Source organism: Moorena sp. (assembly GCF_982860115.1).
In genome coordinates this window covers 49091-96944 of the sequence record NZ_CEYLVT010000003.1, presented here as the reverse complement: position 1 = coordinate 96944, position 47854 = coordinate 49091, and the positions used below count along the sequence as shown (strand labels likewise).

The following is a 47854-nucleotide window of genomic DNA, read 5'->3' as shown; positions in this document are numbered from 1 at the left end:
GAGCAGGGAGCAGGGAGCAGGGAGCAGGGAGCATAAAAAAAATTGTCTACTTCATAGTCAGTAAAACCGCTTTATTAAATGTAAATAGTTTTAGTGCTTATCAAAAAAATAAATTAGTTTTAAAGGAGTAAAACTATGGCTTCGTGGTTGCAGTCAAATTTAATTGTTCTCTCTAGTGTGGTATTGATGTTTTTAGCCTCTTGCGGAAATAGTACACAGGATACTAATAAAACTACTTCTTCAGAGACAACTGCAAAAACTAATGAAGTTCACTCTTCCAATGATGGTCACAATCACTCCCACACTAATGGTGATGGTTACTCCCAAGGTGGTCAAGTGATTGAATCTGGCCCTTATCATTTAGAGTTGTTACCTATTGTCGAAAAACAGGGAATTCACTTAGACTTTTTTCTACAACAGGGTGAGGAACACAAAAGTGTATCTAATGCCAAAGTTAAGGCTCAAATCCAGTTACCAAATGGTGAGCAAAAAAATCTAGATTTCAGCTATGACAAGGCTGGTAAACATTACGCTGCTTTTTTACCAGGGAAAGCAACTGGGGAATATAAGGTGGTCATTCAAACTGACATTAACGGGGAAAAAGTCAACGGTCGCTTTTCATTTAAACAATAAATATTGAAGAACTTTTGTGGGTAAAGACATAATGAATCGTTTGGTTAGCGCATTACTAGTTAGTTCTACTTTATTTCTGGCTCAAAGTTGTTCAACACCAGTGCAGTCTGGAGATGCATCTGTTGAGGGAGATAAACACCATGGTCACCATAATCACAATGAGCATGGTCATCACCATGGTAGCCATGGTCACGGAAATAAACCATCAGTAAAGACTAAAGCTATACTAACGACTCCCTCAACGATTACTTTAGATAAACCAAATAATTTGGTAATTGATATTCAAGACTATGAGGGAAATGCTGTTCCTGATTTTGAGGTTTTCCAAGAAAAAATAATGCATTTAATTGTAGTCAGTGATGATCTTGATTTTTACGATCATATTCATCCTGAATACAAAGGTAATGGAAGGTTTGAAGTTGAAGCTAATTTTCCTAAACCTGGTGATTATACTCTTTTTAGCGATTACAAACCAACTGGAAACCCAGAGCGAGTTTCGGTGCTAAAAGTAAAAGCCCCAGGCATTAATTCATCTCTAAGTGATATAGAAATTAAGAATGCCAAAGTCTTTGGCAAGACCAAGGTTGAGCTGAGTTTTGATAAACCCAAAGTTCAGGCTAATGAAGAAGTGATGATTAGCTTTAACTTAAAAGATGCTACTAATAATAATCCGGTTACTGATTTACAACCTTATTTGGGAGAAGCTGGTCATTTAGTAATTGTTAAAAAATCAGAATCTATAACAGCATCTGATTACATTCATGCTCACGCACTTCCAGGTAAAACGACTGAACCGATACGTTTTGCTACCCAATTTCCTGAAAAAGGTAAATATAAAGTGTGGGGTCAATTTAAGCGTAATGGTGAGATTGTAACAGCTGATTTCTGGGTAAATGCACTTTGAGCAAATATCTTATTTGGTAACCACTCAGCAGTTGGCGATCAGCGATTAGCTGATCGCACTTACCAATAATCACAATAAGGGATATCATAATTACTCTACCGGAGTTGATCAGATTTATAAATCTTCTCCTGTCATCCTTTATCCTTGATACGTCAGCCTGGAAATGACCGAGTCTTCCTATCCCAATTACAGTGAACAGTTGCGACAACTTATGGCAAAAGTGGGTATTCCTAGTTTTAGGCAACTAAGTCTCAAAGCTGATGTTTCCGAGTTGCAAGTGAGGCGTTTGCGGAAAGGTCAGGTCTCGCAGATGCAGCTAAAAACGCTGCTCAAACTTGCTCAAGCGTTGCAGGTGTCGGTGAATCAGTTACTGGTTATGTTTTTGCCAGATTCTGTTTCTACGTCACAGGAGGAAGACTCAACATTAAAGCAGGAGTACCAGCGTCTGGAACAGCAGTTGGAACAGCAGCGCGAAACTTTAATGCAGGAGTTTCAGCAATCTAGTTTACAAGTGCTAGAATCCTGGCTAGTGCAATGGCCCACTGCTGCTTATGCGGCACAACAGAATCAGCAGTTACCAGCTGCGAGATTATTGCCCCTGGTAAAGCCAGTGGAACAGTTGGTACAAAAATGGGGTGTGGATGCGATCGCATCTGTAGGGGACGAACTTCCTTATGATCCACAACAACACCAACTCATGTCAGGCACTGCTCAACCAGGTGATCGGGTTAGGGTACGTTACACTGGCTACCGCATTGGTGATAAGTTGCTGCATCGTGCTAAAGTCAGTCCAGCTTAACTAACTGCTTTGATACCATTGAGATGCCCATCTTCCATATTAACAATCCGGTCAGCAATATCGAGAATTCGATTGTCGTGAGTAACCAGTAAAATTGTACATCCTTGTTCTTTAGCTAACTGCTGCATTAAATCCACCACTTCACGACCGGATTTACTGTCTAGGGCTGCTGTTGGTTCATCTGCTAAGAGTATCTTGGGATTACTCACTAAAGCACGAGCGATCGCGACTCGCTGTTTTTGCCCTCCAGAAAGTTTATCTGGGTAGTAATTCACCCACTTACCTAACCCCACTGCTTCCAATATAGCTACTGATTTAGTCATAGCATCTTTAACAGAAAGTTCTGGGTGTAGTTCTGCTGACATTTGCACATTTTGGCGAGCTGTTAAACTCTTGAGTAAGTTATGAGCCTGGAAAATATAGCCAATATGACGCCGCACTGCTATCAAGTGTCGTTTATTGGCTCCGAGGAGTTGCTGTCCTAGAATTTTGAGACTACCAGCTTGAGGCGATCGCAATCCTCCGATTAGGGTTAGTAATGTCGTCTTACCCGATCCAGAAGGACCAGTCATCAACACAATTTCTCCTTGGTGGATGTCTAGGTCAATATCAAACAAAACCTGTTTCCGTAGGAAACCTTTACCAAAGTAATGGTTAAGATGCTTAATGGATACAACTGGTTCGTCCACCATGACAGTTTTCGTTCCTACCTAGTTATTAGTTATTGATTATAGTTTTAGGGATAGTTTAAAAAATATCAGCGGGATCGGCTGCTTGGAGTTTCCCAATCGCGATCGCACCGGAAATACAACACATGATAAGCGTCAGAATCAAGACTGTCACTGCCCTAGCTAGACTCATAGCTATGGGTAAACTAGTAGCATTTTTCGTTAAACTATACAACCCTAAGGCTAGTCCATATCCAGGAAAATAACCTAAAATTGCCAGAATTATAGCTTCTTGAAAAACGACAATCAATAGATAGCTTGTTTTATAACCCATGGCTTTGAGGGTAGCATACTCAGGCAAATGATCCGCGACATCAGTATATAGAATTTGATAAACAATCACTGTACCCACGATAAATCCCATCGCGCTACCGAGGGTAAAAATAAAGCCAATAGCTGTACTACTTTGCCAGTAAGCTTTCTCCCAATTAACAAACTCTTCCTTGGATAAAACTCTAACATCCTTGGAAAGTTCGCGCCTCATCTTCTCTACAACTATCTCCACATCTAACCCTGGTTCTAATTCAATCAAACCGATATCAATCAGTCCTCTATGGCGGTCAGGGAAAAGGCGGAAAAAGTTTAAATCACTGGTGATCACATTTCCATCTGCTGCAAAGGAAGCCCCTAGGGTAAATAAGCCCCCTACTCGAATGCGACGTTCTTTGACTTCAGTGGTTATCTCTTTGCCCTGATTAAACTCTTCCGCAATAGGACCATATTCAGGTCTGGAGCTGTCATCGAACAAAACTACATCTGGTATTTTTATCGTATCCAGATTGCTGGTTACTCCAGATAAATTGAAGACGTTGTCAGTAGGATTAAACCCAATCACAAGTACATTACGACTTTCACGGGTTTGAGGATTTTTCCAGAGGGCATAGTCCATATATATCCCACGGATCGATTTGACCCCATCAAATGCAATACTTTGATACAACCTGCGACTAGGAAAACTTTTCATAGCGAGTGTTGCTTGGGACTGGGGACTAATCAAAAAAATGTCACCCTGTAAGCTATTATGTAGTGTCACATTACTTTCAAACAGGGCATCCCGAAAACCCATTTGCATAAACATTAAAATATCGGCAAAAGCAATTCCTGCCAGTGCCACCAGCAAACGCATTTTTTCATGGCTCAATTGTAACCATGCTAAAGGTATTTTCATGATTAATAGTTACTGGTTAATTACTATTTTTTAATTCAAAATCAAAACTTAAAAATTAATAGCATTATCATTGGTAATTTTTCCCACCGGATCTAAGCCCTTGAATTCATTTATGGGGTAGTTTTTAATTTTGAATTGATAATTTTTAATTGGAGCCAAGCGATTGACTAATCATTAATAACTATTTTTATGATGACTTGGGAGTTAGTTAAATCAGTAACGGTCTTGCTGTCTTCTGGATTGAGACGAATATCTACTTCGACAACTCTGGCATCTACGTCAGCGGCTGGATCAGTGTCAAGAACATCCTGTTTGTCAATTTGTTGCCCAATTCTAACTACAGTGCCATTGAGTTTACCCTCAAATGCCTTGCTTTCACTAATAATAGTTACTTTCTGTCCTAGCTTGACTTTACTAATATCACTTTCGTAGACTTCAGCAACAACCATCATTTGGTCAGTTTGCCCTAGTTCCACAATTCCCTTTTCTTGATCTACGGTTTCTCCTGGATAAGTGTTAATTTTCAAAATTTGACTATCTAGTGGAGAATGCACGTAAGCAAATTTTAATTCTGCTTCGGCTTGCTTAACTTGTGCCATAGCCATTTCTAGCTCTGCTTCAGCTTGTTTAATATCTACTAGACGTACTTCTTTAATCTCTTCGAGGGTAGCTTTGGCTTCGTTAATCTGTGCTTCTACCACAGCTAGGGTCTGGTTGCGGTTGACAATAGCTTCTTTGAGTTGTTCCCTGAGGGTGCTTATAGTTTGGCTGCGGTTGGCTATGGCTTCACTGACGCTCTCTTGGGCAGTTTCTACGTTTAGGCGGCGGCTGTCCAATTCGGAAATTGCGATCGCACCGTCTCGTTCTAACTGGTCATAGCGCTGAAAATCTGCTTGCACATTCCTTAACTGAGCCTCTAATCGCCTGACTGTGGCATCTTTCTCTTGTTGTGTTTCTTGCAGCTGAGTCTGTAAACGGTCAATGCGAGTTTGTAGCGCCTCCTTCTGCCCCCGATACTCTGCCTCTAGTCGTTTAATCTTAGCCTCCTGAGCAGCAATGGTGCCATTTTTAGCACCAGCTTTGACTTTCTCCAAGTTCGCACGGCTTACTTTAACCTCCGCTTTCGCCCGTTCTAAATCGGCTTGTAAGCGTCCGCGATTTTCCATGATGGCAATCAATTGATTGGCACCTACTTTATCCCCTTCCTTAACCAGTAACTCAGCCACCCTTGGTGCTTGAAAAGTTGTTGGAGCAGCTAATTGAATAACTTCCCCCTCAGGTTCGAGACGTCCTAGAGCAGTTACAGCTCGGATAGCTGGGGTTGTACTGGGGGATGGCACTGGTTCTGGCGGGCGCTCACGGACCATTTCCAAACTATATCGGCTAGCGACCACAGTTGCCAGAATCCCAACACCAGCCAGTACAATCACCCAACGGCTTAGGGGCTTTGATAATCCCTGATCTTTTATCCCAATCTTTGGCTCCATGACTCCTCCCGTTAAATCAACTTCTGTCGGTTATATGAGCCATAACTATCTCTTGTGTGCCATATTATATGGCTCCTTACTATTTAATTTATCATAAAGTAAATACATGATGAGCACCGCTAACAAATTTTTTGAGCAATCCCTCATTACTGGGTCAGTTGAAATTCAGCAGATTGCATAGCAGGGGTTCCCGCTCGCAACTTTGCTAAAAGTTTAACGAAGGTTTTCTTTTCTGCGCCAGTCAGGTGAGCCATCAAACCTGTCACCCGATTAAAGTGGTCGGGAAGCATTTCCTTCAAGAACTGCCAACCGTTTGGAGTCAGCTGAACCATCAGCATCCGTCGGTCATCTGGGTGGGGCTGGCGTTTAACTAACCCTTGACGTTCGAGACCATCGAGCAGACCTGTGATCGTCCCACGAGTAACACCAGCCTGTTGAGCACATTCGGAAGGAGTCAACCCTAACTCACCAGCTTTGTGTAATAGCATGAGTACGGTAAACTTACCGATTGATAACTCGTAGCGACCCAAATGAGTGTCAATCGCTTCGTAGATCTCAGTGGTAGTTTTCAGGAACGACAGACAAGTAAACACTGATGCTATATCTAGCTCAGGGTACTGTCTCGCTAAATTTAGCAGTTCCTGCTCTGAGGGAAGGTCACGTTTAGTGAACATAGTCTATCCCCTTAAAAAAGTTTGCCGACTTATTATTATCGTGCCTTACTATAGTATTTCTCAAATAGGTGAGGTATACAAGTTGTGGATTTAAGGGAACAGGGAATAGGCAATAGGCATGCTAGCAATAGGCATGCTAGCAACAGGCAACAGGCAACAGTAAAATTCTGTCTACTCTCTTGGTGCGCGTTCCCTAGGCGTTCGCGGAGCGGCGACCTAGGAGTTGGGAACCTCGCGCCTTGTGGCACCGCCTCATTAATATGAGAACCGCTATATATCCGTGGGATTTGGCCACCGTACTTGAGGGGTTAAATACGCTACAATTCAACCAAACTGGGTGTTTAAATTCCCTATGCTTGACACATTCTCGACTCAACTTTATCAACTCCAACAATTCGCTAATAACCTGGTTGACAGTCAACTGACTCACCTGAGCCTAGTCAGCATCGCCATCATCTTTGCTGCTGGGTTGCTGACTAGCCTAACCCCCTGTATGCTATCAATGCTACCCATCACGATTGGCTACATCGGTGGTTATGAAAATCAAGGACGGCTGCAAGCTGCTACCCAATCGGTATGGTTTGCCTTAGGCTTAGCCACAACCTTAGCTGCATTAGGAATTATCGCAGCATCTATCGGGCGAGTCTATGGTCAAATCGGTGTTGGCTTACCGATTATTGTCAGCCTAATCGCCATTATTATGGGGTTGAATTTACTAGAAGCACTACCGCTACAGTTTCCAACTTGGGGTGGTATGGATTGGATTTCCCAGGAATGGCCGAAAGGGTTACGCTCTTATCTAATTGGTTTGACCTTCGGTTTAGTCGCTTCACCTTGCAGTACACCGGTATTAGCAACGTTACTGGCTTGGGTTGTCTCAACTAAAGATTTAGTCTTAGGTGGTGCCTTGCTGTTGTCTTATACAGCTGGTTATGTGGCACCCTTGATCTTGGCAGGTACCTTTACTGCTTCAATTAAACGATTATTAGAATTGCGACAGTGGTCGAGTTGGATTACACCAGTAAGTGGTGCGCTATTGGTGGCATTTGGTGTGTTTTCGTTGTTGTCTAGGATTCCTGTGGGAATTTTTTGACTGAGTACTGAGTGCTAAGTGCGTCGTCAGCTATCAGCTAATGCGCTACGCACACGCTACTTGAGGTGCTATCAGCTAATGCGCTATGGGCATATACTTACTGATCTTATTTTCCTAAATCTGCTCATCTTATTAAGAAAACAAGTAATTAACTAGACTTTATATGACTTTAGAAAACACATCAGAAAATTCATCAGAAAATTTATCAGAAAACACATCAGAAAACACATCATTGACTAGCAGTAGGTTGTGGCGTCGCTTCGTATCAGTGCTGGCTAACTTACGCCTAGCGATTATCTTGCTGCTTGCGATCGCATTATTTAGCATCAGCGGTACAGTTATTGAACAGGGGGAATCTCTGGCCTTTTACCAAGCCAATTATCCTGAAGACCCAGCGTTGTTTGGTTTCCTCAGCTGGAAAGTGTTGTTGCTCCTAGGCTTAGATCATGTCTACCGGACTTGGTGGTTTTTGTCCTTATTAGTTTTATTCGGTAGTAGTCTGACCGCCTGTACTTTCACTCGTCAATTTCCAGCTTTAAAAGCAGCCCGGAATTGGAAGTTTTACAAACAACCCCGCCAATTTGGGAAACTTGCCTTGAGTGTAGAGTTGGACAAGGGGTCTTTTACTTCCCTCACTGAGTTGTTAGAGAAGCGGCGTTACAAGGTATTCCAAGAGGGGGATACTATCTACGCCCGTAAAGGAATTATCGGACGGATTGGTCCAATTGTAGTTCATGCCAGTATGTTGATTATCCTGGGAGGGTCAATTTGGGGGTCAATGACAGGATTTACTGCTCAGGAAATGGTTACCAGTGGTGATACATTCCAAGTTAGAAACATTATTGATGCCGGTCCGTTTGCTTGGCCCCAAATCCCCAAAGATTTGTCAGTGCGGGTGAATCGCTTCTGGATTGATTACACTCCGTCTGGGGATATCGATCAATTTTACTCCAATCTGTCAGTTTTGGATAGTCAAGGTGAGGACGTTGACCAAGAGACGATTTATGTGAATAAGCCCCTAAGATATCGAGGTGTCACCTTTTACCAAACCGATTGGGGGATTGCTGGGGTTCAGGTGCAGTTGAATAATAGTCCAATTTTCCAGCTTCCTATGGCACAACTTCCCACTAATGGTGAGGGGCGGATTTGGGGAACTTGGGTTCCCACAAAACCTGATTTAAGTGAAGGGGTATCCCTTTTAGCTAGAGACTTGCAGGGAACGCTGTTTGTCTATGATGGAGCGGGTAATCTCGTTTCAAGCGTTCGTCCTGGTATGGGGATTAAGGTCAATGGGGTGATACTGAAAATTAAAGATGTCATCGGCAGCACTGGCTTACAAATTAAAGCTGACCCCGGTATTCCCTTTGTTTACACTGGCTTTGGCTTACTGATGTTAGGGGTACTGATGAGTTATGTCTCCCACTCTCAGATTTGGGCATTACAAAAAGGCGATCGCTTTTATATTGGTGGGAAAACCAATCGTGCTTTGGTCACCTTTGAACGGGAATTGATTGAGATTTTAGAGCAGGTCGGTGAATCCTCCCAGACGGTAGAACCTTTACTGGCTAAATCTGCTTAGTATTTAGCGATGCACCAACGGAACAGGGGAGGGTTCCCGGGTGGTCAGTGACATTTCCATCTTCGAGCCTCCTTTCTATTTTGTCTAATTCACATTAGGCGTTAGTGATAAAATAATCAATGTCTGTCGCCTCTTCAATTGAACTGGCATCTCCTACGATAGCAAATGTTCTTTCTCCTTCTAGAGGAGACCTCAGGGGGTAACAGGCAAGCTAAAATCCTTACTGGGAGTACTTTAAGCCGATATGTTACTTAATCGGTGCGCCTTCCTTAGGCGAATTAAATTCGCTACAGGTGCGATCCAAGGGCTAGTAAATCGCCCTTGGATCGCACCTGTAGGTGTGCACCTAGAAGATACATACTGTTTTGGCCTGAGCTTGGAGGTATTTATAAGGGTTTGAGCTTATAGAAAATCATTCGTAGGGTCAATTTGCCAGTTTATCTTTGCTAAGAGAACTGGCATCAAAGCCATAGATAGTAAACTTTTCAGGGCTAATGTCACCCCCTCAGGTAAAATTGACTTGGTCAATTTGAGCGCTGACAAGCAGTTACTGAAATAGTTTCAAATTTTTGGAGAGGTCTATTAAGTCCCCTGATAACGGTTGTGAGGTAATTTACGTGTTGGGTTTAAGTGTGAGCTTAAGTTCGGCTAATTCCTTCAACAGTTGGTCGATCAGCTTTTGGTGCAGTATCACGACCACCAACTGCTCTGTTGTCAGTGGCTTGAGTTGGGGGGGAGCTAGTTTTTCGGGTTTCAGTTGTTCGCTGATGCCGCTACCACAGGTGCGACCCGTGGCGAATTTAATTCTTAATGCGGAAAGCGCAAACCGGATTTCAATATTTTGTCAACCACCCTCACCTAAATTCTTACATTTCATATAAAATCATTGGGGGCACAATAACTATAAAATCATTGAAGGCACAATAACATTGAGCAATCTTGGCAATAAAATCCATATACAGTGTGTCAAAAAAATTAAACACACTTTATATGGATTAATAAGCATGGCTTGATCTCAAGGTTTGAGTGTTCGACAAAACCCAAAATCAGGTTGCAGATTGCGTCCTGCTATCACCAGTCACCACTAAGTTTGGTGAATAACTCGTTGTGTCCAACGTCTAACCAAGCTACCACTCTCAGCGAACTGAAAACCAGCTTTGCAACGCCCCTAAATTAAGGACAGCAAATAGCTGAGTAATCATGTCGTCAGAGAAAAGTAATCAAATTTGAGAAGTTATGAGGTCAAAGTAGTGAGGATCCTCTTAATCTGCACTGAGAAGCTTCCTGTTCCATGTATTCGAGGAGGTGCAATCCAGACTTATATTGACGGAATACTACCTTATCTAAGCAAGTTTCATGACGTTAGTGTTTTTTCTGTCACTGATAAAGATTTGCCCAATCAACATGTCCTGAATGGAGTCAGCTACCAGCGCTTCCCGACAGGTGATAGTGAGGCTTACTACCAAGCAGCTGCTAAATTTGTAGCTGAGGAAAAATTCGATTTAGTCATTCTTTACAATCGCCCTAAATACTTACCCTCTATTGCTGCTGCTAGCCCTAGTAGTCAGTTTCTCCTGAGCATGCACAATGAAATGTTTCATGAGGAAAAGATTAAACCTGAGGTTGCTGAGACTTGTTTAGAGAAGGTCAGAGGAGTCATAACAGTCAGCAAATTTATTGCTGATGGAATTGCCGATCTCTTCCCTGACTACCGACATAAACTTCACCCCGTATATGCAGGAGTTGACTTAGAAAAGTTTCAGTCCCGATGGTCACCGGAAGGATCTAGACGTCGCAAAGAATTGCTAAGTTATCACGGATTGACCGATCGCAAAATCGTTGTCTATGTAGGTCGATTAAGTATTAAGAAAGGACCCCATATCCTAATTTCTGCCTTACCCCAAATTCTAGAACAACACCCATCAACATTTCTTTTTATAGTGGGTAGCAAATGGTACGGCAATAACCAGGAAAATAAATATGTTCGTCAACTGAAAGAACAAGCAAAAACCTATGAAGAATCAATTTACTTGACTGGCTTTATTCCACCTGCAAATGTCCAGAAGTACTTCCTCATGGGTGATATCTTTGTTTGTGCATCTCAATGGCAAGAACCTTTAGCACGAGTTCATTATGAAGCAATGGCAACAGGTCTTCCTATGGTTACCACAATGCGAGGAGGAAACGCAGAAGTAGTCATCCCAGGTATGAACGGTCTCTTGATCAGTGACTATGAGAATCCCGATGCCTTTGCAGAACCAATTAACTCTTTATTGTCCAATAAAGAGTTAGCTGAAAAAATGGGACGATACGGACGCCATCTGGGTGACAAGTATTATGGTTGGGAGCGGGTTGCGTCAGACATTTCCCGGATTATTTCAGACTGCTGCCTATCCTAAGGATAGCAGGGTAATCCCATTAAAATTTGTCAACTGGGTATCAAAAACCTAGCACAGTTTTAAATCATACCTTCATCCCTTCTTCGGCTCATGAAAGCGTCATGAAGAGTTGGCACATTTGGTATTATTGGCAGGGTAAGGGAGAACTTCGTATCACCACCGGTAGTCGCTCATGGGGGGGACCCCCAAGACCGCGCTACCTCATCACGACACGGATCTTGCCCTTCCATAGCACGGGAATGGCTGTGATCTCATTGGACTTGCTCAAGGGCCCGTTTTTGAGCTAACACCAGATGATGTTCACTCACCCAGGCACTCACCCTGTGTAAGGCAATGAGATTGCTTTTCTCGATCGTAGGAACGCCGAGCAGTTAAACCCATCAATATTGATCAGCTTAATCTCTAGCTGGGTGGGTTACTGCTCGACCCAACTATTGAAGCATTCATGCAACTGAGTTGGGTCAATCAATGCCAAGACTACCGAAAAGGTATCCTGAGATGGAATACTATGGGGCAATTCCAAAAACCTCTCTAACCATTGCTGTTTCGCTTTGCCATAGGTTTCAATGGCTACCATATTATCTGCCCCAGACAGAACCCCCAAGATGGCGATGGTCACAATATCTACAAGTTTATGCTTGGGTTCCGGTTTGAATCTCGGGTCATCCAATGACGCTATGAATGAGCTGTTTCATCCTTTCCTGAAAGGGGTGATGGGGTGGGAGCACCAAAGCCAAGGGACATCAGGGGTGAGAGCATGTGAACAGACTAATTTAATCTCTATCCAATTTCCTGGATTCTGGAGAGATTGTCTAGTCTGAATTGAACCACAGCCAACTTTTGCAGCAACGTGTGTTTTGTCAAGTACAATTTATACAAAATAGGTGGGATTACCCTGGAATTTTAGCTTGCATGTCACCCCCTGAGGATACTATCATGTCCTTGGTAATTATTTTGATGCAGAAGTGTTGAATGTCAAAAAAGTTGTTTAATATGATAAAATCATCAAAGCTGTAAAATTTATACTCGTTAAGTATGATTTAAATAAGTTTTCCAAAAATCATAAAAGATATTTTTAAAATGTTTCCAAAAAAAGATTATCCATCTTTCAGTACCTTCTCATTTATGTCTTGTTGATTGGAGTATCTAATAGATAAGAGTGTCGTCAATAATATGCGAGATTTATTTAAACGGCTAAATAGTCAAGGAATAGACTTAATAAGTCCTAACTTTTTTAAAGCGGTTAATAAGAGAAAAACTTTTTTTATTCAAGAAATAACTCATCAATTAAAAAGGCAACTCAATCCCATAAAAAATAAAGTTCAAAGCCGAGATTTATTTCCGAATACGAAGCGTGGCCTAAGGCCGATAGATTCAACTATAATTACTTTAAAAAGTAACCTATCATGGAGCCAAGGATATCATCAAGTTAAATTAGTTTGTGGCTTGGACATTTGCCGTTCAGACGTAGGGGGAATAGTTATTCATTATTCAGATTTATAGCTATTTAATCGGTTATTTAAGATGACAGCTAATAGAAATAGCCGTTCGCGCAGCGTCGGCTTGGCCGTAGGCCACGCTACGCGAACGCCGAAAGATTTTGGAAAAACAGCATATGTCTCAATAAATTACCTATGTACATTGGTTTACAAAACTAATTTGGTGAAAGTAAAATAGGACTTTATAGGGTTAATTTATGAAAATATGTAAAGTTTTGTTGCGCGATTCAACATTTCTGATTTTGACGACGTTGATCTGTTTCTCTACTTATGTCTGCTAATACCGCAAACTCATCCAACATGGACTGCAGTACTTTTTAAAGAGTAACAGTTTCAGTAGCAAAACTATCGTGGACTGCCTAAAACTAGCTAGTTTTTCAGAAGACTACATTCAGTATTTCATGATAGTAGGACTACGACAGAGCAATGATTATTATTGAAATTATTTTTGTTTGGCTGCTTATAATATGAACAATAAAAAAGATACTCCTACTCCTCTTATTGATAACAAACAACGAAAGAAAGTTAAAATAGTTGAAAAGTTGGAAGTTCGTCGTTTTTCTACTCTCTACATTCTCCAACGATTTATTATTTACTATTTAGGTATACAACGTCGCCGAATTACAAATAAGCCAGACATAAACAAGACTGCGAACGAGCTGCGTGAGCTCTTTCAAGATTTGGGAGGCTTCTGGGTAAAAACGGGTCAGTTGTTAGCATTGCGGACCGATCTTTTCCCAGAAGAGGTTTGTGAGCAGTTAATACGTCTTCAGTTTGAAGCCATTGGATTCCCTATGGCTTTAGTTAGATCAACAATTGAGTCAGAGCTAGGAGCACCCATAGAAAAAATATTTCAAGATTTTGATGAGACTCCTTTGGCAGCTGCATCAATTGGTCAGGTTCATCGAGCAACGTTGCGAAGGAAAAGAAAAAATGTTCCGGTAATCGTTAAAATTCAACGTCCAAATCTAAAAGAAGCGTTCCAGCGAGATTTGGATTTAATTAAAGCCATTGCCCAAATTTTAATTTCTTTTAATGTTCTGAGTTACCTACGTTTAGATGAAGCAGTATCGGAGTTAGATAGAATTTTTAATGAGGAATTAGATTATCGCTATGAAGCATCTAATACTCGTAAGATGAGAAAAACCCTAAAAGAGCATAAAATATATGTTCCAAAGATTTATGACAAATATTCTAAACGTCGAGTTTTAGTTATGGAATATATCGATGGGGTTCTTGCCTCTGATTATATTAAAGTATCGAATAGGGATCCCGTCAGACTCTCTCAATGGGAGGATGAAAATGACTTTGATGCTGAAAAAGTAGGTGAAAAGATATTTATTTCATTACTTCGACAAGTATTTGAAGATAACTTGTACCATGGAGATCTACATCCAGGCAATATTATTTTCTTGCGTCGGAGCAAAGTCGTATTCATTGACATGGGTAGCGTGGGATCCCTGGATACGGATTTGAGGGTGACTTATAATGAGTATACCAATGCATTGACATATGGAGATTATAGCAAAGCGTCTGATTATATCATGCGGTTGGCTGTTGATATTCCCAGAGTTAATATACCTACAGTCAGGGCAGAGATGTCGCGTGGTATGGAGAATTGGTCCTCCAAAGCGCAACTTAAAGGGATAGACTTTAAAGAAAAGTCTTTTGGTGGGGCAACGGCTGACTTATCTAAACTGCTGGCCAAATATCGTATCCCAAATAATTGGACTTTTCTCAAAATGAGTCGATCTTTTTTAACTCTAGATGGTACACTGCAGTACCTATTACCTGAATTTGATTTTTTCAAGACATCTAAAAAATATAATCGCCAGGCAGATAAACGTTCTCTCAAACAAAGTTTAACCCCAACAAGTATTAGAAGTTCGATTAACCAGTTCTTTGACACTATTAGCGAGTACAATAACCTGATTTTACCTCAGTTGCGAGAACGAACCATCGCATTTGAGTTAACCAGTAATATTTTTGCACTGTTGCTGGTAGTAGGTTTTCAATCTCTCGCCTATTTACTCCTAATAACTGAACCAATTGCAGTTTATATTTTCGTTTATCAACATTATTTTAAAGTGATTGAACCTATTCATACTCAACTGGCTGAAGAGTTGGTTCAACAAATTCCCCATCTTCCATATCTGGAATGGATTGGTATTTTTATACTGATTGGCCTCAGTGCTAAAACACTGCTTGCGGGGGCAAAAGTTTTGGAGCGTAAAGACTTTCCTCAGAAACTATAACAGAGTACTCATAAGTGTGGATCTGAAATTCCAGCCTATACAATCGTTTTTCCTATTGTTTGCATTATGGTTTATGGGTACTGGTTCCATCGAATCTGAAGGAGAAAGGCGTTGCTGATTCTGGGTATGCTTTCGCCCCCCTAGGGCATGTGTTAAAACTCGTTATATCCTAAAAGTACTGTGATCAATGGATGCATTAGATGAATCGAGGGGACGTGAAGTTTTGAACAGTGGGAGAGGTTAAAACCCTTGACCTGAATTCTTACTATGAAATGATGCACTTTCCCTATTCACCTCAGTTTAAGAGCTGATTTGTAAAGAAAATCTAAAGCTAACTCGAAGCCTGGCTGAGTGACTTGTAATCTAAAATAGAAGACGAGTTAAACCCTATATCCATGAGTCGTTTGCCTCAAATCTCCAATCATCACCGCCAACCCTATCCAAGGGATATGAGTGATGTAGAATGGGAAGTGTTGCGATCGCTTATACCGAAGCCGAAGGGATTTGGGCCTCTGAGGAGGGTAAACTTGCGCTCCTATCATCAACTGGATCTGCTATGTGCAGCGTAGTGGATCCCAGTTGAACATGCTGCACCATGACTTTCCAGCTCACCCAACGGTCTATGGTTATTTCCGTAAATGGCAACCGCTTTGGGTATGGGCTGAAAATCCATGGCCAATTGCGTCATTCACTCCGATAACAAATGGGAGGTGAAGAAGACTCCAGTGTAGCGCTAACGTAGCGTCGATCTTTGCCCGAATCGCCAATTAATGACTCCCTGACTGGCTTGTTGAGGTTTTGTTTACAAATTAGCTCTAATTCTTGATCAGTCATGTTTTATGCGATAGAATCACCTGTAGTAGTTAAATCAATCTAGGAACCTAAACGTTATGGCTGATAGTGAGGGAATTAAGAGCGCTGTCATTCTACGCAGTGAAGATGATTTTGGAGGCACACCTGAGTTATTGTCTGGGTCGACAAGTAAGAAGAGTAAGAAAAAAAAGAAGAAGAAGCAGGCAGCAGGTTTAAAGCCTCTTGAGAAGGCTGTGTTTAAACAAGCAAAGCGTCTCGACGAGGCAAGTAAGGTCTATAAGGACCGCCATGAGAAGTCCAATCGTAAGAAGAAAAATGGTTGGATTAAGGATTTTGGAAAGAACTATACCAAGAGTATGTCTAAGTTAATGAAATTTTAGTTTGGTTTCTGCTCTACCTTTAACTTCGGCTGCATCTCATTGTCTTGATCCAGTCGCTCATTGGGGAAACCTCCAAGACCGCGCTGCATCGCTTTTGCAGTTTGACCTGGTGGTTCCTTAAGGGACGCACTTTACCAAAACTGGCTACAGCTTGCGTCTTGGCGAGCCCGTCTTATCACGCACCCTAAGCCACTTTTTGACAACTATGAGATGCACCCTTAACTTCGATGTAATGGGTCATTTAATGGCTATGTTGAAGGCAAAAAAGCTTGAGTTCTTCAAAAGTTTTTGGAATGATCATTACATCACTTTGAAGTTTTTTAGAAGGGCAGATCTGGGCATGATACAACTTTTGACAAAGCTTGCTAAAATTTAGTTAGGAGAACGTTCATGAGTACACTTCAGAAAGAAAACACCATTATCCTAGACATGGGATCGGCAAAGAAAGATGATATTAAAGATTTGCAATATGGTGAGGGTAGGCTTTTTAAGAGGATTGCTAAAGCCATTAGCGAATTGAAAGAGAGTGGTGAAATTGCAGAAAATGCTCAACCAGTAGTTGTTGTGGTCAAGAAGAAAAACGAGAAAGATTTTTAATCGATCTTGAGGAGTAATACGAATTTACGTCATGGGCTTCGTAGATTTGTGTTTCAGAGTTACACTGAGTTGCTAACTCAAGTCCGCTTGACTTTCAGCCAAGATTGAGTCCGCCTTTAGCCAAGCTATTGTTATTGGCTACTTCAATGGATCTGCATCGGGGGCTTTATGCCCAATCTAACCAGGTTAATTGAAGATATATAGGAACTTCTACTTCTTGTACTGGTCATGTTCAAGTAGATTCGTGAACTCCCCCAACTTAATTCGTTTAAGTTGGGGTTTATAGCGTAGCATTTTGCCAAGCTACGGGAACACGGAAGAATGCCGAAGGTGCCCTTGACCCGTAATTAAATTACGGGTCAAGGGCACCTCAACGTTATCCTTAGTCGATTTGAGAGTACTCTATAAATCAGGTTTCGTACAAAACCTGATTTAATTTTTGTTTAAAGTCAGCGGAAAATTTGTTGACTTTGAACAAAAAAAACTGCTTTAGGATGGGATTTAGTCGAATTTCACAAAAAATTGAGTTAATGCAATTTTTGTCTGTTACCATTTCTACTAAATTAGATGCGTTTACCCTGGTAAATGTTCCTCTTTGGAAATTTTAAGAATACCATTGCTGCTGCGATCGCGTCCCTAAAAAACGACGAGGCATTCTTTGAACAACTGTTTGGTCGGTTTATCCCTTTCGAGAAGCTTCCTTATAGAATTGACTAATTGGAGTCCACAGCCTGGAACCCGAACTGTTGTAGATCTCGACGCTTGAGGAAGATTCTGATGCAGGATGTAGCTGTCATCTTTGATATGGATGGTTTACTAATTGATAGTGAACCGTTTTGGTCTAAGGTGGAACTAGAAGTCTTCAATGACCTTGGCATTCCCATGAACGAGAGTATGACTTCTCAAACAACGGGTTTGCGAAACGATGAGGTAGTCAAGTATTGGTATGCTCGATTTCCTTGGACTGGTATGAGCCAAGCTGAGGTATGTCGAAGAATGATCGCTCGGATGAGTGACCTATTGATGACCATGGGACAAGCGATGCCAGGTGCAATTGAAGCCGTAAACTTGTGTCGGGCATTAAACTTACCCCTAGCCCTAGCCACTTCATCTCCCATGGGTCTAATTGATACAGTACTCAAACGGCTCGATTTAAACGATGCCTTTGATGTGATTACATCAGCAGAAGCCGAGGAATTTGGTAAACCCCATCCAGCAGTATATCTCACCGCTAGCCGTCGTCTGGCTATAGAACCAACAAAGTGTGTTGCCCTAGAGGATTCGGTTCGTGGCGTGATTAGTGCCAAAGCTGCCAGCATGGCATGTATTGCGGTTCCAGCACCAGAAAATATAGAGGATGAACGGTTTGCGATCGCAGATGTCACCCTTAATTCACTAGAACAGATCAGTGAGCCTTGGCTGAAGAAGTTTTTATATGATATATAGCAATTATCATACTCATGAAGTACAAATTTTTGGCTTTTAGGGAGCAGAGATTATGGAGTATGGAGCATTTAATAGATAAGATATAAGAGGTAAGAGGGAAACAATCCTGTGTACCTCATAGCTATAAAAAACGCTATAGCAAGGGTAAACCTCACGTAAACATGTACATAAACTAGTAGATGACAGGTGAGGCTCCTGTCCTAGAGCTGGCGATCCACATGCTTCAGCTAATCCCTATTAGCTTTTGGGATGATGGGTATTAGCTGATAGCTGACCGCTCAAGCTAAACAAGCAAGGTAAACAACATTATTAATACATAAGACAGAAGGAAACACGAGATTTTGAGTCTCGGCTACGATCCTTTGACCCTAATCAGTTAGTGGGATATCTGCTATACTCTACCGGCTCTGGTAGAATAAAGGATTATCAGTAACTACCCAAGTAATTTGGTATCATTTCCCATTCTCTTGTCTACCATTAAAGTGGCAACTAATCCAAAAAATTCCCAACTAAACGGGCAAGGGGTCTCCCTTTATAATCTTTGATAAGCGCGGGAGGGGAATCGCCTGACGGGGTATCTTGGTTCTCAACAGATTGACCTTTGGTCACGCTGCGCGATTGGCCTGTGGCCACGCTTTCGGCAGAGCCGACGCTGCGCGAACGCGAACGCAAGTAGTACAATCACATTATGCTGTTAACTTACTGCTATCGAATCAAGCCTAGTGACGAACAGATAGCCATCATGGAGAGATGGCTTGAATTGTTGCGTCGTCACTGGAACTATGCTCTAGGGCAACGGCTTGACTGGCTCAAGCGGACTAGAACCCCGATTGACCGTTGCAGTCTTGTGAGTGAGCCGATTGGTGAAATTCCGGAACCTGTCAACTACTACACCCAGCAAGCCGCCCTTAAAGAAACTAAGCGGTGGTTCCCTGAGTACAAACAAATCTACACAGAAACTCAGCAGGTTAACCTACAACGGCTTAATAAAGCATGGGATAGATGGCGAAAACCTGATGTTAATGGTCAACGAGGGGGACGACCACGGTTTAAGAAAACTGGTGAGTTGCGATCTTTTGTATTCCCACGGGTTAACAATTCCAGAGCGGGAGCACATCTAAAAGATGGAGTGCTTGAGCTGAGTCGGATTGGTGAGATACCTGTGGTAATGCACAGACCCATACCGGACGGTTTCACTCTCAAACAATGCACTATCGTTAAAAAAGCAGACGGTTGGTATTGTTGCATTTCAATGAAAGATGATACTGTCCCTGAGTTTCTTCCTGTAGATTCAGTTAAATCGTCTGTTGGTATTGATGTGGGTTTAGAAAAATTTTTAACCACATCAGATGGTGAGGCTATTGCAATTCCTCAGTTTTACCGAAAGGCTCAAGACAAGTTAGCAAAAGCCCAACGGGTTATGTCGCGTCGTGTTAAGGGTTCTAAAAACTGGGAAAAAGCTAAGAATCAAGTGGCTTTATTGCACCTTCATTTAACCCGTTGCCGAAAGGAATTTCATTATCAAGTTGCTCATTGGTTATGTAGTAATTACGACCTGATTGCTCATGAAGATTTAAACATCAAAGGACTTGCCAGAACAAAACTGGCCAAATCAATACATGATGCGGCGTGGGGGGCATTTCTGGAAATTTTACAAGCAGTAGCGGTCAAACGCGGTTTGTTACTCCAGAAAGTTGACCCCCGTCGGACAAGTATTGAGTGCTTCAATTGTGGATCTAGGGCCCTTGAAAAGTTTAAGTGAGCGCGTTCATCATTGTTCCAGTTGTGGTGTTTCGATTGACCGTGACTGGAACAGTGGTATCAACATTTTGAATCGTGCGTTAATGGCGGTTGGACTGCCGCTGAATGGCTGTGGTAAATCGATACAAGATATCGAGGATCAGCAAGTCTCATTTGTAAATCTGAGAAGCCTACATCATAATCTTTGATTTGATGTAGGAATAGTCACACAGTCCACTGTTAATGCCACTACAGCGATGAGCAATACCATCCAATGCACCTTAACTGGAAACATCGAGTCAGTAGCTCAGGTAAACTATATCCTTAGTCAGGATGGCATTCGATTCAAAATCAAAACCTTGCCCACTGATGATATTCCTACTGGAATCCATTCCTGGCAAGTCGCCCCTAATACTAGCTCAGATGGTGTAATAGGCTCTCTCTACCTAGAAGCGATGACTGAGACAGTCCAGGAAGAGCAATGGTTAATCGCTGGCAGAGTAGTGCAGTTAGGCAAACGGGGACAGTTTGTACAACTAAAAGTTTCCAGACCAGGACATAAAACCCTGAAGATCAGTGTCTTGGGCTCTAGCAAGCACATGAAAATTGGGGAACTGTGGGAAGTAGTTGCTAAGCGCCAACGAGATACCCTGATTCTACATCGAGCTTTACCCCAAGTAGAGCACAATTCCAATAGCCGCCCAGCAACGAAGAAAAACCGCAGCCACAAACCGGTCGAGTCTAGGAAGTATAAACATGAGTCAACATTTCAACAAAGCCAAACAACCTTGTTACAGCAGGCTCTGACCAGGCTATCAGATGACCATTATCCCTCCAAATCCACACTAGCTGCTCCCCCGACGGAAACCATTGATAGAGTCTTAGCCACGTTGAAACAGAAAACCGCTGTCAATGATTGGCAATTAGACCTGCCTAAACAGCGAGGTCGAACAAGATGGGAATGGGAAGCGTTCTCCCCTTCAACCCAGCAACAAGCACGAGTGAGTTTGAAGGGAAACTATATCCACGTATATTATTACCAGTTTCCGGATATCCCATCTCTAAGTGTTGATTCTCAATCCTATGATCGTTTAATTGTTACTCCTTTAGGAGCAGCTAGAAGCATTGGTGCCAGTTGTTTCCAAATTCTGATTGGTCCGTATGAAGTACTCTTAGACTGTGGCACTCGACCCAAAGGCTACGACCCTTTGCCCGCCTTGGACTATCTGGATAATCCTCACCTGCTCCTGATCTCCCATAGCCATCAAGACCACCTTGGTGCTGTGCCTGTCTTTCACAGCCGCTACCCTGATGCGCGGATGATTTCCACTCATGGCACCAGAGAAATTGCCCATGTCATGCTCAGGGATGGACTGAAGATACAGCAACTGAATGAAGACTCTCCAGAGTTATTTGATGAGGCCGATTTAGAACAAACCTTGTTTCAATTGGAAACTCAACCAGTAGGCAAAGACTTTGAGGCATTACCGGGACTAATGGTAAGGTTCATCAATGCCGGGCATATCTTGGGTGCGGCTTGTATCTATCTGCGCTATAAGGATATGTCTTTACTCTACACCGGAGACTTCCACACTACCAATAGTCGCACCACTAACGGATTGAATTTAGCTGAGCTTCCTGAAGCCGATATTTTAATTACTGAGTCTACCTATGGTTCCTCTGTCCACCCCGCTAGAAGAAATCAAGAAACTGCATTGATGGAATCCATTGCTGAAGTAGTCCAAGCTGGGGGCAATGTCTTGATTCCCTCTTTTGCCTTGGGTAGAGCTCAGGAAATCTTGTTAGCGATCCGCACCTCCAAGCTATTTAATAAATTAACAGTTCCCATCTTTGTGGATGGATTGGTCAGAGCAGTCACAGAGGTATTTCGAGAAAACCTGGACTTGTTACCTGTTCCAGTTCAGAACTTAGTCAAGATTAACGGCCAGGAGCCATTCTTTGATAAAACCAGTACACCCCCGATTATTTCTATCGAACACCCTCGGGAACGTCCGATTGCGATCGCAAAACCCAGTGTAATTGTGGCCAGTTCTGGTATGCTGACCGGTGGACCTTCAGTCTATTATGCCTCAGCACTGCTAGAGCGAGAGAATGCTGCCATCTTTATTTCTGGCTACACTGATGAAGAATCCCCTGGCCGACTCCTGCAAAGTCTCAAAACTGGGGACACTGTTGAACTAGATGGGAAATCAATTACCGTCAAAGCTCAAATCAAACGGTTTAACCTCTCTGCCCATACCGATAAGGTGGGACTCGGACAAGTAATCAACAAGGTAAAGCCCAAGCACCTAGTTTTAATTCACGGAGAATTAGAAGCCTTACACCAAGTAGCCCGGTCTGGAGACAATCAGTCCTTATGCTATATCCATATTCCTGGTGTCGGAGATAAAATTGAATTAGGAGTAGCACCGGAACAGCTTTCCCGACAGCAGATTGCTAAGATTCAGCAACCCCAAGAGTTTGACGTGATGGTAGAGAGCTTTGGTACCGATGCTTGGTTGCGAGTTCCCGAAGAGGTGGTGGAAAAAGACCCTCGATGGCAGACCTTGAGTATCAGCGGCATTATCAAAGCGCGATGGGATGGTGTGAATCTCAAGCTTGCTCCCATGCAACCGGAAATGATACTTCAGGAAGAAGAAATTGAAGCAGGCCTTAAGAGTGGAAAGGATTGCTGTGCCGTGTGTCAGTTTTTCAGTGGTAGATTTTGTCAGTCTCCTGATAGTCCTTTGTTTGAGCGGAGGGTTGATCCCTTGGCAATCTGTGATCAATTTCAATCTAAAGTCCAGGATTTCTCAAATCTTGACACTGACCTTCTGTGGTCAGAGGAAGTTGATGACTAGCAGGAGCCCTCTCCTACTCAATATCTCCGAGATTTTCCCGAGCTTATCCATTTCAACAAGGCGGCACCCAGATTCGAACTGGGGATAAAGGCTTTGCAGGCCCCTGCCTTACCACTTGGCTATGCCGCCACTAGTTCTTTATTATATCATACTATATCAGTTTTGAATTCTAATAATATCTCTGAATTACCCATATTAAAAATTTTCCCACGTCCAGTGCGTCCCCTTTCTCCGATGCTGACCTAGTCAAGGAAGACGCAAAGAACGCTGATAAGTAAGTTTTTTACTGGTTAATGTTACCGTTAGGCCAAGTTACCTGATTTAAATTAGCGTTATCGAAATTAGCACCATTGGTCATAGCATCCCTGAGATCAGACCTTTCTAAGTCTGCCCTGGCCAGATCGGTACCATTGAGATTGGCACCAGTCAAGTTAGATCCTGTTAAATCTGTATTACTTAAATTGGCACCAGTCAGGTTAGCACCGCTTAAATCAGCATTGGCTAAATCTGCTCCAGCCAAATCGGCACCGGTGAGATTGGCATTGCTGAAGTTAGCCTGACTTAAATCAGCACGGCTGAAATTAGCACCAGTCAGGTTAGCATTAGTCAAATCTACTCCTGACAAGTCCACATTCGTACAATCTGCCCCACTGAGGTTAGCATCCCTGAGGTCTTTGTCGATCAGGGGTGTACACTTGTTAATATTCCCGTTAACATACCCTGACCCTGGATTATCAAGCGTTGCTGTAGATTCTTCTTGAGAGACCCTAAACTGTTTTGACGGCGCTTCTACGACTGGTTTATCTACAAAACTGGCTAACCATCCTATACCCGCAAGAGCAAGTAAGACTGTACCCATACCAATCAACATCAGACCAGACCCATTACTATGATGTTTGGCGACTACGGATTTAGAATGCGTTCGCTTTTTAATCTCAGCAAGGGCTTTTTCCATAAATTCTGGGGGAATTTGTGCCTCTTTACCTGCTTCAATCAACTCCTTTACAGAATAGCTTTGGTTGTGCTGAGCATAGAGTTGAGCCGCTAGGGCGAATGCTTGGTGGGCTTGGTCTTCAGGGATACGATCTTTTGGGAGTTTCATAGTTCTTTGGAGCGTTGGGAAGCCAGTCAGAGCTGAGATAGTATAAGAGTCAGGCTGTCAAGCCTGTCACTTTCTAATCTAGCAAGCCAGACTTTTAAGTGTTAATGGTTGGTTAATCAAGCTTGGTGACCTCACGGCTAAACTGATCACGGAAGTGAGGGTAATCTATCCCGCCAGTCAAGAAACTGACCTTAAGGTGACACGAAGGCTATTGTTAACTAGCGTAGGCTTTGGATTTATGCTTCTTTATCTTGCTAATACTTGGTAATATAATTGGATCTGTTCGCTCATTTCGCTCATAGTAACGTGGTCACCCTTCCTGTTCAACAAGAGCATCTGTTTAACCGCAGCCTCAACACCATCAAAGGTGTAAAACTATTGTTTGTCGAAGCAGAGCTGCTTTTCGATGTCTCTTGCCCTGATCTTGATGCCCTCAAGCAGCAACTGGAAAATCCCTTCTCGATCTTTGTCTGTGGAGAATTTAATGCCGGAAAATCCAGTGTGCTGAATCGCTTGAGTAATGACGAGCTAGCTGCTGTGGGCATACTTCCGACCACAAACTCGATTCAACCCTATTACCCAGATGGGTTTGATGGCATTGTCTTTATTGATAGCCCAGGCACAAACTCGATCATTGAACGTCACCAAGCACTGACAGAGGATTATCTACAGCATGCTGATATCATCCTGTTTGTCACTTCAGTGGAACGACCTCTGACTAAATCAGAGCTGGACTTTCTCTCCTTAGTCAGTAAGATCTGGGTACGTAAGGTAATCGTTATTATAAATAAAGTCGATCTGATCACCCCACAAGAGAGTGAACAGATTATCTCACACGTCAAAGATGGACTTCGTGATGTCTTTACAGAAGTACCACCTTTATTTACAGTATCAACACGCACTGGTAAAGACATCGACAGCCTACGAGACTTCTTACTAGAGTTTCTGGTAGAAGCTGAAAAAATACGCCTAAAACTTCAGGGTCCTCAGAACTCTCTGTTAGTTTACCTAGAGCAGTTAGAGAAAAAGAACTATCAGGCACGGGAAAAAGTTATTGCCGAAAAAACGATATTTGACCGATCCCTGTTGCGAATTAATGAGCGCATTGAGCAATATGACCTTATTTTTGGTGTTTTTAGAGAAAAAATTCGTGACCTATTTACCAATCTAATTCAACAATTACATAAGCTAATCCAGGATAATTTTGCCTTTATTAGCCTATTAAAAAAGCGTATTATTAGAGAAGACGATCTCCTGGAAGAAAAAGTAGCTAGGGCGATCAAGGAGGTAAAACTTGAGCAACAGATGGAGGATATTGTTAAGGAAGCAGCATCAACCCTTCTGAAATATCGAGAACAAATTATTCGCGAAGCTAGGGAAGATTTACAAGTAGCAGCCACCCTCTCAGAAGACTCATTTCAGGTTCCCGAACTTAATAGTGGTAAAATTGATACCACTGCTATCTCTGACAATCTTAAGGTAGCCTCAGAAAAGGGACTCAACAATTTTTTGACCTTGGGAACTGCCGCCGCAGCAACAGGAATTGGGGGGCATGTAGTAGCCACTGCTGCACTATTTGATCTGTCAGCTTTTGTACTAGCTCTGATGTTGACCATGTTTAGCTTCAATGCGGTTCCTAAGCAGCGTGAGAAAGCAACCCAACAGCTTGATGAAACCTTGCGTGAGTTGCAGAATAACTATACCGATAAGCTAAAACAAGGTTTGCAGCAAGAATTGGTAAATAGCCTCAACCAGTTCACTGACTCTCTGAAGCCGAGACTGGGTGAAATTGAGCATAAACTCGCTGCGAGTAAATCATTGGAGGATACTCTACAGAGTCTGCGCCAGGAAATTAACGATATTTTAAAGGAGGTAGAGCAGCTATAGCTGTCACGGCTGTTTCATCAAATGATTTTTACTATTCATAGTCGCAAGCTCACGGTCTACCCTGATTCAGAACGAGTGTTTGTTCATCTATTTGGCTCACAACCGACAGCATTCTGGCTAGACAGCTCTCGCGTAGAACCTGGTCTATCTCGTTTTTCTTTTATGGGAGATGCTACAGGACCAAACAGCCGGCTAGTGCAATACTCGATTACTGACCAAAAACTCACCATTAACTGCTCGGGAAAAACAACACATCGTAGAGAAAGTATCTTCTGCTATCTACACAGAGAACTTGAGCGCCGATACAACTGTTTAGAAGGACTTCCCTTTGACTTTAACTGTGGTTTTGTTGGCTACTTTGGTTACGAACTAAAGGCAGAATGTGGAGGAAAGCTCGTCCATCAATCGCCATTTCCAGATGCGATGTTTCTCTTAGCCGACCGAATTATTGCTTTTGACCATCAAGAGCAAGTAACCTATCTGTTGTGTCTGACTAAAAACGGTGAAACTGAGCAAACAAATGCTTGGTTTGAAGGTATCGAAAAACAGCTTTGTACTCTACCTCCTCTGCCTCCTATTGAGTTAGACTATACTAATCGAAAAGTTAGCTTTCGATTGAGTCGTTCCTACCAGAGATATCTGGACGATATTCAAGACAGTCTGGATCAGATTAAAGCTGGAGAAAGCTACGAAATTTGCTTGACTAACAAAATTTATGCCAATATCGAACTTGACCCCTTGGCATTTTACCGAAGGTTGCGCCAACTCAATCCTGCACCCTACTCTGCCTTCCTAAAATTTGGCGAACTAGCTGTGGCTTGTTCATCCCCAGAACGATTCCTTAAAATTGACCCCTCAGGTTGGGTAGAATCTAAACCCATCAAAGGAACTGCCGCACGAGGCCAAACCGATGAAGAAGATCGACTGCTGTGCGAATCGTTACGCACTCAGGAAAAAAACCGTTGTGAAAACATCATGATTGTAGACTTGCTTCGGAACGATTTGGGCAGGGTTTGCGAAATTGGCAGTGTCCATGTGCCTAAGTTAATGGATGTGGAAACCTATGCCACAGTTCATCAACTGGTGAGTACAATTCGGGGTCGTTTGCGTCCAGATGTAAGGGTGGGAGACTGTATCCGTGCCACATTTCCTGGAGGCTCCATGACTGGTGCTCCTAAGATCTCAACCATGGAGATTATTGATCGATTGGAACTTCAGGCCAGGGGAATCTATTCCGGAGCAATCGGGTTTCTTGCACTCAACGGTGCTGCAGACCTTAACATTGTGATCCGAACTGCTGAGATTACTCCCAATCAAGTATCGATTGGTATCGGTGGTGCTCTGATTGCCTTATCGAATCCCCAGCTGGAATTTGAAGAAACCCTACTAAAGGCTGAAGCCCTAGTGCGTGCGATTGTCTACACGGTTTGTGGAGAGTTTTCCCCAGAGTTGTTTGAGATTGATGGTTTACAAACGGAGATGGTGAATTGTTAATATAGCAGTTCTCAATGGGTCAAGTACCTCGTCCAGGGTTTTAGAGAGTAGGGAGTCGGGAGTCGGGAGTTAGGAGTCGGGGTAAGAAAATTAAATGTACTGTTATTAACCTCTCGACCATCACTTGGGCGGTAGAGTGCCGAACTTCGTTCGGTAGAGTTGTTGAATTGCCAAAGCGACCAAACCAAGGGTAGTAATACCAAAGATAAAGGTGGCTAGGGTACTGACTCCCACTACCAGCGTCCGAACTGCGATCGCAATTTTTAGGGCTGTCTGAGAGTTAGACGTGAGGGGTTTATTAGCAAAGGTTGTAGCAATCGAGGCAGTTAGAAAATAAATAGCGCTTGTCAATCCTCCAGAAATCAATGCTCCCGTAAGGCAGCGCCAGGGCGAAGGTAGCGCTTGAGTACTCTTAGGGGTTTCGGTGTCTTGGTTAGATGTTGTCATTATTCAAAGCGTGATTAGTATTAAGCAGGGTTTAAACTATTACCCAGTAGCTTGTTATCTCTACTACGTGTTATGTCTACTAGTTGAACTTTCCGGAGGCTGACCCACAGGGGATTATAACCTGACACATCTCAACCAGTTATCGATACCAGGATCAATAACGAAGCTACCAGATATAATATTACCTTTGTGTTTAATTACTTAGTTTGGCGATGGAAAAATAACTGCTTCCAAGCTTTGTAGAGCTTCTTTGAAGTCTTTATTAACAATAGTCACATCAAATTCATCAGCAGCTTCAATTTCGGCTTTGGCAATAGAAAGGCGTTGGGCGATTACTTCTTCACTATCCTTACCCCTCAAGCGAATCCGCTGCTCTAATTCATCTAGACTGGGGGGTAGTACAAAAATACGCAGAGCAGAGGGAAAGGTTTTATTGATTTTCCTTGCCCCAACCAATTCTATTTCTAAAATAACAGACTTACCCTTCTCAAGAAGCTGCTTGACTGGCAAACTAGGTGTACCATAGTAATTACCAGCGTACTCAGCCCACTCTAAAAGCTCACCCCCTATCATCATTTCTTCAAACTGGTCACGACTGACAAAGTAATAGTGTTTCCCATGCACCTCCCCAGGACGAGGTTGCCTGGTGGTTGCTGAAACCGAAAGATCAAGTTGTGGGTGTCGCTTCAGGAGCTGCCGTAGCAAGGTCCCTTTACCAACACCAGAAGGACCAGTTAATACAATGAGTCTTCCTGCTGCCATGTTGAGTCTAGTTAAGCTTAAAGCTTAATTGTTACCATTGTGACTATCTTTATTGATTACGAAGCGATGGGCAACAGTTTCTGGCTGAATTGCCGAGAGGATGACATGGCTGGAATCGGTCACAATTACCGCTCTGGTGCGACGCCCGTAGGTTGCATCAATGAGATATCCACGCTCTTTTGCCTCAGTAATGATCCGCTTGATAGGAGCAGACTCTGGAGAAACAATTGCTACAACTCGGTTTGCTGAAACAATGTTACCAAAACCAATATTAATCAGCTGAATGTCCATGAGCAACTAACGGCAAAAGCCGGATGAGAAGCTAGTATAAGTATTCAAGTACAATAGTAGCGACATTAATTTAGCCTTACAAGCCTAAAATCTGGTAAAAAAACGGATTTTAGGGAGTCATCCGTCTTCACTGTTTAGTAGATAGAGTATTTTGTTTCCAGATAAGCAACCAATGGCTCAAGCTGGATCAAGGGTGCCTGGCTCAGTAATCCCGGGATGATAACTGCTGATAGGCAAGGTACACAGCCTCCAGAAACAAGTTATCTGTGACACCTGAGGGTACCTTTTCCAAGGGAATCATGTCTTTGACCTGATCAGCGATTTGTCCGCTTAACTTAGCTTTTGCCTGAAATGTCATTGCCTCGCGCCGCTGCAAATACTCTCGAATCATAGCAAAGTCTTCTGGCTGCAAGGGGGACAAATCTGCCTCGGTTTGGAGCTGATTGGCTAAGGCTTGAGCCTGATCGGAGACCTTGAAGCTAGCAGAAGCAATAGGCTGCTCTTCTTGGACTACCAGGGTTCCTGCTAACCAATCTCCCAACCGTTTTTCTCGCTTGGTAAAGATAATTAAAAATACTCCCAGAAACCATAAATCATCAATAGGTCTGAGCAAAGCACGTAGGGTAGCTTGCTGTAGTCTCACTGGTCTAGCATCATCACGAATAACACGAATTTTGCCATAGCGCTTACCCGGTGTTTGTCCCTGCCATAGGGTTTCAAACAAAATGAAATAACCGACGTAAATCGAGAAAGTAATAAATAGATAAATGGCTACTAGCCATAGCCTTAAATCATTAATACCAAAAAAATAGTCTAATAAGTCCAGCAGTTGGGAAGATAAAAAGCCCCAAGCAATTAGAAATACTAATAAAATTAATCCTAAGACAATATAATCAATTAGCAAGGCATAAGCTCGACTGCCAATCCCTGCTAAGGTTAATTCTAATTCAACACTTTCTGGGGTTTGTATAGTGATTCGATTAAAAAAATTAGTCGGTGTTGAGGTTAGCTTCCCCATAGCTGCAAATCTATGCCTTCTTTACGACTACATAGATCGTAGTATATCACTGATTTAATGGCTTGCCAGAAGGGAACTAACAACGCACCACTAGCAAAGCTCAACCCAAAAACTAGGACTAAATACAGCCAGGCAAAAATTGCTGATTCTTGAGGAAATAAAAGAGATAAAATAGTTTGTATGCTGAATGTAGCTATCTGTACAGCAATCGAAATTGGTAGTGATATTAAAAAGCCAACAACTACTATCCCTTGAATACGTAATATAAATCCCTGAGTTAATTTCCAGCTGCGACCAATTGCTGCCCTGGCACCGATAGAATTTTCTTCTATAGCCAGCGGTATTTCATAAATTAACAAGCGAGATATAACCCAGCTCAATCCAAAGAAAAAAACAAGCATCACAATAATCACAACCAGAAGTCCTATGATAGTCATAGCAATACTATTCTCAGGGAGAGTATTGAGATTATCTAAAAGAGTACTGCTATTGCCGGAAATTAAACCAAGGACTCCGAACAAGATACCAATAACAAAAGAAATGATAAATACTACTAGGATTGCTGCTCCAAGAGTTATCAAGGATACTAGAAAAGTTATCAAGGATACAAGGATACCTGCTCTGAAAAACCTCCACATCCGAGGATTTACATGGCGGCGAGCCTCATTCACTGTTTCTGGACGTTCAATAATTTCCTTAAACGCTAGACGTGAAATTAGCCCAAACATGGCACAAAACTTAGCCCAGCCATATATGGGAACTAATAGCCATAGATAACCCATAAAAGCTAGACGATAATATAACTTAAAATGATCGCGGTAGATCCGCAAACCGACATTAACAACATTACCAATACTGAGTGGTCCTAAAGATTGGCTGGGACTAGGCTCATAAGACATGGGTCGATGGGGCTATTGATGGCAAGACAAGTTTTAACGCTATCTTAAGCGAGGTTTACGAAAATTACACGGAAAACTTTATGAATATTAAACGTTGGATTGGGCGGCGGGAAGCAAATTGGAAACAGTTGGATACTCTCCTGCAACAAGTGGAGAAACGAGGAATCAAGTCCTTGCCAGCATTCCAAATCAAGGAACTCGCTAGTTTGTATCGCTCCGTCTCAGCGGATTTAGCCCGTGCTAGAACTAACCAACTAGGCAATACCCTGGTCAAGGATTTACAACGACTCACCTCTCGGGGCTATAACCAGATTTATCAAGGTTCTCGCCGTCAAGACTGGCAAGGCTTAGGGGAGTTTTGTCGCTGGGGTTTCCCTGCTATAGTGCAACAGACCTGGAGTTATATTGCGATCGCAACAGCAGTGTTTCTCCTCGGAGCCTTAATTTCCTGGTGGTTGGCTTGGCAAGATCCAGTGTTTATGTCCCTGGTGGTTCCGGAACAGTTAATTGAACAAGTACGCGATCGCCAGGAATTGTGGATGGGTTCGATTTTGGGGATGAAACCCTTAGCCTCCAGTGGCATTATGATTAACAATCTATCGGTATGCTTTCGGGCAGTGGCTGGTGGGATTACCTGTGGTGCCTTTACCCTATATGTCATGGCATTCAACGGAATACTGATTGGTGCCATTGGCACCTTAGTGGGTCAAAATAACTTAGCTTATCCCTTCTGGGCATTTGTGTTTCCCCATGGTTCCCTGGAATTACCCGCTATCTTCTTTGCTGGTGGAGCCGGTTTACTCATCGCTAGAGCAATTCTGTTTCCAGGCCAATATCGCCGGGTAGATGCATTGAAATTTTATGGCTCCCAAGCGGCTCAGTTGATGTTTGGGATTGTGCCGATGTTGATTATTGCTGGTATTATTGAAGGGTTTTTCTCTCCCAGTCCCTTAGTGCCATCATTCCTCAAGTATTTGGTTGGAATCGGACTGTTTAGCCTTTTGGTTATATATTGTAGTAGCCGGAAAGTCGAGGAGACTTCAAAGTAGATTCCGAGCTTTGACTCGTAAGTAGCTCTCAACCAATTGCTGACTAATCTGATTCGCTGGTGCATCCAAGACCAGAACTCCTTTTTGCTTCAACCGGGCAAAGGCTACTTGGCGCTGGGCAATTAAATCCAGAGCGACAGCACGGGTATAAGCGGCTTGCCCCGGGTCAGGGTTGAGATCAACACTAATGCTATTTCTCCCCTGGGCCTGGTATCCGCTGTGCCAAAGCTGGTCTTGACTGGGAATTTTCCCTAACTGAGCGGTATTAGGGGGAGTGTGCGCCAATTGGTCAACAAGGGGGTCTCGAAGGGTGACACAAAAAGGTAAGTAGCGAGGGGTGAGGCGTTCTAGGGCTGCTAGCAATTCAGCGGAAGCAGTAACATCCACGATGTCTGTAATTAGTACGACTAAAGCACGACGAGTTTGCTGATTCACCAGTTTTGTAACAGCACCAAAATAGTCTGGTTCTAATAACACTGGCTGAATCGGAGTAAGACGTTCTATGAGTTTTGATAGTTGATGTTTACCCCGTTCTGGTGGAATCCAGGTCGTGATGTCTCGATCAAAGACACCGACGCCCACGCGATCGCCCCGATGTAACCCAGCTAATGCTAGGGCTAGAGTACTATTCAATCCCCAATCAAACCGCTTCAGTTGAAGTACCTGTGCGGTCATCAACCGTCCCCGGTCCAGTAATATAATTAAAGTTTGCTCTTTTTCCGGTTCCAGCACCCTGACTAAAGGGCGAGAGCGGCGAGCGGTGGCTTTCCAATCAATCAGGCGAGTGTCATCACCAATGCCATAGTCTCGCAGTTCAGCAAATTCTGTGCCAGCACCCAAGCTTCGGGAACGGCGCATGGTACCAGTATTTTCCAGGGTCAGGCGAATAGAAAGCGATCGCAACGTGACTAAGTCTGGATAAACTGCTACGTTCTGACTCCCTGGGGTTTTCCAATCATCCCACACCAAGCCCCAAGGACTCAACTGGCGCACGTGAATATCTCCCCAGTGAAACTGACCTCGTTTAGCTGGGTGAACCGTATAGCTTAGTTCCTTGTTACTATTCCGGTCAAGGGTAGCAGTTATGGTTGGGGTGGAAACAGCAAACTCTAATGGATAGTAGTCCTTAATCAGAATTCGAGCAACCTGATTTCTAGATTCCACGGACAGCACAATCAGATTATCTCGCCCAATGGATAAGCGTTGTAAAGGCGTGCGGGTTACCTTGACTCGGTTAGGTTTGACCCGTTTTCCATCCCATAAGGCTAAACCAAGGACAATGCCATCAAAGACAAGAGTACTAATTAGACTGATTTGTTGATTAAAAACAGTAGCGAGTAATAATGCGATCGCAATACCTAGTATTAACAGTAAATAGGTTCGTTTTGAGGGAATCATAATTTTTTTCGAGTGCTGAGTGCTGACCCACTCACCTAGGCACTGGAACTTGCTTGAGTAATGAAGCAATTACGCCATCGATCTGTAACCCATCTAACTGCACCTCTGGTTTCAGAATCAGACGGTGACGGAGTAGAGGGAGTGCGATCGCTTTTACATCATCCGGTGTCACATAATCCCGTCCTGATAACACAGCTTGGGCTTTACTGGTTTGTAACCAAGCTACAGCAGCTCTTGGGGAGGCTCCCAAGGCTAAATCCTGATTTAGCCTAGTTTGTTGAACTAAGGCTAGCAAATAATCCAGCACCTTCTCGTCTACTTGGACAGCTTTAACCTCTTGACGAGCACTAAAAATTTGTTCTACAGTTGCTAGAGGTTTCAGACGTTCTAAATCCAAACGGCGTCCACGAAATCCTTTCTGAGTATTGAGCAACATTTGCTTTTCTGCCGCCGCGTCTGGGTAATCCACTACCAGCTTGAATAAAAATCGGTCTAACTGAGCTTCTGGTAGGGGATAGGTGCCTTCAAATTCTAGAGAGTTTTGGGTAGCAATTACCCAAAACAATTCAGATAGAGGCAAGGTTTCTCCGTCCAAAGTGACTTGCTGCTCTTCCATTGCCTCTAGCAGCGCTGCTTGGGTTTTGGGTGGGGTGCGGTTAATTTCATCAGCAAGCAAAATCTCAGTAAAGACTGGTCCTTTTTTGAGGGTAAAGTTGCGGGTATTCAGGTCAAAGATATTGGTTCCTAAAATATCCGATGGTAGAATATCTGGGGTTAACTGAATTCGCCGGAATTCGGCTTGGATTAGCCTTGCTAGAACTTTGACAAGCAAGGTTTTACCGGTTCCTGGTACCCCCTCAATAATGACATGTCCACCACTAAGCAATGCTACGAGTAACTGTTCGACTAGGGTCGATTGACCGACAATTATTTTGCCAAGGGTTTGCTTGAGGCGGTTCAAGACAGGGAGATCATTGGTCATTTGCTTTGATTAGCTATCCTGTGGGACCGTCTTCGTGGTACCAGGATAGCATGGGCAAACTCTGGTTGATTGGGGGTCGGATTAGTTAGGTTTATACGCAGTAGTTTAAGCAATCGGGCAGTTGTGATCATTCCATCAATCAATACGAATTTTCTGCCATTTTCCCAGCCATTTTAGTAAGTCTGACTCCCTAATACGACGTTTACTAGATTGAATTTCCAGCACTTGTTTCAGTTCTGTAGCTGGACGTCCAGTTTGCTCAACCCAAGCATCAATTAGAGCTTGCTCCTCAAGCAGAGTCTGTCCTAATCCCAGTGCTTTTTGCAGTTGCAGTTGTTCGTCTTTTCCCACAACTTCCAACACAAACTCACTGCTGCCTGCTTTTTGCAAAACACCTGCTAATGCTCGGATATAGGCTTCGCTGTTATCCACCACTGGTTCAGATAAAGTCAATGGTTGTCCAAAGCGGCGATTCAGAGCCCAGATGGCAACCAGAAGAATGATTAATCCTTGGATAAAGGCTGGCAACAGAGGGGTTTTCGCTAAATAACTGAATAGAGTCTCACCTACCTCTCGCTTGATCACATCTACATCTTTGTAACCGTGGAGGTATTCATCGACCCAAACGGGATTTTGGTTAGTTAAATTATCCTCTGGTTTCAAGGGAGTAACCAGTTGGGCTAATAATTCATAGTTAGCCGGAAAGTCCTGATAGGCATTGGCAGCAAGATCGGATGTAGTGGCAAAGATAACTCTACCATCACCAATAGGCTTTTCCCAAACCAGCGCACCAAAGCGATCGCTTAAAATTTTCTTCCCCTGATTACCCTTGTATCGCCGCCTGGTGTTAACCTTAACCTTTCCCGTTGAAGCCTCTTGGAGAGTACTAAAAGCAGCCTCTGTCACCGGCTGCTTGACTCCCAAAATCACCATCGTATTGCCCTGTTTAATCCATTCTCGCTCCTTCCCATAAATAGCATCTACTGTCAACCAACTAGTGACACGCAATAAGGTAACCGAACCTTGAGCATCCGTCTGATTCGCTAAATCCTCAAAGGGTTTTTGCCAACGCTGTACAGGAGTTCCCCGTTTTGCCATGTAAGCGTACCAAGCGCCATAGCCATAGGGAGCGCGGCTGTAAGTAGAACCGCTATTGATTTTATTATTAGCTGGAGCAGCTACCAGGGTAATCATAATTAGTACTACGATTGCGATCGCACTAATTACCCCTAACCGACGCCTAGGAAATTTCATCGTTCATCCTTGGCCAAAAGGCCACGCTACGCGAACATCCTTGGCCAAAAGGCCACGCTACGCGAACATAATTAAAGCTTTATCTGCTGATAAGCCTGCTGGCACCGTTCAAAAACCTGACTAGACACTTCGGCGTTACTAAAACATAACTGCTGGTGGGTGATCAGTAAGATTTGGTATGGTTTAGGTTGCGGTAATTGCTGGATGAGTTGTAGATATTCTCCATCCGTGCGACTGGGATGGCGAGGGGCAATGCCAGTATCGTGTAATTGCTGCAACATCCCCATATACAAACAACGACAGGCTTCGGTGTAGTTACCCTGCTGCTGATAGTTTTGCGATCGCTCCCACCAATTGACCACTGATAATTCTGGAACTGGTCGTTTTGTCACTCTGTTTGCAGCTTGAGTCAGTTGTTGGTAATAAGAAATAATATAAGGATGTAATCCTCTGATCAGTCGCACCCCTAGCCAGCTTAGGATTACAACAACAAGTAACCAAAACGTTATCCTAATCCCCTGAGCTAGTCTAGGAGACAGTAACCAAGATGGCAGTGAGCCTTGGGGTTGGTCAAGAGGCACCTGAGATATTTTCAGTTCCCACCACTCCCCGAATTGTCGTTGCAGCAGCTGCAACTGCCAATCCAAACTGTTTTTTTCAAAGGAACCAGTAGACATGTCACTAGTCAAGGCACAAGTTAGAATACTGATAACTAATAATTTTACAAAGGCATAAAGGGGATGGATTAAGTCATCCCTGCATCCGTGTTATTCTTTTGTGTGGTGTAGCCTTTTAGCCTTTACCGTTTGTCATAATCTAAAATAACAGTACTTGAAACCAGTAAAAACTGCTATTTACTAACATGACAAGTCTCTATACTGACATTGATATCAATGTCCCAAGGCAGAAGGTTTGGCAAATTTTGTTCCATAAACAGCAGTGGAAGTACTGGAACACATTTCTGTTTGATTGTGACTCAACTTTACGGTTTGAGCAGGGGAAAGAAGTGTTTCTCTCCCTGCGACGGCTTCCCAATGAAGAAGAGACAGAATTTGAGCCATTGGTGACACAGGTTCAGCCTGGTGTGTGTCTAAGTTGGGTGTCTTCTATTCCTGGCTTTCGTAGTGAATGTGTATTTGATTTGCAAGAAATAGGAGTGGGTCGTACCAAATACGTCCACAAGCACTCTTATTCAGGTATATTGTCTCGGGTGTTTCTACCGTTTATCCGAGAGGATGAGTTACGGGGTATTAAACGAATGGCATGGGAGTTGAAGCGTTATGCTGAGGGGTTTTAGAACGTTAGTATGGCGCTAGCACACGCTTACTCCGGGTGAAGTGTTAAAGATGACACTGCAAAAACGACCGACATAACCACACCCGGAAGCACTCGTTTACCTGACAACTAGTTAGTCAAGATAGCCCATTAGTTCATCTGTCCCTTCACTAACATTTGTAGCAATAGGGCGATTTTGGGGTAATGGCTTCATGCTCAGCTGTTTCCTATCGATGTATCCTGAGGGTCCAGTTCCTTTAGCAGTGAATTGGAGTTCCTTGTCTTTATTGCTATCTGTGCTGCTCATATCCCTCCTGGGACTCCTGAGTTAGAGTCAAAAATACCTTATTGTATAGCTACGTGTGGTCTAAGTTGACCAAGTTAGGCTTACAGTAAACAAAATATACTGTCAAGGTTATACTATCACATTTGATAGGAGTTTTATACCTAAAGCTGCTAGAACGCCCACAGCCAAAGTGATCCCTGATGGGGTTTAGCAGATTTTGGGAATGATTGAGATATCAGTACAGCTAGCTACCACTACAGCTAGCAATACAGCTACCAGTTGAAGCTATTGAGGGCATCATAATCTCTAGATGTTGGCCTCAACAACCATGATTGTGGCAGCAATGGTGAACAGATTCATCGGCCATCAACTAATGACTAATAAATCCTTAGCCTTGCTCTGGATTGTTCTATAGTCCTTAAGGATTGGTTCTAGTCCTTCTTCTTCCTTTTCAACATAATCATCTAGATCTCCAAATACTCTTTTAATTTCTTCATATATCAGAGTAGACTTTAAGTTAATTTGCTGATGAATATCAGATATCAATTTATTTTTATCACTGTCTAATTTTTTGCTAATATTGCTAATTATCATTTTTCTTTTCAGATAAAGCGCTCCCCCGGAAAATAAAATTCCAACTCCGGCAAACGCAGCACCGATAAGATCCAATATTACTATCTCCGTTATCGCCATAAATAGGCCAGCAATTACTGTTACTGCCGCTCCCCCTAATATATTGGTAGCGACTCCACTAGCGTTAGATTTTAAAGTATTGATAAACTCAGCATCTTCAAGGAGCTTAGACGCTTTTTGCTTAACGTCTTCAAACACCTCATGACGGCGCTCCATAACTCGGATAGATAGATTGCTATTACTTGAATAATTATCGATAGTATTCAAATCTTGTATTAAGGAATCAATTAGGTTTTTAATATCCCCTAAAAAATGGTGTGTCCCCTCTTTTAAGGTTTGTTCTAAGGAAACCTGTAGCTCTGGTTCATACTTGGCCTTGATCTGATCGATCCAAGCTTGGATCGAAGCATTTTTATTAACGGTACCAACAACGGACTTATTGATTAGTTTAGGAAATGTGAAACCAGCGCTAAAATCAGATTTTATTTGCTCAGCAACTCGATCATAGTTGGCGGCTAACTTATCCACCAGTTTAGTAATGTCATCTTGAGACTTTTTTTCACCAACAGCTAGTTTAGTTTTGATTCGTTCTACTGATGATTTATCCAGCTCTAGTTGCCGTTGGATAGATTTTAATTCATCGTCTAATTCATCAATCACATTTTGAGTGCGATCGCTAATTGATTTAAGTTTAATTTTGTAAGTCTCGCCACCGGTAACCATATCATTAATAAATCCTCTCACTTCCCTAAACCCACTCCCCTCTTCATTCCCATTATTTTCTAATTCTGCTGATGTCGCAAAAACTATAGGAGACTCAATATGTCGTTGACTCGCATAGTCTTTAACTCTCTGAGTATTTCGGCTTAATTCTTCGGGTTTAGTTAAATCAGACTGTTGAAGTATAAAGACTACTTTTTTACGCCATTGCTCACTAACATAATCCAAGAGTTCCCAAGCTGTTTTATGATAGGGATTCTTAGCGAAAAATACAAAAAATACTAAATCACTGTTAGGAATATAGTTTTCAGTAATCTCTTGGTGGTTTTCCAGAATCGTATTCGTTCCGGGAGTATCGACAATTGATATAGTTTTCAAGATGTCAATGGGTAAACCAATTTTCCGTAACGTTGGACTAATATCTTTTTCAAACTGCTCCTCTGAATAAACAATTTGTTGAATAATATCCGTACATGGCTCAACATCAGTTTTGCAAATTCCTTCTTGAATTAGGGCATTAATAAAGCTACTTTTGCCAGCTTTTACTTCTCCTACAATAACTAATAAAAACGGTTCATTGCTATTTTTTTGTATCGTCCTAATTTTTGACTGTAATTCTGGTTTATTGATTTGACTAGCAAATTTTTGCAAATCTTGTAATAGGTCATCAATAGCAAGTTTTTGTTTGTACAATACTTGATCAATAATTTGATTGTTCATTAATATTACTCCCCTAGAGTAGACTATCCTAAATTAGAATTAGGAAAAAATAATTATTAAATGTTATATAATAGATTAAGTATAGTTATTTTAAAAGGATATCGCAAGGTAAACAAACTGATTAGGTAAGCCTTCAGCTCTAAGCTGTCAGTGGTGAGCCCTTGATTAGTCATTAATCATTAGTCATTGGTCATTTGTCTAATGTGTTCGCAAACGGAACATCGCATTATGAATCGGGGGGTAGAGTGCCAATGTTGACGAGACCCGAATCCCGTCATATCGTTTCCGTTTAAATTGTCAATGGTAAACATTGATGAGGAGATGGTCAGATGGGAGGATGGGGAGAGAGTCAATTTAGGCAAATCGAAGTTGTCAACCGATGCTACCAAATTTGAGATCAGCTCCCAATTAGGTTTTCCGCTAATTCGAGAAACTGCTCAGCATTGGTAATCTGCTCAGTAGCCTCTTGAGCAGTAACTGCATTTAGCTGTCCATAATCTCCAGCATTTCGCAAGTCCTGTGCATCGATCATGAATCTGTGAAACTCAACAGGCACTCTACCGGTACGGGCAAAGTCCCGACCAAAAGCTGAAATCACCGCAGCATGACTTGAGAAAGACATGCCTTCACCTGCGAGAAATGCCTCGGCAATATAAAACATCGTATAGTAGGCGCGAGAGGCGGCATAGTCGGGGTAGCCATTATCCAACAACACTCTGGCAGCACCAAGGCTTTGACGCGCTTTTAACAATAAGTCGAGCTGTTCCGGACTCAAAATACTATGCCTTCTCTACGAATATTTCTCAATAGAGGACTAGTGTAGTGGGTGAATCGATATTCATCTATAAAAAGGCGGCTAATGACTTCATTATGCTCTAAGGACAACTGAGCTACTACATGACTGGTTCTTTTAATTTCTTCCCCTGGGTTAACTGTTCCCTTGAGAACAACTAAAACATCGATATCAGAGCCGAATTTCGCATCTCCACGAGCCTGTGAACCAAATAGTACCATTTTGAACAGGCGTTCGCCGTAAATTTTCTCGAAGTGCTGACGCAGTTGAGGAAGAATAACCTTTAAAATCTCTCTCACGGTAACCAACTAAAATGGACAAAATTCGCTTATTGCTTATTGTTTCAGTTTAATCCCTCTTGGCTAGGTTTGTCTAAAGACCATTGCTCACGACTGACCCACTGACCCAGTATAATGAAATTAAGTCGAAATTGCATAGTGCTTGTAGATAGCAAGACTAATCATGGCAGCAACACACATACGCTTTGACTGGGCAATCAAAAAACAACTGCGGGATAAAGCTAATTATGTTGTCCTCGAAGGCTTTATCAGCGAATTACTTGGAGAAGCAATTACCATTGAATCGATCTTAGAAAGCGAAAGTAATCCTCAGACACAAGACAACAAACTAAACCGGGTGGATATTCTCGCTCTCAATAGTGCCGGGGAGTTATTGCTAGTAGAGGTGCAAAATAGTTCGGAAAATGATTACTTTCAGCGGATGTTATTTGGAGTTTCGACTCTGATTACCGAATATCTGGATAAAGGAGAGCCTTATAGTAAAGTCAAAAAGGTCTACTCCATTAATATAGTCTACTTTCCCCTCGGCCAAGGAGAAGATTACATTTATGAGGGTAAATTAAATTTCATCGGACGTCATATCCAGGACAGACTAGAGCCATCAAATCTCCAGAAGGAGTTGTTCAAAATTGAGCAGGTGTACCAGATATTTCCGGAATATTACATCTTGAGAGTGAAACAGTTTGATGATGTGACTAAAAACAGTTTGGATGAATGGATATATTTCCTGAAAAATAGTGAAATCAAGGAAGACTTCCAAGCCAGGGGATTAGCCCAAGCTAAAGAAAACCTGAGGATTGAGAATCTCCCGAATACAGAAAAAGCAGCCTATCAGAAATATCTGGAAGATAAACGGTATGAAATTAGTATGCTAGAAGGGGCAGAGGCAGTCGGAGAATTAAGGGGTAGAGAAGAGGGGATAAAACAGGGGATAAAACAGGGTAGAGAAGAGGGGATAAAACAGGGAATAGAACAGGGCATAGAACAGGGCATAGAACAGGGCATTCAACAAGAACGTAGTGCTAGCATAGAAAGAATAATCCAACTACGATTTGGAACGATTCCTTCAGAGATATCTGAAACAATACAAGGCTTAGATATCCAACAATTGGACACCTTGATGGCAACGGCATTAACAGCTACTTCTTTAGATGAGTTTAGCCAATATCTGCCGAAGTAATGGCCAGGTGTTAAACTAGAAGTCTAAAGGAAATTAAGTCGAGATGGCATAGTGCTTGTAGATAGCAAGACTAATCATGGCAGCAACACACATACGCTTTGACTGGGCAATCAAAAAACAACTGCGGGATAAAGCTAATTATGTTGTCCTCGAAGGCTTTATCAGCGAATTACTTGGAGAAGCAATTACCATTGAATCGATCTTAGAAAGCGAAAGTAATCCTCAGACACAAGACAACAAACTAAACCGGGTGGATATTCTCGCTCTCAATAGTGCCGGGGAGTTATTGCTAGTAGAGGTGCAAAATAGTTCGGAAAATGATTACTTTCAGCGGATGTTATTTGGAGTTTCGACTCTGATTACCGAATATCTGGATAAAGGAGAGCCTTATAGTAAAGTCAAAAAGGTCTACTCCATTAATATAGTCTACTTTCCCCTCGGCCAAGGAGAAGATTACATTTATGAGGGTAAATTAAATTTCATCGGACGTCATATCCAGGACAGACTAGAGCCATCAAATCTCCAGAAGGAGTTGTTCAAAATTGAGCAGGTGTACCAGATATTTCCGGAATATTACATCTTGAGAGTGAAACAGTTTGATGATGTGACTAAAAACAGTTTGGATGAATGGATATATTTCCTGAAAAATAGTGAAATCAAGGAAGACTTCCAAGCCAGGGGATTAGCCCAAGCTAAAGAAAACCTGAGGATTGAGAATCTCCCGAATACAGAAAAAGCAGCCTATCAGAAATATCTGGAAGATAAACGGTATGAAATTAGTATGCTAGAAGGGGCAGAGGCAGTCGGAGAATTAAGGGGTAGAGAAGAAGGTAGAAAAGAAGGAATATTAGAAGGAATTCAACAAGAACGTCGTGCTAGCATAGAACGAATACTCCAACTACGATTTGGAACGATTCCTTCAGAGATATCTGAAAGAATACAAGGCTTAGATATCCAACAATTGGAGAAGTTGATGGCAATGGCATTAACAGCTAGTTCTTTAGATGAGTTTAGCCAACATCTGCCTTAACCATTGACCCTACCCTAATAGGGATGCCAAGAGCGAACAACCTTCAACCCAACGACACCACAACTCCTACACTTTCATTCCCAATCCTATCCACTGCTGACAAAGCATAGACTCCCGACTCTAGCGCTATCTCTAGCGTGGCTGAATTCAGAATTTTGTACAACCTCCAAACCCCATCTTGTTGTCGATAAAGCGTCCAATAACAAGTTTCTCCATCACAAACTTTCTGCCAACTTAGCTTACCATCTCTTGCTCTGACATTACCTGGTTTCTTAGGTGGCTCAGTCTTTAACCACTCCATACTAGGAACAACAGCAGGTTCAGAATAAATAGAGCTTTTGAACTGGTCAACCACCTCTAAACGATTTTCTGTGAATACTTTCATGCTATAGAAAATATTCCCTAGGGAGAGTTTAGACCGTAGGTTACGGCTAATTTCAACTTGTTCTTCATACTCAGAAATCGGCCACTCTTCTCCACCTAACTTACTGAGTCTATTCCCAGAATAAATGTGTCGATTTTTAGGATTATTTTCTGTCCACCATTGCAGTAAAACCGGATAACTTTGGGCAGGAGGCTCAATGGGCCAGTAAAGTTGAGGAGCAATATAATCGACCCAGCCTTCTTCTAACCATTTTTTCGGGTCAGCATAGATAGCTTGATATTGATCTAATCCCTTAATTTGAGGAGGTTGTCCAGGACGATAAATTCCAAAAGGACTAATCCCAAATTTAACGGTTGGCTTAGTAGCTTTAATGCCAGTGTAGAGACGCTCAACTATTTTATTCACATTGTCCCTGCGCCAATCCCCCAAACTCAGTTCACCCCCAGCTTCCTGATAAGCTTCATAAGTTTTTTGATCAGGAAAATCTTGATCTTTGATAGGATAAGGATAGAAATAGTCATCCAGATGAATCCCATCTACATCATAACGATCGACTACATCCAGAATCACGTTATAACTCCAGTCCTGAACTGTTTTTACTCCTGGATCCATCCACAATTGCTTACCGTATTGATACACATAGTTTGAATGGGTAACGCTGATGTGAGGCTTGACTTTTGTGGAAACTTGTGATCCTGTTGCAGCGCGGAACGGGTTAAACCAGGCGTGTAGTTCAATATTGCGCTTGTGGCATTCTGCGATCGCAAACTCCAGCGGGTCGTAAAACGGTTCTGGTGCTTGCCCTTGGGTACCTGTTAGCCATTCACTCCAAGGTTCTAATTCTGAGGCATATAAGGCATCTGCTGTAGGTCGTACCTGTAAAAACATAGCATTGAGGTTAAGTTCCTCAATCCGGTCAATAATCTCGATCAGTTCCTCTTGCTGTTGTTCTGCTGCTAGACCCTTTTCAGACGGCCAGTCAATGTTCCAGACACTGGCAACCCAAACTCCCCGAAACTCTCGCTGATGGCTAACCTTCCTAGTGGTTTGGAAAGCAACCGTGTATTTTGAGTTTAGCTCTGGCACCTGACCCAAATACGTCAAAGCTTGATAGATAAACGCTGCCACATCAGCACGAGTTGCCACTTGAGTGGGTCGCAGTCGCTTGGGATTGGGATAATTGACGATTATGTTAGCATCCGTAGCGCTGGCTATCCTGTCTCGGGCATAACCAGGAATTTTATCCACATCTTGATAGAGTTGGGGTAGCGCTATATTTACATCTGATATGTCACTCAAGGGAAGGTTCAAGCCAGATGCGATCGCTACCAAGGCTTCCACTCGAACAATATTAGCCTCTGGGCGGAAGCGATTACCAGGATAACCTGACATAAAGCCAGTTTCGTAAGCATATTGAATCGCCTCTTTTGCCCAGTGTTTCTGTGATACATCAATAAAGGTCGGAGCAGATCGTTGTTTTTCGGGTTGGGAAAAAGCGTTTTTTAATATGGCAGCAAACTGAGATCGATTCATGGGTAGATTAGGTCGGAATCTGCCATCAGGAAAACCGCTAATCATTCCCTGATTGGCTAAACCTTCAATAAATGGCTTTGCCCAGTGATTTTCTGTATCAGGGAAGCCAGTTTGAGAAGCTACCATAGTTTTATTGCGAAGCATATTGGGGGCTTAACCGCAATTTTAGCCGCACTATTATACCAAGTGGCAAATTAATACCAAGTTGCATTTACAGATACTAAATTCACCGATGGGGAGATGGACAGAGGTGGTGATGGCAGGGAATAACTATATTGAATACATGAAAAGTCCCTAGATGAGACAGGGTAATTGATGATCTGATTAGGAGCGATGGTAATAATGTTTGATTCAATAGTCTTGCTTTTCTTATCCCCTCATCCAGTCATCCCCTCATCCGATGATCTCCTCATCCAGTCATTGTCTGCTCGCGCTCGTTGCCATACTTAAGCAATGTCAGGAGGTAGATTGTTAGAATCTGACTTGGGTGCTGACCGGATTTGCTGTAGTTGAGCTTGTATTAAATTTCGTAGGTCCTCTCGAGAGACCTCTGAACCAACTGCTAAATTACCAGGTGTATCAAAGAAAACAGTACTAGTGACGGTGTCGATTGCCAACATCTGAAACAAAATGTGAGTGACTGGCACCCCGCACGCCATAAGTTGAGGATCCCAATCAGAATGAAAATTGGCAGCATCTTGAACAGTCGGAAAAGCATAAATAACATTTTTCTCCAGATCAGGGTTAGCACGATTACTCAGTGTCGTCAACACCCAACCTTGGTCAAGATTTTGGAGAATGTAATATTCCAGATGGTTTAATTGTGACGCCAGAAGTTTGAGTACTGGAGCGATCGCTTCAATCGCTTGAGGCGTCGTTCCATCTTGTGGGGCATTATCAATCAAATTGTTAATTTGTTCGTCTAATTCCATAGGAGCTATAGGGTGAGGAATTTGGCTGCACATAGTCTAAAGCTAAATCAAATTTGTCGAGAGTACGTGTATGTTAGGGTCGTTATTGAATGAAAATCATGATGAGGGAAGTCTGCCTGGGCGTGGAAGGACTATTTGAACTGCTGTATAAAGAACTCCGGCAGTCCACTCGTGCTTCTAAGCAAAACTGCCAGGACGTAGCAAGACGTATCGCTGATGAAGTTAATCGTATTTGCAATGAAAGTAATCGGATTCAAAACTCTGGGGATGTGGACAGCTGGGCTCAAAACCTCGCTAACCATCGTCTCAAGCAAGTTTGTCATTACTACAAACTGGGGTCGCTCCAAGGAAGGGTAGAACTACAGAGTACTCTTAGTGCGATTATCTACCGCTACATTACACCCCATCAAACGCCGACCAGTTACCAGGCGCGGCTGAATATGATTGAAGATTTCTTACAGGGATTCTATGCCGAAGCCTTAAATGCCTTTCGGCGGGAAACCTCCCTGGAGGAAACCTATCGTCCCCGCAGCCTCCTGGAACTATCAGAATATATGGCGTTTACAGAGCGCTATGGTAAACGACGTATTCCTTTACCCGGTCGCCGTTCCCAACAGTTGATCATTCTACGTGCTCAAACCTTTTCCCAACAGCAACCTCCAGAAACCTCTGTGGATATGGATACAGCGGCGGAAGGAGCAGCACAAGAGTCAGATGCGACTTGGAATGATGCGGCGATTCAGCAGGTGCGGGAGGCAATGGTGTTATCGGATTCTGAACCCCTAGACTCCAGCCTGCGGGAAACTGTAATCAAAGAACTATTCGCCTATCTCGAAGAACGTCAGCAACATGATTGTGCAAATTACTTTACTCTGCGCCTGAAAGACCTGCCAACCAGGGAAATTGAGGAGATTTTAGGCATCAATCCCAGACAGCGGGACTATTTACAACAACGGTTTAAGTATCATCTGATTCGGTTTGCTCTGTCTCACCGCTGGGAATTGGTACATCAGTGGCTGGGAGCAGATTTGGATCGAAATCTGGGGCTAACACCAAAAGAATGGCAACGATTTCAAGAAAAACTGAGCTCTCAACAGTCAGAATTACTTAAACTCAAACAACAAGGTTATTCCAATGAACAAATTTCTAAGACCTTGGGTTGTACACTAAACCAGGCACAGAAGCGATGGTTTAAGTTGCTCGAAATTGCCTGGGATATTCGTAATAGTTCAGTATCCGGATCCGGTAGATCTAAAGATGAATAGTGACATAGATAACAACATGGACGCTTTCTATAGCCGCTTAATGGCTTGGCTAAAAGAGTCCCGTCCCGCTGCTTCAATACCATCAAGCGGTCAAGTAAACGATACTGTACCTCTGGGTGAGACGACAGCAGCGGATTTTGACTTTGATGTATATCCTCTGGATTTATCAGAATCACTGGACTTGGAAAACTTGAACATTGTCCCTAATCACAATGGCGAAGCGGCTTTAGACCGCATGTGGGTGAATTCACTAGAATCGATCACCCATGATGACCTTACACTAGGCGGTGAAATCCGCCGCTACAACTTGGGAGAGATGTCAACCGTGCAAAATCGTTTTCAGACGCTATTGAAGCGCAAACTACAAGCTCAAATTGAACTTAACCCACCTCTGTTTCCTTGGGAGACAGAACTTTCAGACTATGAAACTGATATTGTTGACGCAATAGCAGAGTCTTGGGTTTCCGGAGTTAGGTTTTGGATGCCACAGTTATCTAACTTGGCAATACCTACTGCCATACCAGAAAACGTTTTATCTCAATTGCTAGAAGCCTGCTCTGAGGCAGTGTCTTCCCAGTATCAGCTAGGGGCTAAACTGGTTAGCGCAGTTCAAAAGCTGTTTCCTGACGAATTCTATGCCCTTAACTCCTGGAGTGGCAGGATCTTGATGACACCTACCCGTTCTCCAGAAGAACAAGTGCAATCCCTACCTTACGAAGAAGCTAACAATGAGCAAAAGATGGTCTTGGCTCTGTTAGCAGCTAAAGAAATTCTTACCACCCTCACCATTCCAGTTTCACCAAATCAAACTCCTGTGGAGCGCCAGTGGGAGACTAGTGCTGGTTTAGTGACTCTGCGAGCCGAATATCATACTGAAGATGGTGTGTCTCAGCTACGGGTCAGCACTCGTTTGCCTAAAGGTGGTAGCTTGACTCTAGGTACACCTCAAGCCTCGGCAAAAGCAGAACGCACCTATCCAGGTTACCTGAGTGTAGAATCCTATGATTTACAACCCAATCAGATTTGTTCTATCGAGATTCGCTTCGATCATGGAGAACAGAAACCTTTGACCTTTGCAATCTGCCCGACAAATTAGTCAGAATAGTTGCATGCAGGTTAACAGGTTGCAGGTTAACAGGTTGCAGGTTAACAGGTTGCAGGTTAA

The 47854-nt window shown here is 42.7% G+C and carries 44 protein-coding genes, 1 tRNA gene and 1 pseudogene; 23 read left to right on the top strand and 23 right to left on the bottom strand.

Annotation, left to right across the window (positions count from 1 at the left end):
* Window positions 1-135 precede the first annotated feature (135 nt).
* From AC4II3_RS01380 to AC4II3_RS01370, 3 genes are all read left to right on the top strand, one after another.
* Complete coding sequence (locus AC4II3_RS01380; RefSeq protein WP_488007884.1) at window positions 136-633, top strand: hypothetical protein; 498 nt, start codon at window positions 136-138, stop codon at window positions 631-633.
* Window positions 634-649: 16 nt separating this feature from the next.
* A complete protein-coding gene (locus tag AC4II3_RS01375) occupies window positions 650-1537 on the top strand; it encodes a DUF8832 domain-containing protein (RefSeq protein WP_488007886.1) in 888 nt (295 codons plus the stop codon).
* 163 nt (window positions 1538-1700) lie between these two features.
* Window positions 1701-2336 (top strand): helix-turn-helix domain-containing protein, encoded by a 636-nt coding sequence (locus tag AC4II3_RS01370; RefSeq protein WP_488007888.1) that lies wholly within the window; start codon window positions 1701-1703, stop codon window positions 2334-2336.
* On the opposite strand, the gene AC4II3_RS01365 is transcribed toward AC4II3_RS01370, so the two are convergent.
* The 4 genes from AC4II3_RS01365 to AC4II3_RS01350 form a co-directional block, all read right to left on the bottom strand.
* Entirely contained in the window at window positions 2333-3028 is a 696-nt protein-coding gene (locus AC4II3_RS01365; RefSeq protein WP_488007890.1) for a DevA family ABC transporter ATP-binding protein, read from the bottom strand. The two genes, AC4II3_RS01370 and AC4II3_RS01365, sit on opposite strands and share 4 nt — an antisense overlap.
* Window positions 3029-3083: 55 nt before the next feature.
* A complete protein-coding gene (gene devC / locus AC4II3_RS01360) occupies window positions 3084-4232 on the bottom strand; it encodes an ABC transporter permease DevC (RefSeq protein ID WP_488007892.1) in 1149 nt (382 codons plus the stop codon).
* A 167-nt stretch (window positions 4233-4399) separates the two neighbouring features.
* Window positions 4400-5719 carry an ABC exporter membrane fusion protein gene (locus AC4II3_RS01355; RefSeq protein ID WP_488007894.1) on the bottom strand — a complete coding sequence of 440 codons (1320 nt, stop codon included), beginning with the start codon at window positions 5717-5719 and terminating at the stop codon, window positions 4400-4402.
* Window positions 5720-5865: 146 nt separating this feature from the next.
* Window positions 5866-6393 (bottom strand): MarR family winged helix-turn-helix transcriptional regulator, encoded by a 528-nt coding sequence (locus tag AC4II3_RS01350; RefSeq protein WP_488007896.1) that lies wholly within the window; start codon window positions 6391-6393, stop codon window positions 5866-5868.
* 352 nt (window positions 6394-6745) lie between these two features.
* Between AC4II3_RS01350 and AC4II3_RS01345 the strand changes: the two genes are divergently transcribed.
* The 3 genes from AC4II3_RS01345 to AC4II3_RS01335 all read left to right on the top strand — a co-directional run bounded on the left by AC4II3_RS01345 (window position 6746) and on the right by AC4II3_RS01335 (window position 11464).
* Window positions 6746-7486 carry a cytochrome c biogenesis protein CcdA gene (locus AC4II3_RS01345; RefSeq protein ID WP_075895983.1) on the top strand — a complete coding sequence of 247 codons (741 nt, stop codon included), beginning with the start codon at window positions 6746-6748 and terminating at the stop codon, window positions 7484-7486.
* A gap of 163 nt (window positions 7487-7649) precedes the next feature.
* A complete protein-coding gene (locus AC4II3_RS01340; RefSeq protein WP_488007898.1) occupies window positions 7650-9065 on the top strand; it encodes a cytochrome c biogenesis protein in 1416 nt (471 codons plus the stop codon).
* A gap of 1250 nt (window positions 9066-10315) precedes the next feature.
* Entirely contained in the window at window positions 10316-11464 is a 1149-nt protein-coding gene (locus tag AC4II3_RS01335; RefSeq protein WP_488007900.1) for a glycosyltransferase family 4 protein, read from the top strand.
* 415 nt (window positions 11465-11879) lie between these two features.
* Here the strand turns inward: AC4II3_RS01335 and AC4II3_RS01330 are convergent, their stop codons facing one another.
* The gene (locus AC4II3_RS01330; RefSeq protein ID WP_488007796.1) at window positions 11880-12134 is read right to left on the bottom strand and encodes an ISAs1 family transposase; all 255 of its coding nucleotides are present in this window, start codon (window positions 12132-12134) and stop codon (window positions 11880-11882) included.
* Between the two features lie 503 nt (window positions 12135-12637).
* On the opposite strand from AC4II3_RS01330, the gene AC4II3_RS01325 reads away from it, so the two are divergent.
* From AC4II3_RS01325 to AC4II3_RS01315, 3 genes are all read left to right on the top strand, one after another.
* On the top strand, window positions 12638-12967 hold the full coding sequence (locus tag AC4II3_RS01325) for a hypothetical protein (protein ID WP_488007794.1): 330 nt from the start codon (window positions 12638-12640) through the stop codon (window positions 12965-12967).
* 463 nt (window positions 12968-13430) lie between these two features.
* Window positions 13431-15218: an ABC1 kinase family protein gene (locus AC4II3_RS01320; RefSeq protein ID WP_488007792.1), complete on the top strand. Its 1788-nt coding sequence runs from the start codon at window positions 13431-13433 to the stop codon at window positions 15216-15218.
* A 395-nt stretch (window positions 15219-15613) separates the two neighbouring features.
* Window positions 15614-15787 (top strand): hypothetical protein, encoded by a 174-nt coding sequence (locus AC4II3_RS01315; RefSeq protein ID WP_488007790.1) that lies wholly within the window; start codon window positions 15614-15616, stop codon window positions 15785-15787.
* A gap of 115 nt (window positions 15788-15902) precedes the next feature.
* Here the strand turns inward: AC4II3_RS01315 and AC4II3_RS01310 are convergent, their stop codons facing one another.
* Entirely contained in the window at window positions 15903-16052 is a 150-nt protein-coding gene (locus AC4II3_RS01310) for a hypothetical protein (RefSeq protein WP_488007788.1), read from the bottom strand.
* 56 nt (window positions 16053-16108) lie between these two features.
* Here AC4II3_RS01310 and AC4II3_RS01305 point away from each other — a divergent pair, with 56 nt between their 5' ends.
* From AC4II3_RS01305 to AC4II3_RS01280, 6 genes and pseudogenes are all read left to right on the top strand, one after another.
* On the top strand, window positions 16109-16411 hold the full coding sequence (locus AC4II3_RS01305) for a DUF6312 domain-containing protein (protein ID WP_488007786.1): 303 nt from the start codon (window positions 16109-16111) through the stop codon (window positions 16409-16411).
* A 390-nt stretch (window positions 16412-16801) separates the two neighbouring features.
* Window positions 16802-17008: a DUF6200 domain-containing protein gene (locus AC4II3_RS01300; protein WP_488007784.1), complete on the top strand. Its 207-nt coding sequence runs from the start codon at window positions 16802-16804 to the stop codon at window positions 17006-17008.
* Between the two features lie 585 nt (window positions 17009-17593).
* Window positions 17594-17725 carry a hypothetical protein gene (locus tag AC4II3_RS01295; protein WP_488007782.1) on the top strand — a complete coding sequence of 44 codons (132 nt, stop codon included), beginning with the start codon at window positions 17594-17596 and terminating at the stop codon, window positions 17723-17725.
* A 60-nt stretch (window positions 17726-17785) separates the two neighbouring features.
* Window positions 17786-18454, top strand: a complete 669-nt coding sequence (gene hxpB / locus AC4II3_RS01290) for a hexitol phosphatase HxpB (RefSeq protein ID WP_488007780.1) — start codon at window positions 17786-17788, stop codon at window positions 18452-18454.
* 688 nt (window positions 18455-19142) lie between these two features.
* Window positions 19143-20403 (top strand): annotated as a pseudogene (locus tag AC4II3_RS01285) (RNA-guided endonuclease InsQ/TnpB family protein).
* A 48-nt stretch (window positions 20404-20451) separates the two neighbouring features.
* Entirely contained in the window at window positions 20452-23055 is a 2604-nt protein-coding gene (locus AC4II3_RS01280) for an MBL fold metallo-hydrolase (RefSeq protein WP_488007778.1), read from the top strand.
* Window positions 23056-23113: 58 nt separating this feature from the next.
* Here the strand turns inward: AC4II3_RS01280 and AC4II3_RS01275 are convergent.
* Window positions 23114-23184, bottom strand: a tRNA-Cys gene (locus AC4II3_RS01275).
* Between the two features lie 154 nt (window positions 23185-23338).
* A complete protein-coding gene (locus tag AC4II3_RS01270; protein WP_488007776.1) occupies window positions 23339-24157 on the bottom strand; it encodes a pentapeptide repeat-containing protein in 819 nt (272 codons plus the stop codon).
* Between the two features lie 273 nt (window positions 24158-24430).
* Here AC4II3_RS01270 and AC4II3_RS01265 point away from each other — a divergent pair, with 273 nt between their 5' ends.
* Window positions 24431-26044, top strand: coding sequence for a dynamin family protein (locus AC4II3_RS01265; RefSeq protein ID WP_490722757.1), 1614 nt, complete (start codon window positions 24431-24433; stop codon window positions 26042-26044).
* Window positions 26045-26065: 21 nt separating this feature from the next.
* Window positions 26066-27538, top strand: coding sequence for an aminodeoxychorismate synthase component I (pabB, locus tag AC4II3_RS01260; RefSeq protein ID WP_488007772.1), 1473 nt, complete (start codon window positions 26066-26068; stop codon window positions 27536-27538).
* Window positions 27539-27658: 120 nt separating this feature from the next.
* Here pabB and AC4II3_RS01255 read toward each other — a convergent pair whose 3' ends face one another.
* From AC4II3_RS01255 to AC4II3_RS01235, 5 genes are all read right to left on the bottom strand, one after another.
* Entirely contained in the window at window positions 27659-27985 is a 327-nt protein-coding gene (locus AC4II3_RS01255; RefSeq protein WP_293020670.1) for a DUF3082 domain-containing protein, read from the bottom strand.
* Between the two features lie 201 nt (window positions 27986-28186).
* On the bottom strand, window positions 28187-28747 hold the full coding sequence (gene gmk, locus AC4II3_RS01250; RefSeq protein ID WP_488007770.1) for a guanylate kinase: 561 nt from the start codon (window positions 28745-28747) through the stop codon (window positions 28187-28189).
* A 24-nt stretch (window positions 28748-28771) separates the two neighbouring features.
* Complete coding sequence (gene remA / locus AC4II3_RS01245) at window positions 28772-29038, bottom strand: extracellular matrix/biofilm regulator RemA (protein ID WP_293089433.1); 267 nt, start codon at window positions 29036-29038, stop codon at window positions 28772-28774.
* 202 nt (window positions 29039-29240) lie between these two features.
* Window positions 29241-30056, bottom strand: coding sequence for an RDD family protein (locus AC4II3_RS01240; protein WP_488007768.1), 816 nt, complete (start codon window positions 30054-30056; stop codon window positions 29241-29243).
* The gene (locus AC4II3_RS01235) at window positions 30044-30955 is read right to left on the bottom strand and encodes a DUF975 domain-containing protein (RefSeq protein ID WP_488029085.1); all 912 of its coding nucleotides are present in this window, start codon (window positions 30953-30955) and stop codon (window positions 30044-30046) included. The genes AC4II3_RS01240 and AC4II3_RS01235 overlap by 13 nt, the downstream gene beginning before the upstream one ends.
* Before the next feature lie 80 nt (window positions 30956-31035).
* On the opposite strand from AC4II3_RS01235, the gene AC4II3_RS01230 reads away from it, so the two are divergent.
* A complete protein-coding gene (locus AC4II3_RS01230) occupies window positions 31036-32004 on the top strand; it encodes a stage II sporulation protein M (protein WP_488007764.1) in 969 nt (322 codons plus the stop codon).
* On the opposite strand, the gene AC4II3_RS01225 is transcribed toward AC4II3_RS01230, so the two are convergent.
* From AC4II3_RS01225 to AC4II3_RS01210, 4 genes are all read right to left on the bottom strand, one after another.
* Window positions 31996-33402 (bottom strand): DUF58 domain-containing protein, encoded by a 1407-nt coding sequence (locus tag AC4II3_RS01225; RefSeq protein WP_488007763.1) that lies wholly within the window; start codon window positions 33400-33402, stop codon window positions 31996-31998. The two genes, AC4II3_RS01230 and AC4II3_RS01225, sit on opposite strands and share 9 nt — an antisense overlap.
* A 31-nt stretch (window positions 33403-33433) precedes the next feature.
* Window positions 33434-34384 carry an AAA family ATPase gene (locus AC4II3_RS01220; protein ID WP_488007761.1) on the bottom strand — a complete coding sequence of 317 codons (951 nt, stop codon included), beginning with the start codon at window positions 34382-34384 and terminating at the stop codon, window positions 33434-33436.
* A gap of 135 nt (window positions 34385-34519) precedes the next feature.
* The gene (locus AC4II3_RS01215; protein WP_488007759.1) at window positions 34520-35638 is read right to left on the bottom strand and encodes a DUF4350 domain-containing protein; all 1119 of its coding nucleotides are present in this window, start codon (window positions 35636-35638) and stop codon (window positions 34520-34522) included.
* 71 nt (window positions 35639-35709) lie between these two features.
* Entirely contained in the window at window positions 35710-36327 is a 618-nt protein-coding gene (locus AC4II3_RS01210) for a DUF4129 domain-containing protein (protein ID WP_488007757.1), read from the bottom strand.
* A gap of 173 nt (window positions 36328-36500) precedes the next feature.
* Here AC4II3_RS01210 and AC4II3_RS01205 point away from each other — a divergent pair, with 173 nt between their 5' ends.
* On the top strand, window positions 36501-36935 hold the full coding sequence (locus tag AC4II3_RS01205; RefSeq protein ID WP_071102388.1) for an SRPBCC domain-containing protein: 435 nt from the start codon (window positions 36501-36503) through the stop codon (window positions 36933-36935).
* 111 nt (window positions 36936-37046) lie between these two features.
* On the opposite strand, the gene AC4II3_RS01200 is transcribed toward AC4II3_RS01205, so the two are convergent.
* The 4 genes from AC4II3_RS01200 to AC4II3_RS01185 all read right to left on the bottom strand — a co-directional run bounded on the left by AC4II3_RS01200 (window position 37047) and on the right by AC4II3_RS01185 (window position 40364).
* A complete protein-coding gene (locus AC4II3_RS01200) occupies window positions 37047-37220 on the bottom strand; it encodes a hypothetical protein (protein ID WP_488007755.1) in 174 nt (57 codons plus the stop codon).
* Between the two features lie 345 nt (window positions 37221-37565).
* The gene (locus AC4II3_RS01195) at window positions 37566-39272 is read right to left on the bottom strand and encodes a dynamin family protein (RefSeq protein ID WP_488007753.1); all 1707 of its coding nucleotides are present in this window, start codon (window positions 39270-39272) and stop codon (window positions 37566-37568) included.
* A gap of 397 nt (window positions 39273-39669) precedes the next feature.
* Window positions 39670-40047 (bottom strand): HEPN domain-containing protein, encoded by a 378-nt coding sequence (locus AC4II3_RS01190; protein WP_488007751.1) that lies wholly within the window; start codon window positions 40045-40047, stop codon window positions 39670-39672.
* Window positions 40044-40364, bottom strand: a complete 321-nt coding sequence (locus AC4II3_RS01185) for a nucleotidyltransferase domain-containing protein (RefSeq protein ID WP_488007749.1) — start codon at window positions 40362-40364, stop codon at window positions 40044-40046. The genes AC4II3_RS01190 and AC4II3_RS01185 overlap by 4 nt, the downstream gene beginning before the upstream one ends.
* A 163-nt stretch (window positions 40365-40527) precedes the next feature.
* Here AC4II3_RS01185 and AC4II3_RS01180 point away from each other — a divergent pair, with 163 nt between their 5' ends.
* Both AC4II3_RS01180 and AC4II3_RS01175 read left to right on the top strand, forming a co-directional pair.
* The gene (locus tag AC4II3_RS01180; protein WP_488029087.1) at window positions 40528-41544 is read left to right on the top strand and encodes an Rpn family recombination-promoting nuclease/putative transposase; all 1017 of its coding nucleotides are present in this window, start codon (window positions 40528-40530) and stop codon (window positions 41542-41544) included.
* A 76-nt stretch (window positions 41545-41620) separates the two neighbouring features.
* A complete protein-coding gene (locus AC4II3_RS01175; protein ID WP_488007745.1) occupies window positions 41621-42574 on the top strand; it encodes an Rpn family recombination-promoting nuclease/putative transposase in 954 nt (317 codons plus the stop codon).
* 43 nt (window positions 42575-42617) lie between these two features.
* On the opposite strand, the gene AC4II3_RS01170 is transcribed toward AC4II3_RS01175, so the two are convergent.
* The gene (locus tag AC4II3_RS01170) at window positions 42618-44618 is read right to left on the bottom strand and encodes a glycoside hydrolase family 10-like protein (protein WP_488007743.1); all 2001 of its coding nucleotides are present in this window, start codon (window positions 44616-44618) and stop codon (window positions 42618-42620) included.
* 320 nt (window positions 44619-44938) lie between these two features.
* Window positions 44939-45424, bottom strand: coding sequence for a hypothetical protein (locus AC4II3_RS01165; protein WP_293118969.1), 486 nt, complete (start codon window positions 45422-45424; stop codon window positions 44939-44941).
* Between the two features lie 101 nt (window positions 45425-45525).
* On the opposite strand from AC4II3_RS01165, the gene hetZ reads away from it, so the two are divergent.
* Both hetZ and AC4II3_RS01155 read left to right on the top strand, forming a co-directional pair.
* Window positions 45526-46689 (top strand): heterocyst differentiation protein HetZ, encoded by a 1164-nt coding sequence (gene hetZ / locus AC4II3_RS01160; RefSeq protein ID WP_293078523.1) that lies wholly within the window; start codon window positions 45526-45528, stop codon window positions 46687-46689.
* The gene (locus AC4II3_RS01155; RefSeq protein WP_488007740.1) at window positions 46682-47785 is read left to right on the top strand and encodes a hypothetical protein; all 1104 of its coding nucleotides are present in this window, start codon (window positions 46682-46684) and stop codon (window positions 47783-47785) included. Before hetZ ends, AC4II3_RS01155 begins: the two co-directional genes overlap by 8 nt.
* Window positions 47786-47854 lie beyond the last annotated feature (69 nt).

What these genes read in the sequence shown, in the direction of transcription:
- AC4II3_RS01370 (WP_488007888.1), top strand. Translation starts at nt 1,701, where the DNA reads ATGACCGAGTCTTCCTATCCCAATTACAGTGAACAGTTGCGACAACTT.
- AC4II3_RS01195 (WP_488007753.1), bottom strand. Translation starts at nt 39,272, where the DNA reads ATGAACAATCAAATTATTGATCAAGTATTGTACAAACAAAAACTTGCT.
- AC4II3_RS01230 (WP_488007764.1), top strand. Translation starts at nt 31,036, where the DNA reads ATGAATATTAAACGTTGGATTGGGCGGCGGGAAGCAAATTGGAAACAG.
- hetZ (WP_293078523.1), top strand. Translation starts at nt 45,526, where the DNA reads ATGAGGGAAGTCTGCCTGGGCGTGGAAGGACTATTTGAACTGCTGTAT.
- AC4II3_RS01320 (WP_488007792.1), top strand. Translation starts at nt 13,431, where the DNA reads ATGAACAATAAAAAAGATACTCCTACTCCTCTTATTGATAACAAACAA.
- AC4II3_RS01205 (WP_071102388.1), top strand. Translation starts at nt 36,501, where the DNA reads ATGACAAGTCTCTATACTGACATTGATATCAATGTCCCAAGGCAGAAG.
- AC4II3_RS01170 (WP_488007743.1), bottom strand. Translation starts at nt 44,618, where the DNA reads ATGGTAGCTTCTCAAACTGGCTTCCCTGATACAGAAAATCACTGGGCA.
- AC4II3_RS01380 (WP_488007884.1), top strand. Translation starts at nt 136, where the DNA reads ATGGCTTCGTGGTTGCAGTCAAATTTAATTGTTCTCTCTAGTGTGGTA.
- AC4II3_RS01315 (WP_488007790.1), top strand. Translation starts at nt 15,614, where the DNA reads ATGAGTCGTTTGCCTCAAATCTCCAATCATCACCGCCAACCCTATCCA.
- AC4II3_RS01155 (WP_488007740.1), top strand. Translation starts at nt 46,682, where the DNA reads ATGAATAGTGACATAGATAACAACATGGACGCTTTCTATAGCCGCTTA.
- AC4II3_RS01365 (WP_488007890.1), bottom strand. Translation starts at nt 3,028, where the DNA reads ATGGTGGACGAACCAGTTGTATCCATTAAGCATCTTAACCATTACTTT.
- AC4II3_RS01350 (WP_488007896.1), bottom strand. Translation starts at nt 6,393, where the DNA reads ATGTTCACTAAACGTGACCTTCCCTCAGAGCAGGAACTGCTAAATTTA.
- gmk (WP_488007770.1), bottom strand. Translation starts at nt 28,747, where the DNA reads ATGGCAGCAGGAAGACTCATTGTATTAACTGGTCCTTCTGGTGTTGGT.
- AC4II3_RS01355 (WP_488007894.1), bottom strand. Translation starts at nt 5,719, where the DNA reads ATGGAGCCAAAGATTGGGATAAAAGATCAGGGATTATCAAAGCCCCTA.
- AC4II3_RS01235 (WP_488029085.1), bottom strand. Translation starts at nt 30,955, where the DNA reads ATGTCTTATGAGCCTAGTCCCAGCCAATCTTTAGGACCACTCAGTATT.
- AC4II3_RS01280 (WP_488007778.1), top strand. Translation starts at nt 20,452, where the DNA reads ATGAGCAATACCATCCAATGCACCTTAACTGGAAACATCGAGTCAGTA.
- AC4II3_RS01175 (WP_488007745.1), top strand. Translation starts at nt 41,621, where the DNA reads ATGGCAGCAACACACATACGCTTTGACTGGGCAATCAAAAAACAACTG.
- AC4II3_RS01310 (WP_488007788.1), bottom strand. Translation starts at nt 16,052, where the DNA reads ATGACTGATCAAGAATTAGAGCTAATTTGTAAACAAAACCTCAACAAG.
- AC4II3_RS01345 (WP_075895983.1), top strand. Translation starts at nt 6,746, where the DNA reads ATGCTTGACACATTCTCGACTCAACTTTATCAACTCCAACAATTCGCT.
- AC4II3_RS01255 (WP_293020670.1), bottom strand. Translation starts at nt 27,985, where the DNA reads ATGACAACATCTAACCAAGACACCGAAACCCCTAAGAGTACTCAAGCG.
- pabB (WP_488007772.1), top strand. Translation starts at nt 26,066, where the DNA reads ATGATTTTTACTATTCATAGTCGCAAGCTCACGGTCTACCCTGATTCA.
- AC4II3_RS01165 (WP_293118969.1), bottom strand. Translation starts at nt 45,424, where the DNA reads ATGGAATTAGACGAACAAATTAACAATTTGATTGATAATGCCCCACAA.
- AC4II3_RS01225 (WP_488007763.1), bottom strand. Translation starts at nt 33,402, where the DNA reads ATGATTCCCTCAAAACGAACCTATTTACTGTTAATACTAGGTATTGCG.
- AC4II3_RS01340 (WP_488007898.1), top strand. Translation starts at nt 7,650, where the DNA reads ATGACTTTAGAAAACACATCAGAAAATTCATCAGAAAATTTATCAGAA.
- remA (WP_293089433.1), bottom strand. Translation starts at nt 29,038, where the DNA reads ATGGACATTCAGCTGATTAATATTGGTTTTGGTAACATTGTTTCAGCA.
- AC4II3_RS01270 (WP_488007776.1), bottom strand. Translation starts at nt 24,157, where the DNA reads ATGAAACTCCCAAAAGATCGTATCCCTGAAGACCAAGCCCACCAAGCA.
- AC4II3_RS01180 (WP_488029087.1), top strand. Translation starts at nt 40,528, where the DNA reads ATGGCAGCAACACACATACGCTTTGACTGGGCAATCAAAAAACAACTG.
- AC4II3_RS01240 (WP_488007768.1), bottom strand. Translation starts at nt 30,056, where the DNA reads ATGGGGAAGCTAACCTCAACACCGACTAATTTTTTTAATCGAATCACT.
- AC4II3_RS01325 (WP_488007794.1), top strand. Translation starts at nt 12,638, where the DNA reads ATGCGAGATTTATTTAAACGGCTAAATAGTCAAGGAATAGACTTAATA.
- AC4II3_RS01220 (WP_488007761.1), bottom strand. Translation starts at nt 34,384, where the DNA reads ATGACCAATGATCTCCCTGTCTTGAACCGCCTCAAGCAAACCCTTGGC.
- AC4II3_RS01200 (WP_488007755.1), bottom strand. Translation starts at nt 37,220, where the DNA reads ATGAGCAGCACAGATAGCAATAAAGACAAGGAACTCCAATTCACTGCT.
- AC4II3_RS01305 (WP_488007786.1), top strand. Translation starts at nt 16,109, where the DNA reads ATGGCTGATAGTGAGGGAATTAAGAGCGCTGTCATTCTACGCAGTGAA.
- AC4II3_RS01300 (WP_488007784.1), top strand. Translation starts at nt 16,802, where the DNA reads ATGAGTACACTTCAGAAAGAAAACACCATTATCCTAGACATGGGATCG.
- AC4II3_RS01295 (WP_488007782.1), top strand. Translation starts at nt 17,594, where the DNA reads ATGTTCCTCTTTGGAAATTTTAAGAATACCATTGCTGCTGCGATCGCG.
- hxpB (WP_488007780.1), top strand. Translation starts at nt 17,786, where the DNA reads ATGCAGGATGTAGCTGTCATCTTTGATATGGATGGTTTACTAATTGAT.
- devC (WP_488007892.1), bottom strand. Translation starts at nt 4,232, where the DNA reads ATGAAAATACCTTTAGCATGGTTACAATTGAGCCATGAAAAAATGCGT.
- AC4II3_RS01215 (WP_488007759.1), bottom strand. Translation starts at nt 35,638, where the DNA reads ATGAAATTTCCTAGGCGTCGGTTAGGGGTAATTAGTGCGATCGCAATC.